This is a genomic window from Aminomonas paucivorans DSM 12260 (assembly GCF_000165795.1).
Lineage (GTDB): Bacteria > Synergistota > Synergistia > Synergistales > Synergistaceae > Aminomonas > Aminomonas paucivorans.
Genome location: NZ_CM001022.1, coordinates 2,078,718 through 2,136,160 on the forward strand (window position 1 = coordinate 2,078,718; position 57,443 = coordinate 2,136,160).

The 57,443-nt window shown below is 68.8% G+C and carries 44 protein-coding genes and 7 tRNA genes (1 of these 51 only partly in view); 7 read left to right on the forward strand and 44 right to left on the reverse strand.

The annotated features are described in order from the left end of the window. On the reverse strand, window positions 1-142 hold the start of the coding sequence (locus APAU_RS09900) for a hypothetical protein (protein WP_006301608.1). It extends 767 nt beyond the left edge of the window; 142 of the gene's 909 nt are visible here — the first part of the coding sequence; the start codon lies at window positions 140-142; its stop codon lies off the left edge, out of view. 132 nt (window positions 143-274) lie between these two features. Here APAU_RS09900 and ptsP point away from each other — a divergent pair, with 132 nt between their 5' ends. Further along, the gene (gene ptsP / locus APAU_RS09905; protein WP_006301609.1) at window positions 275-2,029 is read left to right on the forward strand and encodes a phosphoenolpyruvate--protein phosphotransferase; all 1,755 of its coding nucleotides are present in this window, start codon (window positions 275-277) and stop codon (window positions 2,027-2,029) included. A gap of 1 nt (window position 2,030) precedes the next feature. Here ptsP and APAU_RS09910 read toward each other — a convergent pair whose 3' ends face one another. Next, a complete protein-coding gene (locus tag APAU_RS09910) occupies window positions 2,031-2,825 on the reverse strand; it encodes a prepilin peptidase (RefSeq protein ID WP_006301610.1) in 795 nt (264 codons plus the stop codon). 69 nt (window positions 2,826-2,894) lie between these two features. Between APAU_RS09910 and APAU_RS13365 the strand changes: the two genes are divergently transcribed. After that, window positions 2,895-3,083: a 2-hydroxymuconate tautomerase gene (locus tag APAU_RS13365; protein ID WP_006301612.1), complete on the forward strand. Its 189-nt coding sequence runs from the start codon at window positions 2,895-2,897 to the stop codon at window positions 3,081-3,083. 9 nt (window positions 3,084-3,092) lie between these two features. Here the strand turns inward: APAU_RS13365 and APAU_RS09920 are convergent, their stop codons facing one another. From APAU_RS09920 to APAU_RS09955, 8 genes are all read right to left on the reverse strand, one after another. After that, the gene (locus tag APAU_RS09920) at window positions 3,093-3,971 is read right to left on the reverse strand and encodes a lysophospholipid acyltransferase family protein (protein WP_006301615.1); all 879 of its coding nucleotides are present in this window, start codon (window positions 3,969-3,971) and stop codon (window positions 3,093-3,095) included. Window positions 3,972-3,976: 5 nt separating this feature from the next. Next, window positions 3,977-5,260, reverse strand: coding sequence for a tyrosine--tRNA ligase (tyrS, locus tag APAU_RS09925; RefSeq protein WP_006301616.1), 1,284 nt, complete (start codon window positions 5,258-5,260; stop codon window positions 3,977-3,979). An 81-nt stretch (window positions 5,261-5,341) separates the two neighbouring features. Beyond that, on the reverse strand, window positions 5,342-6,928 hold the full coding sequence (locus APAU_RS09930; protein ID WP_006301617.1) for a hypothetical protein: 1,587 nt from the start codon (window positions 6,926-6,928) through the stop codon (window positions 5,342-5,344). Window positions 6,929-6,968: 40 nt separating this feature from the next. Continuing rightward, entirely contained in the window at window positions 6,969-8,579 is a 1,611-nt protein-coding gene (locus tag APAU_RS09935) for an MBL fold metallo-hydrolase RNA specificity domain-containing protein (RefSeq protein WP_006301618.1), read from the reverse strand. A gap of 45 nt (window positions 8,580-8,624) precedes the next feature. Further along, window positions 8,625-9,986, reverse strand: a complete 1,362-nt coding sequence (locus tag APAU_RS09940; protein ID WP_006301619.1) for a sensor histidine kinase — start codon at window positions 9,984-9,986, stop codon at window positions 8,625-8,627. Beyond that, a complete protein-coding gene (locus APAU_RS09945) occupies window positions 9,983-10,618 on the reverse strand; it encodes a response regulator (protein ID WP_006301620.1) in 636 nt (211 codons plus the stop codon). The genes APAU_RS09940 and APAU_RS09945 overlap by 4 nt, the downstream gene beginning before the upstream one ends. 10 nt (window positions 10,619-10,628) lie before the next feature. Further along, window positions 10,629-11,195: an HD domain-containing protein gene (locus tag APAU_RS09950; protein WP_006301621.1), complete on the reverse strand. Its 567-nt coding sequence runs from the start codon at window positions 11,193-11,195 to the stop codon at window positions 10,629-10,631. A 7-nt stretch (window positions 11,196-11,202) separates the two neighbouring features. Continuing rightward, on the reverse strand, window positions 11,203-11,715 hold the full coding sequence (locus APAU_RS09955) for a deoxycytidylate deaminase (protein ID WP_006301622.1): 513 nt from the start codon (window positions 11,713-11,715) through the stop codon (window positions 11,203-11,205). Window positions 11,716-11,821: 106 nt separating this feature from the next. Here APAU_RS09955 and hypF point away from each other — a divergent pair, with 106 nt between their 5' ends. Continuing rightward, on the forward strand, window positions 11,822-14,086 hold the full coding sequence (gene hypF / locus APAU_RS09960) for a carbamoyltransferase HypF (RefSeq protein WP_006301623.1): 2,265 nt from the start codon (window positions 11,822-11,824) through the stop codon (window positions 14,084-14,086). Here hypF and APAU_RS09965 read toward each other — a convergent pair. The 3 genes from APAU_RS09965 to APAU_RS09975 all read right to left on the reverse strand — a co-directional run bounded on the left by APAU_RS09965 (window position 14,053) and on the right by APAU_RS09975 (window position 18,650). Further along, window positions 14,053-14,457, reverse strand: coding sequence for a hypothetical protein (locus APAU_RS09965; protein ID WP_156789482.1), 405 nt, complete (start codon window positions 14,455-14,457; stop codon window positions 14,053-14,055). The genes hypF and APAU_RS09965 overlap by 34 nt on opposite strands. Before the next feature lie 198 nt (window positions 14,458-14,655). Next, entirely contained in the window at window positions 14,656-17,064 is a 2,409-nt protein-coding gene (gene mmsB, locus APAU_RS13565; protein ID WP_006301624.1) for a multiple monosaccharide ABC transporter permease, read from the reverse strand. Continuing rightward, window positions 17,061-18,650: an ATP-binding cassette domain-containing protein gene (locus APAU_RS09975; RefSeq protein ID WP_006301625.1), complete on the reverse strand. Its 1,590-nt coding sequence runs from the start codon at window positions 18,648-18,650 to the stop codon at window positions 17,061-17,063. Before APAU_RS09975 ends, mmsB begins: the two co-directional genes overlap by 4 nt. Before the next feature lie 1,137 nt (window positions 18,651-19,787). Here APAU_RS09975 and APAU_RS14915 point away from each other — a divergent pair. Beyond that, on the forward strand, window positions 19,788-20,030 hold the full coding sequence (locus tag APAU_RS14915; protein WP_198004009.1) for a hypothetical protein: 243 nt from the start codon (window positions 19,788-19,790) through the stop codon (window positions 20,028-20,030). 1,340 nt (window positions 20,031-21,370) lie between these two features. On the opposite strand, the gene APAU_RS09985 is transcribed toward APAU_RS14915, so the two are convergent. From APAU_RS09985 to APAU_RS09995, 3 genes are all read right to left on the reverse strand, one after another. Beyond that, window positions 21,371-21,446: transfer RNA gene (locus APAU_RS09985), tRNA-Asn, on the reverse strand. A gap of 292 nt (window positions 21,447-21,738) precedes the next feature. Then, window positions 21,739-22,494: a hypothetical protein gene (locus APAU_RS09990; RefSeq protein WP_006301628.1), complete on the reverse strand. Its 756-nt coding sequence runs from the start codon at window positions 22,492-22,494 to the stop codon at window positions 21,739-21,741. Beyond that, the gene (locus APAU_RS09995) at window positions 22,491-23,756 is read right to left on the reverse strand and encodes an AAA family ATPase (protein ID WP_006301629.1); all 1,266 of its coding nucleotides are present in this window, start codon (window positions 23,754-23,756) and stop codon (window positions 22,491-22,493) included. Before APAU_RS09995 ends, APAU_RS09990 begins: the two co-directional genes overlap by 4 nt. Window positions 23,757-23,915: 159 nt before the next feature. Here APAU_RS09995 and APAU_RS14920 point away from each other — a divergent pair, with 159 nt between their 5' ends. Continuing rightward, entirely contained in the window at window positions 23,916-24,200 is a 285-nt protein-coding gene (locus APAU_RS14920) for a helix-turn-helix domain-containing protein (protein ID WP_006301630.1), read from the forward strand. A 90-nt stretch (window positions 24,201-24,290) separates the two neighbouring features. Here APAU_RS14920 and APAU_RS10005 read toward each other — a convergent pair whose 3' ends face one another. The 12 genes from APAU_RS10005 to APAU_RS10060 all read right to left on the reverse strand — a co-directional run bounded on the left by APAU_RS10005 (window position 24,291) and on the right by APAU_RS10060 (window position 33,309). Continuing rightward, window positions 24,291-25,568: an ISL3 family transposase gene (locus APAU_RS10005; RefSeq protein ID WP_006301632.1), complete on the reverse strand. Its 1,278-nt coding sequence runs from the start codon at window positions 25,566-25,568 to the stop codon at window positions 24,291-24,293. A gap of 483 nt (window positions 25,569-26,051) precedes the next feature. After that, window positions 26,052-26,127: transfer RNA gene (locus tag APAU_RS10010), tRNA-Asn, on the reverse strand. 93 nt (window positions 26,128-26,220) lie between these two features. Continuing rightward, window positions 26,221-26,294, reverse strand: a tRNA-Cys gene (locus tag APAU_RS10015). Between the two features lie 16 nt (window positions 26,295-26,310). After that, window positions 26,311-26,385, reverse strand: a tRNA-Gly gene (locus APAU_RS10020). 15 nt (window positions 26,386-26,400) lie between these two features. Next, a tRNA-Phe gene (locus APAU_RS10025) sits at window positions 26,401-26,476 on the reverse strand. A gap of 22 nt (window positions 26,477-26,498) precedes the next feature. Then, window positions 26,499-26,576, reverse strand: a tRNA-Asp gene (locus tag APAU_RS10030). A gap of 35 nt (window positions 26,577-26,611) precedes the next feature. Further along, window positions 26,612-26,686: transfer RNA gene (locus APAU_RS10035), tRNA-Val, on the reverse strand. Window positions 26,687-26,802: 116 nt separating this feature from the next. Then, the gene (locus tag APAU_RS10040; protein ID WP_006301633.1) at window positions 26,803-28,548 is read right to left on the reverse strand and encodes an ABC transporter ATP-binding protein; all 1,746 of its coding nucleotides are present in this window, start codon (window positions 28,546-28,548) and stop codon (window positions 26,803-26,805) included. Next, complete coding sequence (locus APAU_RS10045) at window positions 28,545-30,368, reverse strand: ABC transporter ATP-binding protein (RefSeq protein ID WP_006301634.1); 1,824 nt, start codon at window positions 30,366-30,368, stop codon at window positions 28,545-28,547. Before APAU_RS10045 ends, APAU_RS10040 begins: the two co-directional genes overlap by 4 nt. Before the next feature lie 118 nt (window positions 30,369-30,486). Further along, on the reverse strand, window positions 30,487-31,137 hold the full coding sequence (locus APAU_RS10050; RefSeq protein ID WP_156789575.1) for a class I SAM-dependent methyltransferase: 651 nt from the start codon (window positions 31,135-31,137) through the stop codon (window positions 30,487-30,489). A gap of 26 nt (window positions 31,138-31,163) precedes the next feature. Next, window positions 31,164-32,423, reverse strand: coding sequence for a DUF2325 domain-containing protein (locus APAU_RS14715; protein ID WP_006301636.1), 1,260 nt, complete (start codon window positions 32,421-32,423; stop codon window positions 31,164-31,166). A 52-nt stretch (window positions 32,424-32,475) separates the two neighbouring features. After that, window positions 32,476-33,309: a class I SAM-dependent methyltransferase gene (locus tag APAU_RS10060; protein ID WP_006301637.1), complete on the reverse strand. Its 834-nt coding sequence runs from the start codon at window positions 33,307-33,309 to the stop codon at window positions 32,476-32,478. A 277-nt stretch (window positions 33,310-33,586) separates the two neighbouring features. Here APAU_RS10060 and APAU_RS10065 point away from each other — a divergent pair, with 277 nt between their 5' ends. Continuing rightward, entirely contained in the window at window positions 33,587-34,327 is a 741-nt protein-coding gene (locus APAU_RS10065) for an aspartate/glutamate racemase family protein (RefSeq protein ID WP_006301638.1), read from the forward strand. 1 nt (window position 34,328) lies between these two features. Here the strand turns inward: APAU_RS10065 and APAU_RS10070 are convergent, their stop codons facing one another. Both APAU_RS10070 and APAU_RS10075 read right to left on the reverse strand, forming a co-directional pair. Beyond that, entirely contained in the window at window positions 34,329-35,045 is a 717-nt protein-coding gene (locus APAU_RS10070; RefSeq protein ID WP_006301639.1) for a GntR family transcriptional regulator, read from the reverse strand. Next, window positions 35,042-35,641 (reverse strand): DUF502 domain-containing protein, encoded by a 600-nt coding sequence (locus tag APAU_RS10075; RefSeq protein WP_006301640.1) that lies wholly within the window; start codon window positions 35,639-35,641, stop codon window positions 35,042-35,044. The genes APAU_RS10070 and APAU_RS10075 overlap by 4 nt, the downstream gene beginning before the upstream one ends. Before the next feature lie 84 nt (window positions 35,642-35,725). On the opposite strand from APAU_RS10075, the gene APAU_RS10080 reads away from it, so the two are divergent. Then, window positions 35,726-36,352, forward strand: coding sequence for a lysophospholipid acyltransferase family protein (locus APAU_RS10080; protein WP_006301641.1), 627 nt, complete (start codon window positions 35,726-35,728; stop codon window positions 36,350-36,352). Window positions 36,353-36,412: 60 nt separating this feature from the next. Here APAU_RS10080 and APAU_RS10085 read toward each other — a convergent pair whose 3' ends face one another. The 14 genes from APAU_RS10085 to APAU_RS10150 form a co-directional block, all read right to left on the reverse strand. Beyond that, the gene (locus tag APAU_RS10085) at window positions 36,413-37,777 is read right to left on the reverse strand and encodes an FAD binding domain-containing protein (protein ID WP_006301642.1); all 1,365 of its coding nucleotides are present in this window, start codon (window positions 37,775-37,777) and stop codon (window positions 36,413-36,415) included. Between the two features lie 13 nt (window positions 37,778-37,790). Next, window positions 37,791-40,079, reverse strand: a complete 2,289-nt coding sequence (locus tag APAU_RS10090) for a xanthine dehydrogenase family protein molybdopterin-binding subunit (RefSeq protein WP_006301643.1) — start codon at window positions 40,077-40,079, stop codon at window positions 37,791-37,793. Between the two features lies 1 nt (window position 40,080). Further along, window positions 40,081-42,669 (reverse strand): selenium-dependent xanthine dehydrogenase, encoded by a 2,589-nt coding sequence (xdh, locus tag APAU_RS10095; RefSeq protein WP_006301644.1) that lies wholly within the window; start codon window positions 42,667-42,669, stop codon window positions 40,081-40,083. Window position 42,670: 1 nt separating this feature from the next. Then, entirely contained in the window at window positions 42,671-44,056 is a 1,386-nt protein-coding gene (gene hydA, locus APAU_RS10100) for a dihydropyrimidinase (protein WP_006301645.1), read from the reverse strand. A gap of 37 nt (window positions 44,057-44,093) precedes the next feature. After that, window positions 44,094-45,401, reverse strand: a complete 1,308-nt coding sequence (locus APAU_RS10105) for an NCS2 family permease (RefSeq protein ID WP_006301646.1) — start codon at window positions 45,399-45,401, stop codon at window positions 44,094-44,096. A gap of 57 nt (window positions 45,402-45,458) precedes the next feature. Continuing rightward, window positions 45,459-47,186: an adenine deaminase gene (locus APAU_RS10110; protein ID WP_006301647.1), complete on the reverse strand. Its 1,728-nt coding sequence runs from the start codon at window positions 47,184-47,186 to the stop codon at window positions 45,459-45,461. After that, window positions 47,183-47,746, reverse strand: a complete 564-nt coding sequence (locus APAU_RS10115) for a cytidine/deoxycytidylate deaminase family protein (RefSeq protein WP_006301648.1) — start codon at window positions 47,744-47,746, stop codon at window positions 47,183-47,185. Before APAU_RS10115 ends, APAU_RS10110 begins: the two co-directional genes overlap by 4 nt. Window positions 47,747-47,774: 28 nt before the next feature. Next, complete coding sequence (locus APAU_RS10120; protein WP_006301649.1) at window positions 47,775-48,779, reverse strand: ornithine carbamoyltransferase; 1,005 nt, start codon at window positions 48,777-48,779, stop codon at window positions 47,775-47,777. Between the two features lie 42 nt (window positions 48,780-48,821). Further along, window positions 48,822-50,033: a YgeY family selenium metabolism-linked hydrolase gene (locus APAU_RS10125; protein WP_006301650.1), complete on the reverse strand. Its 1,212-nt coding sequence runs from the start codon at window positions 50,031-50,033 to the stop codon at window positions 48,822-48,824. Between the two features lie 20 nt (window positions 50,034-50,053). Then, window positions 50,054-53,296: an FAD-dependent oxidoreductase gene (locus APAU_RS10130; RefSeq protein ID WP_006301651.1), complete on the reverse strand. Its 3,243-nt coding sequence runs from the start codon at window positions 53,294-53,296 to the stop codon at window positions 50,054-50,056. A gap of 13 nt (window positions 53,297-53,309) precedes the next feature. Further along, window positions 53,310-54,635: a putative aminohydrolase SsnA gene (ssnA, locus tag APAU_RS10135; RefSeq protein ID WP_006301652.1), complete on the reverse strand. Its 1,326-nt coding sequence runs from the start codon at window positions 54,633-54,635 to the stop codon at window positions 53,310-53,312. A gap of 50 nt (window positions 54,636-54,685) precedes the next feature. Beyond that, window positions 54,686-55,327 carry a helix-turn-helix transcriptional regulator gene (locus tag APAU_RS10140; RefSeq protein WP_006301653.1) on the reverse strand — a complete coding sequence of 214 codons (642 nt, stop codon included), beginning with the start codon at window positions 55,325-55,327 and terminating at the stop codon, window positions 54,686-54,688. A gap of 167 nt (window positions 55,328-55,494) precedes the next feature. Next, on the reverse strand, window positions 55,495-56,520 hold the full coding sequence (locus APAU_RS10145) for an electron transfer flavoprotein subunit alpha/FixB family protein (protein ID WP_006301654.1): 1,026 nt from the start codon (window positions 56,518-56,520) through the stop codon (window positions 55,495-55,497). Beyond that, complete coding sequence (locus tag APAU_RS10150) at window positions 56,520-57,326, reverse strand: electron transfer flavoprotein subunit beta/FixA family protein (protein WP_006301655.1); 807 nt, start codon at window positions 57,324-57,326, stop codon at window positions 56,520-56,522. The genes APAU_RS10145 and APAU_RS10150 overlap by 1 nt, the downstream gene beginning before the upstream one ends. Window positions 57,327-57,443: the final 117 nt, after the last annotated feature.

The window sequence follows — 57,443 nt, forward strand, 5'->3', positions numbered from 1 at the left end:
GGAGGCGGACCCCCAGAAGACGATGGTTCCAGGGAAGGTACACCAACACCAAGGGCTCCCCGTCGTTCGGGGGACTCAGGCGTTCCTCCTGGTCGGGCAAGGGAGCCAACAACCCCGTGGACAGCCATTCGAACTGTTTCATCGTCGACCCCCCCTCTCTTCTCACGAGTCTATCGCTTTACTTCGACAGACACAAGGTGTGAATTGAAACGCGAGGGACGAAGCGGGTAAACTGGGAAAAACCCCCACGAGAAGGGCCAGGTGATGGGACAGCATGAACACCCCGAAGCGCGCCGACGTGATCCTCAAGGGCATCCCCCTCTCCCCGGGGCTGGCGGAGGGACGCATCTGCCGGGTCCGGTCGGTTCCCTTCCAGAAGACCGGAGGCGGCGGGGCCGCGTCCGATCCCGCCGGGGAAGAGGAGCGCTTCTCCCGGGCTCGGGAGCGGGCACTGGAGGAGCTGAAGGCCCTGGAAGAGGCCACCCGCCAGACCCTGGGCTCCGACAAGGCGGCCATCTTCCAGGCCCACCAGTGGATGGCCCAGGACCCCTTGCTGGTGGACGGGGTGGCCTCGGGCATCCGGGAGGGACAGTCCGCGGAGGACGCCCTGGTGGAGACCACCCTGGCCCTCAAGGCCCAGTTCGAAGCCCTCTCGGACCCCTACTTTCGGGAACGGGCGGCGGACATCCTGGACGTGGGACAACGGCTCCACCGGATCCTCACGGGATCGGAGGACTTGAGCCGCCTGCCCGAGGAGGACTGCCTCCTGGCGGTGGAGGAGCTGGCCCCCTCCGACGCGGCCCTCCTTGGCACGAAGAAGGGCGTCCGGGGGGTGCTCACCGCCGAAGGCGGCCCCACCAGCCACTTCGCCATCCTTCTCAAGTCCCTGGAGCTGCCCGGAATCTCCGGCCTTCCCCTGCGGGACGACCTGTTCGTCCCGGGGGAGACGGCCCTCTGCGACGGGGAGACGGGGGAGGTGGTGGTCTCCCCGTCCGAGGAGACCCGATCCCGATTCCGGGATCGGATGGAACAGCAGGAGCGGACCCGAAGCAGGCTGAAGGCGGGGATCGACGCCCCCGCCCGCACCCGGGACGGACACTCCGTGGGCCTGTGGGGCAACATCGCCTCCCCCCACGACGCCTCGGGGGTGCTCGACGCGGGGGGCACCGGGGTGGGGCTCTTCCGCACGGAGTTCCTCTTCATGGGGCGCACGACGCCCCCGGATGAGGAAGAACAGTTCCAGGCCTACCGGGAGGCCCTGACGGCCCTGGCTCCCTTCCCCGTCACCATCCGGACCCTGGACGCGGGGGGGGACAAGGAAGTTCCCTACGTGAAGGGCCTGGTGGGGGAGGAGGCCAACCCCTTCCTGGGGCTTCGGGCCCTGCGGGTCTGCCTGCAGCATCCGGACCTCTTCCGGACGCAGCTCCGAGCCCTGGTGCGGGCCTCCGCCCACGGGAACCTGCGGATCATGCTTCCCCTGGTGTCCAGCCTGTGGGAGGTGCGTCAGGCCCGGACGCTCCTGGAGGAGGTCCGGGCGGAGTGCCGGGACCAGGGGAACCCCACGGCGGAGCGCATCCCCCTGGGGATCATGGTGGAGGTCCCCTCCGCGGCGATCCTGGCGGACCGGCTTGCCCGGGAGGTGGACTTCTTCTCCGTGGGCACCAACGACCTGATCCAGTACACCCTGGCGGTGGACCGGCAGAACCCCCGGCTGCTTTCCTGGTACGACCCCTTCCACCCGGCGGTGCTGCGCCTGCTTGCCCTCACCGCACAGGGGGCCCGGGCGGCGGGGGTGGAGGTGGGCATGTGCGGGGAGATGGCGGGAGACCGGCTGGCCCTTCCCCTGCTGGTGGCCCTGGGGTACGACGACCTGTCCATGTCCTCCGCCCGGATCCCTTGGGTGAAAGAGACCCTCCTGCGCCTGGACCGGCCTTCGTGCCAGGCCCTGTGGGAGGAGATCCAGGGGATGGAGTCGGGCTCCGCCATCCGGGACCGTCTGGCGGCCTTTCAGGAGACAACGGGAGAGTAGCCTACCCCCAGGGCCAGGAGGAGGCGAAGCCGAACCAGTCCAGGACCCGGTTCCCCAGGAGAAGCGCCCCCACCGCCCCCAGGGCGAGGAAGGGCCCCAGGGGGATCGGGTCCTTTCTCTTGGCCTTGCCTCGGAGGAGCAGGGTCACCGCCCAGACGCCCCCCACGGCGAAGCCTCCGTAGAGGGCCAGAAGGGCCGCCTTCCACCCCAGGAAGGCCCCGAAACCCAGCATGAGCAGGGCGTCTCCCCAGCCCATGCCCCCTCGGCTGGCCAGGATGACCGCCGCCAGGACGCCCCAACCCGCGGCGGCCCCGGCGACTCCGTCCAGCAGGGCGGGGACTCCCCCGGGGAGGCGCAGGGCCAGCCCCAAGGCCAGGGTGACGACCACCGGCAGGTCGTAGATGTAGCCGCACTCCAGGTCCGTCAGGGCGTGGAACAGGGCCAGGGCGGAGAGGGACAGGGCGGGGATCAGGGGGTAGAGGGGGCCGAAATGCCAGGCGAGGAGCCCCCAGACCAGAGCCAGGACCGCCTCGGAGATCCCGTGGCGCAGGGGGATGGGGGCGCCGCAGTGGCGGCAGCGGCCCCGGGAGGCCAGGGCGGAGAGGAGGGGGATCAGGTCCCGGGGGCCCAGGACGGCGCCGCAGGACTCGCAGACCGACCGGGAGGTTCCCCACCAGGATCGGCCCTGCACGGACCGGTGCGCCGCGGTCTCCAGGAAGGAGGCGGCGCAGGCTCCCCCGGCGGCGCAGAGGAGGAGGAAGGCTCCTTCGACGAACCCCAGGGCGGAACACTCCATGACCTTGTCAACTCCTCGGACAGCTTCGAGAATGAGGGGGCACCGACCCCACGGAAGGAGAGGAAGCCCATGCCCATCGTCCAGATTCATCTGCTGGAGGGACGCACCCTGGAGCAGAAGCGCAAGGTGGTGGCGGACGTGACGAACTGCATCTGCCAGGACCTGGAGGTACGCCCGGAACAGGTGCGCATCATCCTGGAGGAGATGCCCCGGGAGCACTACGCCATCGCGGGGACCCTGGTCTCGGACCGGGCCTGACCGGGGGGATCACCCCTCGAAGAAGTGCCCCTCCCTCATGGCCTCCACAAACCGGCGGTGCTGCCAGAGCCACTGTTCCGGGTGCCGCCGGATGGCCCCTTCCAGGGCCGCGTTGACCCGGGCGGTACCCTCCCGGACCCGGGCCTCCCGGTCCCCCGGGACCTCCCAGTCCACGGGGGAAAACCGGATCCGGTGACGGAAGGGGGCCTCCCGCCAGGACTCCACCATCACCACGGGACACCCCGTGAGATGGGCGAACACCGAGGGCCCCGGCACGGTGGAGGTGACCACCCCGAAGAAGGGCGCCTCCACCCCCTTGGGGCCCCCGTGCTGGTCCGACACGATCCCCAGGATCTCCCCCCGGCGCAGCACCCCCACCGCCCGGGTCATGGGGGCCTCCTTGTCCAGGGTCTTCAGGCCGCTGCGCTCCCGGAAGGCCTCCAGAAACCCCGCGTCCTCCGGGTCGTCGGGAGGGCGGACGATGGCGCAGAGGGGATACCCCGCCTGGGCCATCCAGGCGGCGCAGAGTTCCCAGTTCCCCAGGTGGGGGGTCACCAGGACGACCCCCTTTCCCTCTCCCCGGGGCCGGTCCAGCCACTCCCGCCCCCGGGCCTCCTCCACCCACTCCAGGGCCTGCCGAGGCTCCCGGTCCAGGACCAGGCACTCCACGGCGGACCAGGCCAGATGGCGCACGCAGCCTCGGTAGAGGGCCCGGCGTTCCTCCGCCGTCTTCTCCGGGAAGGCCAGGCGCAGGTTCCCCAGGGCCACGGCGCGACGGGGACGGGCCAGCAGCACCGCCCCCTCCAGGAGCCCCACCAGGGCCGAGGCGCTCCACCCGGGGCGGAGGCGCCGTCCCAGGGCGCAGACCAGGGCGGTCTTCCAGGACACGCAGATTAGCCCCGACGCAGCAGGTGGAACCGCTTCTTGCCCAACCGGAGGAAGAGGTACCGGTCAAAGAGCAGCTCCGAGGGCTCCACGGCCGCGTCCTCACGCTCCACCTTGCGGCCGTTGCAGGACACCCCGCCGCCCTTGAGGAGGCGCTTGGCCTCCCCCTTGGAGGGACAGGCGCCGCTCTCCGCCAACAGGTCCGCCAGGGACCGGGGCAGGTCCCCCGGCAGGGGGGCGGTGGGGATCTCGTCCACCAGGGTCTCCAGCACCTGGGCGTCCAGGCGGGAGAGGTCGAACTCCCCGAAGAGCAGCTCGCTGGCCCGGGCGACCCGTTTGGCCACCTCTTCCCCGTGGACCCGACAGGTGAAGTCCCAGGCGAGACGCTTCTGGCCGGTGCGGCGCTCCGGAGCGGCGGCCTGCTCCGCAAGCAGCGCCCCGATCTCCTCGTCCTCCCAGAAGGTGTACATGCGCAGGAGCTTGGGCAGGTCCGCGTCCTCCGTGTTGATCCAGAACTGGTAGAACCGGTAGGGGGAGGTCCGCTCCGGGGAGAGGTACACCGCCCCCTGTTCGGACTTGCCGAACTTCTGTCCCGAGGAGGTGAGCAGCAGGGGGAAGGTGGCGGCGTAGGCCTGCACCCCTTCCTTCTTGCGGATCAGGTCGATGCCCGCGATGAGGTTACCCTGCTGGTCGTTGCCCCCCATCTGGAGCAGGCAGCCCTGGGTCCTGTAGAGGTGGTGGAAGTCGAAGGCCTGGAGGAGCATGTAGGACAGCTCCGTGTAGGTGATGGACTTCTCCGGGTCCTCCAGGCGGCTGCGGATGTACTCCCGGTTGATCATATAGTTCACGGAGAAGTACTTCCCCGTGTCCCGGAGGAACTCGATGTAGCCCTGCTTCTTGAGCCAGTCGTAGTTGTTCACCAGCAGAGCCGCGTTGGGAGTGCGGTCGAAGTCCAGGAACCGCTCCAGCTGGCCACGGATGCAGCCCATGTTGTGGACCACCTGCTCCTCCGAGAGGAGCTGCCGCTCCTTGGTCTTGCCGGAGGGGTCCCCGATGAGTCCCGTGCCGCCCCCCACCAGGGCCATGGGACGATGCCCCAGACGCTGGAGCCACGCCAAACCCATGATGGGCACCATGTTCCCCACGTGGAGGCTGTCCGCGGAGGGGTCGAAACCCACGTAGCCCGTCACCATCTCCCGCTCGAACAGGGAGGAGAGTTCCTCCGGCTGGCTACACCATTCGATGAGCCCCCTGCGGCTCAGCACCTCCAGGGCATTCTTCCGTTCCGTCATGTCCTTGCCTCCTTCACTTCCCGGAAGCCCCGCCGGGGCCCCCGACCCTTTCCGATCCGTCCCGGACGACGGCGCCGGGGTTCAGCGCCCGTACCACTTCAGGGTGCCCCCGTCCGGGCGGTCCCACACCAAGAGGAAGGGGTGCAGGGTACGCAGGAATCCCCGAAGGGCGTCCCCCGCCTGCTCCTCGAAGGGGTTCTTCAGTTCCTGCCCCGTGAAGAGTTCGTCCAGGGCCGTCAGCTCCCCCAGGGTGTCCGCCAGCTTGGGCAGGTCCGCGTAGATCCAGCCCCAGCCTCGCACGGTCTCGCCCCCGAAGGGAGGGCCCTCGGGAGAGAGGGGCCGAATGCCCTCGGGCTTCGCCAGCCCCAGGAGGGCGTCGCTGCGGTTCGCCGCCGCCAGGAAGGTGAAGGGCAGCTCCGTGGCGCCCCCGTGGTCGTACCCCTCCAAGGCGGTGGGTTTGGTCCCCAGGAAGAGCTTCTGCCACACCGCATCCGCCAGGGCCTGCCCCGCCTCCCCTCGGCCGGGAAAATCCGCCAGAAAGCCGGGAAGGTCGAACCACAGGACCTGGGTCTTCCCCCCCAGACTCAACACCAGGGGGCCCCGAAGCAGGGTCCCGATGGTCTCTTTGGGAAGGGCCAGCTCCTCCAACCACCCCTTCAGCCGGTCCAGCCCGGGGAAACGGCGAAGGTCCTCTTCGCCCATCTTCGGCAGGTTGACCCCCAGGGCCAGCACGGGGGGATCCCCCAGGGAGAAGGGCTGGCGATTCCAGGTGAGGGACTCGGGCTTCTCCTCCCCCCAGGGGAAGGAAGCCCCTCGGACCCTCCACTTGGCCTCCCCCAAGGGACCTCCGGGACCCGGGACCGCCGCGGGAAGCAGGTATCGCCAGGCCATCTCCAGAAACAGGGGAGCCCCCCGGGAGGGGGAATCCTTTTCCCCCGAGGCACGGTCCAGCCAGCCCCCGTCGCAGGCCAGCAGGTGCCCCCTCCACCGGGGCTCCAGCTCCCAACGCAGGGACAGAGACTTCTTCGCCCCCGCGGCCACCTGCTTCATGGCCTCCAGGTCCTCCTGGCTCCGGGCGAAGAGCACTCGCTCCCCCTCCAGGGCCAGGAAGCCCGCCGGGTCCTCCCGGGCATCGAGGACCCGGAAGGCCCCCAGAGCCCCGTCGAACTCGTAGCGGAAGGGACGCTCTCCTCCCCCGGTCCAGGACGCGGGGACCTGTCCACGGCGCAGCGAGTCCAGCTCCCCCTTCTCCGGCAGGAAGACCCCCAGGGGGTTCCCCTCCTGCCCGAAGGGAAGAAAGAGGGCGGTTCGCCGCACCTGCCCCGCCAGGAGGGCCGGGAGATCCAGCTCCCGATCCTCCTGCCCCAGGCGTCCCAGTCCCCCCGCCAGGTCTGCCAGACTTTCTCGGGAAAGCCCCTTCTCCTCCAGCTGCACCAGAACCCAGGGGACGCCGTCCCCGGGCTCGGGAAAGACCGCAAGGGCCTGGTCCCCTCGGGAGGGCAGTCCCAGGAAGATCCACGCCCCCAACAGACCCAGCAACCCCAACACCACCAGGGCGAGGATCCCATGTCCCACCTTGGGGAGAACTCTCCCCAAGGCCCTCAGGATCCGTTCCCGAAGGAGGACCACCCCGCCCGCTTCGGGAAACCGCCACCGCAAGCCCTTCACGACCTTCCCTCCATCCCTTCCCGGCGGCTCTCCGTCGGGATCAGCGCCGCGCCGGTTCCGGCGCCTTCCGAAGCCGCCCCACCGTCTTCAGCAGGGTACGGCTGGATTCCAACAAAGGCAACAATTCCTGGAGGTTTTCCTCCTCCTCCAGCCCCTCTCTCAGGGAAACGGTCAGGCTGGCGATGTCCCCCAGCAGGGAGAGCACTTCCTCCCGCCGGTCCGCCCGGACGGGAGCCCACTCCTGGGCGGGCACGTAGAGCCGCTCCGCCCGCTTGAGGTCCATCTCCTCCCCCTTGTGGGGCACCACGGCCTGGTAGCCCAGTTCCCGCAGCCCCTGAGCCAGGGCCTCGGAGGAGGTGGGTTCCCCGTGGGTCACCAGGAACACCGGGGCGGAGTCGAAGTGTCCCGCCCAGGCGAGGAGGTCCTTGCGGTCCCCGTGGGCGGAGAAGCCGTTGACGGTGTGCACCTTGGCCTGCACCGTCACCTCCTCCCCGGCGATGCGCAGGACCTTCTCCCCCTCCACGAGGCGGCGCCCCAGGGTGCCCCGGGCCTGGTAGCCCACCAGCACCACGTGGCAGTTCTCCTGCCAGAGGTTGTGCTTCAGGTGGTGCACGATGCGCCCCCCCGTGCACATGCCGCTTCCCGCCAGCACCACCGCGTGCCCGATCTGGTTGATGGCCCGGCTGTCGTCCACCGTGGCCACGTGCCTCAGGTTCCGGGGGGAGAAGGGGTCCTCCCCCTTGCGGAAGCGGCCCTGAAGCTCCTGGGAGAGCAGCTCCGGGTGGCCCCGGTAGATGTCCGTGGCCTTGACCCCCATGGGGGAGTCGAAGAAGATGGGCACCCCGTTCTTCGAGGGGAGGGCCCGCTGGAGCAGGTCCAGCTCGTAGAGCACCCGCTGGGCCCGATCCACCACGAAGGTGGGGATGAGCACCTTGCCCTTCTCGTTCAGGGCCTGTTCCAGGATGGACTGGAACTCCGCCCGGGTCTCCTCGTTGGACCGGTGCAGCCGGTCCCCGTAGGTGGACTCGATGACCACGAAATCCGCGTCCTCAATGACGGAGGGTGTCTTCTCCATCACCGTCCTCATGGGCCCCAGGTCGCCGGAGAAGACCACCTTCACGTCCCGCAGGGGCCCCAGCCACACCTCGATCATGGCGCTGCCCAGGATGTGCCCCGCGTCCCGGAAGCGGACCTGCACCTCCGGGCTGAGGCGGATCATCTCATCGTAGGACAGGGGCTGCAACAGGGAGATGGCCCGCTCCACGTCCTCCAGGTCGTAGAGGGGCTCCACCGGGGGCAGGCCCTTGCGGGCGTTCTTGCGGGTCTTCCACTCCGCCTCCTCTTCCATGAGGTGCGCCGAATCCCGCCAGAGCACCTCGCAGAACTCCACCGTGGCGGTGGTGGCCCAGATGCGCCCCTTGAAGCCCCGCTTCGCCAGGAGGGGAAGCAGCCCGCTGTGGTCCATGTGGGCGTGGGTCAGGAGCACCGCGTCCACGGAACCGGGGTTGTAGGGGAACTCGTCCCGGTTCTGAGCCTCCTCGTCCCGCCCCTGGTGAAGACCGCAGTCCACCAGGATGCGGCTGTTCTCGGTCTCCAGAAGGTAGTTCGAACCGGTGACTTCCCCTGCGGCTCCCAAAAACTTCAAGTTCATCCGAGAAAACCCTCCCTCTCCCGTGGTCCCAAGGACGACGCCGGGTCAGACTCGCTTCCGCAGACGGCAGAGAATCTCCGTCCCCCTGCCCGGAGCGGTGCGCACCTCCAGGCTGCCCCCGATCAGGGCCATGCGCTCCTGCATGTTCGCCAGTCCCCGGTGCCCCTGAAGCCGCAGGGCCCGGAGGTCCTCAGGGAAGACGAAGCCCGTCCCGTCGTCCCGAAGGGAAAGGGTCCACTCCCCTTCCGCCTCCGACAGGGAGACCTCCACCCGGCGGGCCTTCCCGTGGCGCACCGCGTTGTGCACCCCCTCCTGCACCACCCGAAAGAGGGCCAGGGTCTCCTCCCGATCCAGTTCCGGGTGGACCAGGCACTCCAGACGCAGGTCCACGGGCCACTGCTGCTGGAGCCGGGCCACCAGCTCCGTCAGGGCCTGTTCGAATCCCAGCTCCAGCCAGGGGGGGTTCAGCTCGTCGCACAACCCCCGCAGCTCCTTCACGCACTCCTGGGCGATGCCCTCCGCCAGGCGAAGCTGCTCCTCCAGGGCGGCGGGGTCCTTCGCCTCCATCCGGGCCAGGCGGACCCGCTGGATCAGGGCCGTCACGTCCTGCAGGGGGCCGTCGTGGATCTCCCGGGAGAGGTGGGACTTCTCCTCCTCCTGCACCCGGATCAGGTCCCCCACGTACCGTTTGGTCAGGGAAGCCCGGTCAATGGCCGTAAGGGCCAGGTGGGAGATGGTCCGGCGCAGCCGCTGAAGCTCCAGCACCGCCGGGAAGGGCTCCGGCGCCGGGGCGTCCTCCCCCCACCGCAGGGCCGCCACCTCCGCCCCGAGGTGCCGGAGGGGCCACACCACCCAGCGGGCGAAGGCCCCCACCGCCAGAAGACTCCAGACGCCCACGAACCCCACAAAGAAGGGCCACAGGGTGGCCACCCGGAGCACCGGCCCCAGCAGCTCGTCCCAGGAAACCGCCGCCACCACGAAGAGCTGGTTTCCCGCGGCGGGGTAGGCCGCCACGGTGTAGCGCTCCCCCCGGTTCCCCCGGGCCTCCACCGCCTCTCCCAGGGGCATCCCCCGCCTCCAGAGGAGGGTCAGGGGCTCCGCCCCGGGGGTTCCCAGGAGAAAACGCCCCTGGGTGTCCATCACCGCCACCAGCCCGGGAACCAGCAGGTCCCGGGAGAGAAACCGCAGCCCCATGAGACCGTGGTGGGTCCCGTAGGCCTGAGCCTGGAGGTTCCAGGCCCCGTCCAGACGGTTCGCCATGCTCTCCGCCAGGTTGCGCACGTAGGAGCGGGTGACCGACTCCAGCGCCTTCTGGGCCTGTACCAACCCCAACCCCGAACCCGCCACCACCGCCACGGAGGGCAGGAGGACGGACAGGGTCAGGAAGAGGAGAAGGTGTCGCCTCAACCCAGCAGCTCCTCCAGGGTCACCAGGCCGTACCGGAGGGCCAGCAGCATGGCCTCGGTTTTGTTCTTCGCCCCCACCTTGTCGTAGATGGAGGCCAGATGGGTCTGCACGGTGCGTTCGCTGATGTAGAGCTTGGCGGCGATCTCCTTGCTGGAGAGCCCCTGGGCGGCCTGCACCAGGACCTCCCTCTCCCGGGGGGAGATGGGTTCGGGGACGAAGGCGTCTCCTCCCATGGCTTCGGCCACTTCGGAGTCCAGAAACAGCCCCCCCTGGGCCACCACCCGGATGGCCCGGCAGAGGGTCTCCGCAGGGGAGGTCTTGAGCACGTAACCCCGGGCCCCGGCCTTCAGGGATGCCAGCACGTAGGGTTGGGCGTCGTAGGAAGTGAGCATGAGGGCGGTGACGGGCAGCCCCTCCTGCTTGATGCGCCGCGCCAGGGACACCCCGTCCTGCCCGGGCATCCGCACGTCCAGCAGGGCCACCCGGGGTTTGAACTCCACCATGGCCTTCCAGGCCGCGTCCCCGTCGGCGTAGTCCCCCAGGAGGCGGAATTCCGGCTCCCGGGTCAGGTAGGCCCGAAGGCCCTCCCGGGTGAGGGGGTGGTCGTCCGCCAGGATCAGGGTGATGGACATGGCCGGTTCCTCAAGCTCCCAGGCCGATTTGAGCCTCCAAGGGACGCAGGGCCTGGATGGTCTCGGCGATGAGGCCCTCCAGGGGCTCCCCCAGAAGCTCCGCCCCCCGGGTGATGACCTCCCGGTTCACCCCTCGGGCGAAGGCCTTGTCCTTCCACTTCTTCTTCACCGAGGAAACCTCCAGGTCCTGGAGGGACTTGCTGGGTCGCACCAGGGCCACGGCGGTGATGAAGCCCGTGAGTTCGTCCACGGTGTACAGGGTCTTCTCCAGGAGGGACTGGGGTTCCACCCCCGTGATGTCCCATCCGTGGGCCTGCATGGCCCGCACGAACTCCGGCGGGTAGCCCGCCTCTTCCAGCCAGATCGCCGCCTGGGCGCAGTGCCGGTCCGGGGTCTCCTCCCAGTCCAGGTCGTGCAGCAGCCCCACGATCCCCCAGAGGTCCTCGTCCTCCCCCGCCCGCCGGGCGAAGTGGCGCATGGCCCCCTCCACCGCCAGGGCGTGGCGCAGGTGCATCTCCTCCCGGTTGTGGGCCGAAAGGAGTTCCCATGCCTTCTCCCGATCCTTCGTGAGCGTCAAGTCCTCTTCACCCTTCCCTTCCCGTGCCTTCCGGGGCCTTCGGCCCCTCTTTCTCCATGGACAGCGCCTCCAAGGACACCTGCCGCGACAACACCCCCGCCTCCCGGCGCAGGGCCCGGGCCAGCTCGTCCGGGTAGGGGTTCAGGAACACCATCTCCCGGATGCCCCCGTTGATCAGGGCCTTGGTGCAGAACGAACAGGGCTCGTGGGTGCAGTAGAGAATCCCCCCCGCCGTGGAGACCCCCATGGCGGCGGCCTGGCTCAGGGCGTTGATCTCCCCGTGGGAGCCCCGGCACATCTCGTGCCGCTCCCCCGAGGGGATGCCCAGCCTCTCCCGGAGACACCCCACCTCAGCACAGTGGGGCACCCCCCGGGGCGCTCCGTTGTACCCCGTGCTCACCATGTAGTGGTCCCGGACGATCACCGCCCCCACGTGACGACGCAGGCAGGTGCTCCGGGAAGCCACCACCAGGGCGATTCGGAGGAAGTACTCGTCCCAGCCGGGACGCAAGTCCGACACCGGCGTCACCCCCCGTTTTTTGCTGTGGTAAGCTTACCATAAGCCATTCGGAGGACCTGCGGGAAAGTACCGATCCTCCCCGAGACCGGCCCCAAGGAGACCTTCCATGCCCCGCATCCAGCTCCTCGTCACCGGCATCGTCCAGGGGGTGGGGTTCCGCCCTTTCTGCGCCCGCCTGGCCCGACGCCTGCACCTGGCGGGCTGGGTGCGCAACACCTCCCAGGGAGTGGCGATCCTCCTGGAGGGCCCCGAGGGAGCCCTTTCGACCTACCGGGGCGCCCTGCTCACCGAAGCCCCTCCCCTGGCCCGGGTCCGCACCCTCCGGGACCTTCCCCCGGAGGCGACTCCCCTGGAGCCGGAGGTCTTCTCCATCCTCCCCAGCCAGAGCCGGGAGCGGACGGAGGTCCTCATCCCCCCGGACCTGACCTGCTGCCCCGCCTGCCTTCGGGAACTCCGGGACCCGGCGGACCGGCGCTACCGCTACCCCTTCCTCAACTGCACCGACTGCGGCCCCCGGTACTCCCTCATCCGGGAGCTGCCCTACGACCGCCCCGGCACCACCATGGCCTGCTTCCCCCAGTGCGAGGACTGCGAGGGGGAGTATCGGGACCCGACGCACCGACGCTTCCACGCCCAGCCCAACGCCTGTCCCGCCTGCGGCCCCCGGGTCTGGCTTGCGGACCGGGAGGGACACGTCCTGGCCCGGGAAGACGAGGCGATCCGCCAGGCCCGGGAGGCCCTGACGGGAGGGCGCATCCTGGCCCTCAAGGGCCTCGGGGGGTTCCACCTGGCCTGCGACCCCACCCGGGATGCCCCGGTGGCGCTCCTGCGGGAACGCAAGCGCCGCCCCCACAAGCCCTTCGCCGTCCTGGTCCCGGACCTGGAGGCGGCGGGGCGCCTGGTCCGCCTCACCCCCACCTCCCGGGACCTGCTGGCCTCCCCCCGGGGGCCCATCGTCCTCTGCCCCGTCCGGGAGGACGGACCCCTGAGTCCCCTGGTCGCTCCGGGACAGGACACCCTGGGGGTCTTCCTCCCCACCACGCCCCTGCACCACCTGGTGGCGGAGGGCTTTCCGGCCTTGCTCATGACCAGCGGCAATCGGGGGGAGGAACCCCTGGCGGCGGGAAACCGGGAAGCCCTGGCGACCCTGAGGGACTTCGCGGACCGGTTCCTCCTCCATGACCGGGACATCCACAACCCCGTGGACGACTCGGTAGTGGCCCCGGCGGGACGGCGCACCATCCTGCTGCGCCGCTCCCGGGGCTACGTGCCGGAACCCCTCTTCCTGCCCCGATCCGGCCCCTCGGTCTTCGCCGCCGGGGCGGAACTGAAGGGGGCCTTCGCCCTGACCGCCGGGGAGGCCCTCTTCCCCGGCCCCTACCTGGGGGACCTGAAGCAGGCCTCCGTGGCCCGGCGGTACAAGGAGTCGGCGGAGAAGTTCCTCCACCTCTTCCGGGCCCGGCCGGAGCGCACGGCCTGCGACCTCCACCCCCTCTACGTCTCCACCCGGCTGGTGCGGGAACTCTTCCCGGACCGGGAGCCCCGGAAGATCCAGCACCACCACGCCCACCTGGCCGCTCTCCTGGCGGACCGGGAGCTGGACGAGCCGCTGCTGGGCTGGGTGTTGGACGGGACGGGGTACGGGGAGGACGGAACCGTCTGGGGGGGGGAACTGCTCTTCCGGGACGGGGGGACGTTCCGGCGCCTGGGACACCTTCGGGCCGCCCCCCTTCCCGGGGGGGACCGGTCGGTGCGGGAACCCTGGCGGTTCGCCGCAAGCCTCCTGCGGGAGACCTTCGGGGAACGGGAGGGGACGGCCCGGGGCGAGACCTTCTTCCCCTCCCGGGGAGCCCTCCTGCGGCTTCTTCCTCCGGTGCTTCGCGCCCCCGAGACCCCCCGCACCACCTCCTGCGGGCGCCTCTTCGACGGCGTCGCGGCCCTCCTGGGTCTGCGGGAGATCGTGTCCTACGACGGCCAGGCCGCCATGGAGCTGGAGGCCTGCGCCCGGGGGGCGGGGAAACTGCCCTTCCTCGGGGAGGTGCGGGAAGACCGGTGGGTCCTGGACTGGCGTCCCGCCGTGGAGGCCCTTGCGGGGCGTCGGGAAGGGGAGGGCGCCCCCGCCCTGGCGGCGGCGTTCCACGGCGGCCTGGCGGAGGCCCTGGGGGACGGGGCCCGGTGGGCCGCAAAACGGACGGGGGGTTCTCGGGTGGGCCTCACGGGGGGGTGCTTCCAGAACCGACGGCTCCTCTCCCTGACCTGCGCCGCCCTGGTCCGGCGGGGGCTGGAACCGGTGACCCACCTCCGCCTGAGCTGCAACGACGAGGCCGTGGCGGCGGGTCAGGCCTGGATCGTCGCCCGGGAAACGGACTGACCCGAGGCTCCCTCGGAAGCCCCGGAGTCCCGCCCCTCCTCCGAGCAGCCCCGGGCGAGCCGCCGGAGGCGCAGGACCTCCTCCGCCAGACCCTCCGCCGTGTCCCGGTTGAGAGGCATGACCCTGCCGTGGCAGCGGTAGTAGAACAGGTTGGACCAGAGCACCTCGTAGCCTCCCCGGTCGTACTCCTCCCCCGTGGGGAGGTAGCTGTCGCAGCCGTTGACGTACCCGTTCAGGAAGAGGAGGGGATCGCCGCTGCGCCGCTGGACGTCCAGGGCCACCCCGGACATCACCTCGTGGGGGGCGCCGCAGAGACACCCCTCCCCCAGCCCCATCCGCACCGTCCCCGCCGCCTTCTCCAATCCCCTCATCCTTCCTCGACGGGAAGCACCCTTCCCTGCTTGCACTGTCCAGTCCCCATCTCGGATGGCGACCCACGGATCGGCCCCTTTGAACCCAGGTCAACGAAAACGGATCACACCCCAGTTCCTCGGCGAATCCAAGCATTGCCGGCCCCCGTGTTTCTCCCCCACCGGGGAGAGTGCCCCCGGGCAGGGCGTCACCGGGGATCAGGGGTTCGCGATGCGCCGGAGGACCGGGTCGTCCTCGTAGGCGCTGCGGACGTTCTCCTGCGTCACGATCTTCGGCTCCAGGAGGTATGCGGGAACCACCTTGACCCCGTTGTGGCAGCTCCGGTCGTCGTTGATCTCCGGGGCCTTGCCCTGCTGGAGCGCCGAAACCGTGAGGAGGGTCCGCCGGACCAGGGCCCCCGTGTCCTTGTGGATGGTGGAATACTGTTCCCCCCGGAGGATGGACTTGATGGACTCCACCTCCGCATCCTGCCCCGTCACCACCGGGACCTCCTTCCCCGCAGCCCGGGCCGAGGTGAGCACCGCCCGGGCCAGGGTGTCGTTGGGGGCCAGGACCCCGTGGAGGGGTTCCCGGGCGTAGACCCCCGCGAGGAGCGTATCCATGCGCCTCTGGGCGTTCTCCGCCTTCCAGCCTGGGGTGGCGGCCTTGGGGAAGCTGACCTGCCCGGACCGGACCACCAGGGTTCCGTCGGCGATGCGGGGCTGGAGCACGCTCATGGCTCCCTGGTAGAAGACCTGGCTGTTGGCGTCGTCGGGGGAACCGGCGAAGATCTCCACCCCCCAGGGGGCGTGCCCCTTGCGCCGCCGCAGCCCCTCCAGCAGGGCCTCCCCCTGCAGGACCCCCACCTTGTAGTTGTCATAGGCCACATAGTAATCCACCGCAGGGGTGTTGGTCAGGAGGCGATCGTAGGCCACCACCCGCACCCCCGCCTCCCGGGCCTCCCGAAGCTGCCCCCCCAGCTGGGAGCCGTCGATGGCCCCCACCACCAGGACCTTCGCTCCTCGGGCCACCATGGCGGAAAGCTGGTTCTGCTGTTCCGCCACCCCCCCGTTGGCGAACTGCACGTCCCCCCGGAACCCCGCCTCCCGAAGCCCCTCCCGGAAGAGACGCTCCGCCAGGACCCAGTTCTCCGAGGTCTTCTGGGGCAGGCAGACCCCGACCAGGGAACCCGGGGCAAAACCGCTTCCCCCGTCGGCCGCCCCCGCCCAGACCTGCCCCTCCTCCGGGCCAGCGCCGAGGCGCCACCCGCTGCCGGGCAGATAGAGGGCCGCCGCCAGAACCGCCACCGCCGCCCCCACAGCCAGCAGCTCCCAGGTCTCCCGCAGGGCGGGGGAAGGCCCTCCGGCCCCGGAAGGCTCCTCCGATCCCCCTCCCCCCGGCTCGGCCCGGGAGGGAACGGCGTGCCGGGGACTTCGAAGCAGCAGGCCCACCAGGGAGGGGCGCCCCTGCCGCTTGTTGTAGATGTCGAAGGCCACCGCCGCCAGAAGCACCAGCCCCTTGATGATCTGCGTCGCGTCGGTGCCCACCCCCATGAGCTGGAGCCCGTTGTTCAGCACCCCCATCACCAGGCCGCCCACCACCGAACCGAGGACGGTTCCCACCCCGCCGGACACCGCCGCCCCCCCGATGAACACCGCCGAAATGGCGTCCAGCTCCCAGCCCACCCCGTCGAAGGGACCGGAAGCGGTGGCCCGACCGATGAACAGCAGCCCCGCCAGGGAGGCCAGGAGGGACATGTTCACCATCACCAGGAAGGTGACCCACCGGGTCTCGACCCCGGAAAGCTGCGCCGCCTGGATGTTCCCCCCCACGGCGTAGACGTGGCGCCCCAGGATGGTGCGCCCCGCCAGGAAGCTGTAAAGCAGCACCAGCGCCGCCAGGATCAGCCCCGGCACGGGAAACGACGTCCCCGGCCGCCCGCTGGCGAACTGGTAGGTCAGCCAGGCGAGGACCCCGCCCAGAAGCCCCAGGCGCACCGCCTCCACCCGAGGGGGAAGCACCTCCCCCCCGAGCCGGAGGGTCTGGCGACGGGCCCGAAGGGTCGCCGCCACGAGCCAGAGGATCCCCAGAGCCCCCAGGACCAGGGTGGGGTCGTTGAGCCCCAGGTCAGCGCCGTGGGTGGGGAGATACCCCCCGCCGAGGTACTGGATCTCCGGCGGCACGGGGACCGTGTTGGACTTCCCCAGGAACTGGTTGGCCCCGCGGAACAGCATCATCCCCGCCAGGGTGACCACGAAGGCGGGGATCCCCACGTAGGCCACCCAGAACCCCTGCCAGGCCCCGATGAGAACCCCCAGAACCAGACAGAGGACCACCCCGCCCCAGGGGGGAAGCCCCCAGTCCCGGAGGGCCAGGGCCACCACGATCCCCGAGAAGGCCGCCACGGACCCCACGGACAGATCGATGTGCCCGGCGATGATCACCAGCACCATGCCCACCGCCAGCACCAGGATGTAGGCGTTGCCGTTGAGCAGGTTCATCAGGTTCGCCGAGGTCAGCACCAGCCCCCCCGTTCGGATCTGGAAGAAGGTCACCAGGGCCACCAGGGCGAAGAGCATGCCGAACTGTCGGGGCTCCCCGCCGAAGAGCTTCTTGAGGGTGTTCAACTCCCCGCCTCCTCCCGGACGATCCGTTCCCGCAGGGGCGACGGCGCGCTCCCCCGGGCGGTCATGAGACGCATGAGGCGCTCCTGGTCCGCCTCGCTTCGATCCACCACCCCCGCCACGGCCCCCTCGCACAGGACGCAGATCCGGTCCGCCAGCCCCAGCAGCTCCGGAAGCTCCGAGGAGATGAGAATCACCCCCTTCCCCTCCGCCGCCAGCTGCCGGATCAGGACGTAGATCTCGTACTTCGCCCCCACGTCGATCCCCCGGGTGGGCTCGTCCAGGATCAGCACCTCCGGCTCGGTGAACAGCCATTTGCCCAGCACCGCCTTCTGCTGGTTCCCCCCGGAGAGCGTGGACACCCGGGCGTCCACGCTGGGGGCCTTGATGCGCAGGGACCGGCGGTACCCCTCCGCCACGGCGAACTCCCGGTTCCGGTCCACCACCCCGTGCCGACTGATCCGCCCCAGTCCGGCGGCCACCAGGGTGGTGCGCAGGGAGTCCAGCAGGTTCAGACCCAGGGCCTTGCGGTCCTCGCTGACGTAGGCGATCCCGTGGCGGACCGCGTCGCGCACCCGGGGAAGCCGAAGCTCCCGCCCCTCCAGAAGGACCTGTCCCCCCTCCCAGACCCCGTAGGAACGGCCGAAGAGGGACCGGGCCAGCTCCGTCCTCCCCGCTCCCACCAGCCCGGCGATGCCCAGGATCTCCCCCCGCCGCAGGGTGAAGGAAACCCCCTTGCAGACGAGACGGTCCGGGTCCTGGGGGTGGCGCACCGTCCAGTCCCGGACCTCGAAAAAGGGCTCCCCGAGGGAAGAGACGCGCTCGGGGAACCGGGACCCCAGGGAGCGCCCCACCATCCCCCGGATGAGCCGGTCCTCGTCCACCGCCTCCTTCCCCTCCCCCGTCAAGCGAAGGGTCTCCACGGAACGGCCGTCCCGAAGGATGGTGACCCCGTCGGCGATCCCCAGCACCTCCCCCAGCTTGTGGCTGATGAGGATGCAGGTGACCCCCTGGTCCCGCAGCCCCCGAAGCAGCCCCAGCAGGTGCTCCGAATCCCCCTCGTTGAGGGCCGCCGTGGGCTCGTCCAGGATCAGCAGCTCCACGTCCTTGCCCAGGGCCTTGGCGATCTCCACCAACTGCTGCTTCCCCACCCCCAGGTGCTTCACCGCCGTGCCGGGGCGCTCCCGCAGCCCCACCCGATCCAGCAGTTCCCGGGCCCGGGCGTCCGCCCGGACCCAGTCGATCACCCCGCCCCGGGCCACCTCGTGGCCCAAAAACAGGTTCTCCGTGATGGACAGCTCCGGCACCAAGGCCAGCTCCTGGTGGATGATGGCCACCCCCGCCGCCTCGCTGTCCCAGATGCCGCGAAACGCCGCAGGTCGCCCCCGAAGCAGGATCTCCCCCTGGAAGCTCCCCTGGGGGTAGACCCCGGAGAGCACCTTCATGAGGGTGGACTTCCCCGCCCCGTTCTCCCCGCAGATCCCGTGGATCTCCCCCTCCTCCACCGCCAGGGAGACCCCGTCCAGCGCCCGGACCCCGGGAAACTCCTTGGTGATCCCCCGCATCTCCAGCAGCCTGGCCACGCCCATCCCCCCTCCCGATGCGCCTCCTCAAGGGCCCCGAAAGCCTCCCGGAAGACCCCACAGGTCCGGCGCCCTTCGGGCGTGCCCCGATTATCCCATTTCGCCCCCTAACTCGTCACCAGGGCGCTTCGAGCCCGCAGGGCAGAGCGTAAGGACCCCCAGCCCCTTCCGGTTCCCTGACGACGTGGCCGCCCGGCCCGGCCGTGCCTGGGGCAACCGTCCCTCAAGGCTTTCCCAGAGGGAGAACGGCGATCCACAAGGTCACGTCCCAACGGAGGGGCACATTGCGGGAGATCAGGGTCACGTGGCCCGGAAGAGACGACACGCCCACAAGACAGGCCTTCTCCAGCCCGGGGAAGGCGTTCGAAGCGGAAGAGCCACCGTTCGGTCCGCAGTGCCGCATAGCCGATCCCCGAAGGAACCAGCCCAGAGGTGTCCGGGACATATGGCTCCATCGGCGACTCCCCGACCCCATCCCCTTCTGCAGGACAACCCGTCTCCCCGGACGGACAATCCATCTCGGATACAAACCACAGATAGGTTCCCTTGCACCCGTGGCGACGAAGACGGATCAGCCCCAGATCCCTCAGCGAACCCAGGAACTCCTGCACCGTCTGGAAGGAGATCCGTCGTTCCTCCGAGAGCCCCCGATAGGACAGCCACCCTCCTTCGTTGCCCAGACGCCCCCGAAGGAAGCAGTAGAAGCCCAGGAGCTTCAGGTCCCGGATCTCCTCCGTCGCCCGCTTGAACTCCTCCCCGTCCAGGGTGTTCCTCGTTCCCTCGTCCTGCCCCAACGGCCTTCCACTCCTCCGACGAACCTGGATGACACCGTTTATTTTATCCCATTTGTCGAAATGATGTATGTACTAATTCGGAAAACAGTAGCTGCACGAATGCATCGTGGATTCGTCGGATTCGGGGAGGCACCAGGAAGGGAGAACCCAGAGAGTACCAAGGGCTGATGGGTGTTTATGATGTGTCGTTCATGATGTTTGTCTGTGTTGCCTGGTCTGAAGGGGATCGATGCGGGTCTTGGGGTGCTTGCGGGTGGGGAGTCATTCGAGGAGAGAGGATCAAGGATGCGTTGTCGGGGAGGTTGGATTGGGGAAGAACATGGAGAGATGGGATGTAGGGAATGCCTTGGTGAGGACCGTGTTTGCGGAGGGAGGATGCGAGGAATTGAAATGGAGGACCCGAGTCCTGTCGAGTCCTCCTGCAAAGATCTTCTGGTTACCGGTCAGAGAGTGGACGTTTCTTGATGGACAAGCCGCCTTGATGCTGGTAGCGGCCCGTCTCCGTTACGTCCTCTCCCACCAGTGGGGGACCAAGAAGTACATGAACACGGAACCCCTCCACGAGGCAGAGCTTCAGCAAACGGCCTCTTGAAACAGCAACTGCGAAATAGGGCACCACTCAGAGAACCGGAGGACGGGCTCCATTGTCTGAATCCGATTTGCGCGAAGAGTATTCGACACCGACAAGGTCTATCTTAAAATAAATATGTATTTACACTTAAAATCTAATCATCCATTGCTTTTCTGATCGCTATTGCTAACCACTTTATTTCCTCATTAACATCTGCTACAATTTGTCCAAACCAGCCCACTACTCCACCCCCCCTCTTAGGTCTTTCTAGGGAGATTCTCAGTACTGGAAGAGCAATTATCCAATGTAGCCGCTCAACAACGACACGGTTGCGAGAATCCACGGATCATTAGGAATTTTCACTAAAGGAGGAATTTCTATATGCCTACCCATTAATTCATTTATAGGGGGGCAGGACCCTAAGGAGGAATTTCTATATGCCTACCCATTGATTCATTTATAGGGGGGCAGGACCCTAAGGAGGAATTTCTATATGCCTACCCATTGATTCATTTATAGGGGGGCAGGACCTTGAGGGCCGAATGCAAATCCGGGAAATCTAATCCAGCTAATCTAGAACGGCACAACAGACTGTAACCACAGCACCACTTTTGGCATCTTCAGCCGTCACAAACAAATGAACACAGCCCCACCAAACCCTAAAACCACTGCAAAACAACAAAAACCGCCTCTTCATTCATCTCACAAACAACACCCAAAAAGTCTACTCACCCAGCACTTCCTCAACCGCACGCTCAACCACCCTTACGGCCACATAAGCAACCATCTTTCCCAACAAGTCCAAATGCCCACCCCCTCTCTTTGAGAGATCTTACCGTACTTTTCACTTTAGCTATAGTAGACCCCATTGTCAAGACCACGGGAGCGGCAAAGTTTGTCATGATCAGACCACCATGGAACCCGGGTTGGTGAAGTACACTTCCTGCGGAGTCCGGTAGCTCAGCGATGAATGGAGCCGTTGATCGTTGTTGAATCGCATAGACTCTCGAAGTCACAACTCAAGCACCCGAACCTCGTGGTAGTCCTTCAGGTAGAGCCATTCGCACTTCAAGGTCCGTAATAAAATTTTCAAGAATATGTTGTCCAACGCTCGGTCGCGACCATCCATGCTGGCCGCTTCTCTCACATAACACCCCCCAACTCTAAGCCACTCTCCCCACCAAGTCAGGGCTCACACCCTCCACACCCACCCCGTCACCGGACGTCGATTGGAGCTCCTGGCCCCAGATCCATCCAACGTGACCCAACCCATCGTTCAAAAAATTAACTTTTTGGAATTATACCACAGCGCACACAACAAAAAAAGGACCCTCCCGAATGGGAAGGTCCTTTGAGAGATCTGGCTCCTCGACCAGGACTTGAACCTGGAACCTAGTGGTTAACAGCCACCCGCTCTGCCGATTGAGCTATCGAGGAGTGTCGAAGGTTTTTGCCGTGTTTCCCTTGCCTGTTTCATTCATCCGTTGCGGAACTTCGTAAAAACCCTCGAAACCTGTAGGGCGAAAAGCTTGGAGGCGGCACCCGGATTCGAACCGGGGGTGAAGGATTTGCAGGCCCGACCGTCGTTTTTGTCCCTATCCGACCTTCCAAATAGTCGATTCGATGGCCAAGAGACCGCCATAGCAAGTCATCGTTCGGCATATGACCGGGGTATTCATACCCTCTTCCTTCGAGTCCCGCTCCCCTCGGCTCACAGATGAGGTTTCGATCATTCGGCTCGTCTCACGGCTTCCAGCAGGTCCGTCTTGAACTGATCGAAGCTGGGCATTTGGATTCGAGAGGGATCCACCCTCCCGGTTCGCACCCACTCCGCCTGTTCCTCCGAAGGCACCGGGACGACAGCGCTCTCCACGGCTTCGGCAAGGAGCTTCTTGGGGGAACGGGGACTGTCGTCGTTTCCGGACAAATCCTCCAGATCGGCACATCCCTGATAGGGGGCCTTTTGAAGGGCGCAAAGAAGCCACGCTTCGCTCTTCGGCTTGGGGATCATGGGGACCCCAAGTTCGCAGCCAACACTCCGAAATCCCGAGCGCATCGAATCGACCTTTTCCCTCCACAGTCCCCGAGAAGAACTGCGGGTTCCGTCGCAGTCCCGAAACAACACGGCCACGACGCTGCCGGGGTTATCCCTTTCGTCTGCCTGCCAAGCCTGAGCACGACGCCCCAGGGCTTGAGCGTTCTTGAAGAAAAAGCCCGTTCCCTGCGGGCGGCTTCGACCCGGCAATACCGTACTCCGGTTTGTGCCCCTTTCCCGGCTCTCCCTCTCCTGCCTCGTCAAAGCGGCTTCGGAGACGTACCGGACGGCCTGAGTCTCCAGGGGGGAATAGTTGCATTGGCTTTCAACGATCCTATCGAGGATCCAGGCCATGGGGCCGGGCTCGAAGGTCTCCCCCTCTCCCCAGTCTCCCGGTCCGTTCACCCTTCCCAGATCCGAGGAACCCTCTCCGCTCAGCAGGAACTTCACCGAGAACCCGCCTCCTCGGGGGCGTCGGCCAATTCCTTCGCCAGTTCCTCCAAGGGGGTGTCCGCGAAGACTTCCCCGGGACCGAGGAGTCCCAGCTTGCTCGACGGGTCGGAGAGGTCGAAGAATCGCTTCGCCCGGGTATGGCCCAACCGGTCTCGATAGAGGAACACCACGCCTCTGCGGGCTACGTCGTCGGGAAGGTAGTTGAGGATCATGGGGCTGTGGGTCGTGAAAAGCACCTGCGAGGGAGCCTCCAGAAGCAGGTCGATCAGGTCCCGGATCCTCTCGGGGTGGATCCCGTTTTCGATCTCGTCGAGCAGGAGCAGGGAAGGTTCCTCCTCGAGCTGCCCCAGTATGGCGAGCAGTCGCAAGGTTCCGTCGTTGACGTATCGCTCGTTGATGTCCACGATCTTTTGTCCCTGGGTCTCCGAGAAGATCAGTTCCTTGGTGCCGCCGGGACGTTTGCGGATTCTGATGTCCCGCAGCGCGGGAGCGAAACGAGCGATGCGCTCCTGCAGATTGCCCCGACGGTCCTCTGGGAGGGCATGGATGAATCCCGCAAGACGCTCGCCCCCCAGACCGATGCTGTCCTCTTTTCTCTCCTTCTTGCGGATGAGGTTCGGGGCCAACAGCTCCAGGGACCGTTCCTCCACGAGGAAACGCTTCAGCCTCTCCAGCCCCGAAATCTGGCGGGTCTGCGTCTCGAGCAACTGGGACAGGATGGAACCCTGGTACTTGAAGGCAATCTCACTCCGCCCGTCATAGCCCTCGGGAGGCGGATCGGAATAATATCTACCTTCATGAACCGTGAAGGACATCCCCTCCGAGTCCAGGTATTTTTCGCCCAGACAGGATAGGCCTCCCTTGGTGGCGTCGATCTCCCCATACCAGGACATCCAGGGCCGTCTGCCGATCTCGCCCGATTCGTCGTCCTCAAAGAGCACCCGAAACCGGATCAGCCCGGACCGAGAACGCAAAAAGGCTCCCTCCATGGGAAAATCGGGGAAATCCGTATTCGGATACAGCCATTTCGGCAAAGGCTCGGCGGTTCGGCTGCGGAGGTCCGAAAGTTTCCACCCGCGTCGGCTCAGGTAGCCCTCCAGATCCCCTCGGAAGAGCTGGCACAGAAAGTCCAGGGCCTGCAGAAGGGTGGATTTGCCCGCCCCGTTGAGGCCGATGAGGCCCGTGAGGTGCTCCATGGGCAGGTCGAAGTGCACCAGGCTCTTGAAGTTATGGATCTGCAGCCGTCGGATCCTCAGCATCGGTGCGCACCCCCAGAAGGTTCCCTTTTGCCCCTTGGATTTACACTGCAAACGCAACAGGTAGCGGGGCATAGGGTGCCTTAGACAACAAGATAGGCCCACGACAGGACCTTCGCTAGAAGGGTGTCACCACAACAACCACAGCGAGGGGGTCCTGTCATGAGCCACCACCATCTTACCAGAGAAGACCGGGAGTCCATCGTCGTCGGCCTGCGGGTTGGGCTGTCCTTGAGCGAGATGGCCAAGCACCTGGGGCGACACCGAAGCATCTTGTCCCGTGAGGTCCATCGTAACGGGGGTCCTTCGGGTTACAGCGGAGTGAAGGCTCAGAACCGGTACCAGGCGGTACGACAGGGCTGCAGGAGGTCCCTCAAGGTGGCAGACCCAGCCATCAAGGAAGCCCTACGCCTGGGGATGGAGAGGCACTGGCCCCGGAACAGGTAGTTCATCGGGAGGGGCTTGCCGTGTCGGTTCTCACGGTGTACCGGGCGATCCACCGAGGGCTTCTGGAGAAGGTTCAGCCCCGGTTCCTCATCATCCCGTATGGGCTGCTTCCCGGGGCCCAGGAAACCGCAGTTGCATCTTAGCGTTGACCAGTAAATAGCTCAGAGCCGCATAGGTGGAGGTGCGGTAGCCTCGGGCTTTCGCCGAGGCGGCCTTGAAGAGGCTGTTGCGTCCCTCCAGGATGCCGTTGTCGATCCCGGTTCGGATGTGATTCAGGACCCCCTCCCAGTGATTCTTGATGGTTCGGGCCAGCTTCTTGACCGGTTCCAGGCGGCTGTGGCTGGCGCGCCAGTACCAGCGCTTCAGCCACACGGTCCCCCAGCGCGGGGTCTTCTCGTAGAACTCCTGAAGGAGCAGTTTCAGGACGTAGGCCTGTTGGGTCTTGCGGGTGTTCTTTGAGGCAAGCAGGGTGGAAAGAACCGTCTTCTGCTTGGGCGAGAGGCTTTCGGGGTTGTAAAGCCAGAGATAGCGGCTTCCCGTCCGTTCCTCGGCGCTTCGGCGTTCCTCCCGGCGGACCTGGTCCACCGCTTCGTTCATCATTTTGATGACGTGGAATTTATCGTAGGTCAGCCGAGCCTGGGGAAAGTTCTCCCCGATCCCCTGGATGAATGCCTCGGACATGTCCAGGGTGAAGTCGGTGATGACGGAGGGGGCGACGCCCCGTGAGGCCAGGTAGGCCGCAAACCGCGCCAGGACGACCTTGCCTTTCCCCTCCGTGACCCCGATGGCGTGTCCCTGGTCCAGGTCCACGAAGGCGGTGACATCCCTGTGTCCCCTGCGGTAGGAGGTTTCGTCCACCCCGACCCTTCGCAGTCCCGTAAGGTCCTGGGTGGCCAGGAAGCGCTCCACATGCCGGCGGATGATCCGCCAGAGTCGGGTGTCCGTCTCCCCCAGGATGCGGGAAATCTCCTTCACGGGAAGAAGGGGGGCCAGTTCCATCACGAAGGCTTCGAAGAGCAGGGTGAAGCCGCTTCGTTCCTCCCCCCAGGGAACGGCGATCTGGTGAACTCCGTGTTCCGGACACTCCGTTCGGGGGACCCGGGCATGAAGGTAGGTCTTGTGCTGGAGGAGGAGGTTCAGGTGGCGCCAGGTGCGCTCCAGGCAGTCATGAACCGGATGGGAGCCCCCGCATTTGGGGCAGGGGAATCGGGTGCCCTCCCGGAAGGAGACGTGCAGGTCCACCCGTCCCTCCAGGGGATCCCATTCGATGGACCGGATGAACCAGGGCTCTTCCAGGCCCTGAAAACCCAGGAAGAGCTGGTTCAAGTCCGTCACTTCTTTGCCGCCGCTCTTTCGCGCCTTGCGCATGAATCCGTCCTCCAGTGAGAGAACCATGAAGGAGTCTCATGAAATTTGAACTCTATGCTAACACTGAACCCGGAACACGCCAGGCCTCAAAGGGCCTGTTCCGGGGTAGCCCATACGGGATGATGAGGAACCAGATTTTGGGCCAGGTAGCAAAGACCATTGCGGGACTTTGCTTGGACAACCCGATGCTGCTACTGCATAATATGAGACCGTCTATTTGCTGTTTATGAGCTGCAGAGCTATACTCTGTTCTACTACAATCCTATCTCCTCTATACCAAGTCAGGGCTCACACCCTCCACACCCATCCCGCCACCGTTCATGAGACCTCGTCTTGTCGCGCACGTCCGGGCGACTCCTGCCACCGCGGATCCCTTCGACAAGCCTCAACCCAGCGCGCAAAAGATTAACTCAATGGAATTATACCACTATCCACACGACAAAAAAAAGGACCCTCCCGTTTGGGAAGGTCCTTTGAGAGAGCTGGCTCCTCGACCAGGACTTGAACCTGGAACCTAGTGGTTAACAGCCACCCGCTCTGCCGATTGAGCTATCGAGGAGTGTCAAAGGTTTTTGCCGTGTTTCCCTTGCCTGTTTCATTCATCAGATGCGGAACTTCGTAAAAACCCTCGAATTCTGTAGGGCGAAAAGCTTGGAGGCGGCACCCGGATTCGAACCGGGGATGAAGGATTTGCAGTCCTCTGCCTTACCACTTGGCTATGCCGCCCAGTGTGTGCGAAAAATGGAGCGGAAGACGGGATTTGAACCCGCGACCCCAACCTTGGCAAGGTTGTGCTCTACCCCTGAGCTACTTCCGCCCGACGTCTCAAAGATGGTGGCGGGACCCAGAGTTGAACTGGGGACACGCGGATTTTCAGTCCGCTGCTCTACCTACTGAGCTATCCCGCCATCGCTGGCGTTTCGAAAAGACTGGCGGGGCTGACGGGACTTGAACCCGCGACCTCCGGCGTGACAGGCCGGCGCTCTAACCGAATTGAGCTACAACCCCACCATCAAATGGAATGCGTTTGTCATTGTTCTCCTTGGTGGGCGGAATAGGTTTCGAACCTACGACCCCCTGCTTGTAAGGCAGGTGCTCTCCCGCTGAGCTATCCGCCCGGGTCAACGCAAGGGACAGTATAGCGAGGCTTCCTAGGGCTGTCAACAAGGGCTTCCCCTCGGTCCCGGGGGCTCTCCGGGGGGGAGGGGAAGGGGCTCCCCTCGGAGGTCGGGGCTCACGCCGTGGCGCCCAGTTCCCAACGCTCCGCCTGCTGCTGGAGCCCCCAGAGCTTCTGGTAGAGGGGCTCGCGTTCCAGAAGCTCTTCGTGGGTGCCCCACCCCGCCACCTTCCCCTGGTCCAGGACGACGATGCGGTCCGCATGGCGCACCGTCTTGAGGCGATGGGCGATGACCACCACGGTCCGGTCCTCCACCAGGGCCTGGAGGGCTTCCTGGACGGCCTGTTCGTTCTCCGGGTCCAGGGAGGAGGTGGCCTCGTCCAGGAGGACGATGGGGGCGTCCTTGAGGAGGGCTCGGGCGATGGAGACCCGCTGTCTTTCCCCGCCGCTCAGGGTGCAGCCCCCTTCCCCCACCCGGGTGTCGTACCCCTGGGGCAGGGCCTGGATGAACTCGTGGCACCGGGCCCGACGGGCCGCTTCCTCCACCTGTTCCTGGGTGGCCTCGGGGTTGCCCACCCGGATGTTGTTGCCGATGGTGTCCCGGAAGAGGTAGACGTCCTGGAACACCATGGAGATGCGGGAGAGGAGGCGGTCCGGGTCCAGGTCCTTCACGTTCCGCCCCTCCAGGAGCACCGCCCCGTCCCGGACGTCCCAGAACCGGGCGATGAGCCGGGCCACGGTGCTCTTCCCGCTTCCCGAGGGCCCCACCAGGGCTGTGACGCTCCGGGAGGGGATGGAGAGGTTCACCCGGCTCAGGACGGGGGTGTCCCCGTAGGCGAAGGTGACGTTGCGGAATTCGATGCTCCCTTCCCGGGGCGGTTCCCCTTTGCCCTGGGGGATGGGCTGGCGGCGCAGTTCCAGGATCCTCTGGCCGCTCAGCAGGGAGTACCGGATCTCCGCGTAGTTGGTCAGCACCAGGGTGATGGGGTCGAATACCCGCCCCCCCAGGAGCAAAAAGCCCGTGAAGACCAGGGGGTCCAGGCGTCCTCCCACCAGGCGGTACACCCCCAGGAGCACCACGAGGGAAAGGCCCGTCCTCGTGGCGGCGATGCCCACCATCACCAGGGGACCCACGATCCCCTCCAGGCGGATGGCCTCCCGCTTCAAGCTGCGGAACGCTCGCTCCAGGCGCTGGAACTTGGCTCCTCCCAGGTTGTGGGCCTTGATCTCCCGCATGTTGTTCAGGTACTCCTGCATGCGGCTGGAGGCGTCGATCTTCGCCGCCACGTGGGCCCGCCCCAGCCAGTCCTGGAGGCGCCGGGAGGCGAAGATGAAGGCGCACCCCACGGGAAGCCCGGCGAAGAGGGCCAGGGCAAGGCGCCAGTCCCAGAAGGAGAGCCCCAGGCAGAAGAGCACGGGAAAGGCCAGGGCGCTCACCAGCTGGGGAAGGTAGTGGCTCATGGCGGTCTCCAGCTGGGCGTAGTCCTCCAGGAGCATGGTGGTGAGGTCCCCCGGGTCCCGGCTGTTGAGGTATCCCAGGGAGAGGCGTCGCAGGTGGTCTCCCAGGGCGATGCGTCCCCGGGCGGAGGCCTCGTAGGCGGCGGTGAAGGTGGCGTCGTACGCCCGGAGGGAAATGCCGTACTGCACCACGGTCCAGACCCCCAGGGCAGCGGCGAGCTTCCACAGGAGGGGCAGGTCCAGGGGGTGGTCGGGGAGGGCATAGGATCGGTAGATCTCCTGCACCACCAGGAAGACCAGGCCGGCCTGGAAGATCCGGCACAGCCCTTCCAGGAACGCCGCCCCGATGGGGCGGGGGAGCAGCTCCGGGCTTCCCCCGGAGAAGAGGGACAACAGGCGGTTCATCGGACGACCTCCTTTGCCGCGGCAGAGGCGACGCTCCATGCCTCGGCGCTCACGTGGGCCTCCCACATCCGCCGGTAGAGCCCCTCCCGGGCCACCAGCTCGTCGTGGGTCCCCTGCTGCACGATGGTTCCCTGGTCCAGCACCAGGATCTGGTCCGCCCGGCGGATCGTGGAGAGACGGTGGGCGATGACGATCACCGTCCGGCCCCGGGTCAGGGCGGAGAGCCCCTGCTGGATTAGGGCTTCGTTCTCCGGGTCCGCGAAGGAGGTGGGCTCGTCCAGCACCAGCACGGGGGCGTCCTTGAGGATCGCCCGGGCCAGGGCGACCCGTTGGGCCTCCCCTCCGGAGAGGTTCGCCCCCTCTTCCCCGATCCGGGTCGCGTACCCCTGGGGCAGGGCCTGGATGAAGTCGTGGCACCGGGCCAGCCGGGCGGCGGCCCAGACCTCCTCCTGGCTTGCGGAGGCGTTGCCCATGCGGATGTTCTCCTCCAGGGTGTCCTGGAAGAGCCGGACGTCCTGGAAGACGGTGGAGACCCGGTCCATCAGGGTCTCGGTGCTCACCCGGCGCACGTCCACGCCCCCCACGGAGACGCTTCCTTCGTCCACATCCCAGAAACGGGGGATGAGGTTGGCCACGGTGCTCTTCCCGCTCCCCGAAGGCCCCACCAGGGCGGTGACGGTTCCTTCCCGGGCGGTGAAGGAGATCCCCCGCAGGGCCGGGATCACCTCCCCTCCCGCCAGAGAGGGGTAGGAGAAATGGACGTCCCGAAAGGCCACCCCGTCGTGGGCGGGCTCCTCCGGGTGTTCGGGAACCGGAAGGGGCTTCAGGTCCAGGATCCGATCCACCCTCTCCACCCCCTCGCTGATGAGCCGAAAGGTGGACCCCAGGTAGAGAACCTTCATCATGGGGATGGCCAGGCCGGGGCTCAGGACGAGGAAGGGAAGCAGGGTCAGGGCGAAGGCCTTCTGGTCCGGGGATCGGGCGGTCAGCAGCAGCCCCGCGGGCAGGAGGAAGACCACCGTGGAGGTGACGAGGAGGAGGAAGAGGGAATAGGGCCTCCGGCACTGGAGGGTCCAGCCCAGGACGAAGCTCTTGTAACCCTGGATGGCATCGTGGAAGGATCCGAAGCTCCTGACGGTGAGGCCGAAGACCTTCACCGCGGGCATCCCCCGGACGAACTCCACCCCGGCGCTGCTCATCTCCTCCAGCGCCTCCTGGTAGCGCCGCACCAGAGCCCTCCCCCTGCCCCCCGCAAAGGCGGAGGACTGGACGGCCCAGGCCACCCCCAGGCAGGCCAGGCACACCGAGGCCAGGACGGGGTCGATGGAGAAGAGCCCCCCCAGCAGCACCAGGGGGAACACCGCCGCCCCCACCGCATCGGGGATGTGGTGGGCCACGAACAGCTCGATGCGCTCCACCGCCAGGCCCACCACGCTCTTCACCCCGCCGCTGGCCTCCCGGGTGTGGAACCCCATGGGCAGGGTGGCCAGGTGTTCCGCCAGGCGCACCCGAAGGCCGTAGAGGATCTGGAAGGCCGCCACGTGGCTGGACATGGTGGAGGCGTAGAACAGGACCAGGGCCAGGATCAGCCCGCCGAAGGCCCAGCCGCCCCAGAAGAGCAGCAGCCCCTGGTCCACCAGGTCCGGCCGGGGGGCATGGAGAAAGAGTTCTTTCAAAATGCGATAGATCCCCCAGAGGGGGATCACCAGGCAAACGTTGGCCGCCACCGACAGCAGAGCCGAGAGGATCAGCAGGCCCGGCTTGGCCCCGGCAATCTCCAACAACCGGACGAGGCCGGTGTGTCGCACGGTACCGTTCATGCGCTCTTGCCTCCCTTGGAAACCCTCTTGTTTTATTCACCAAACAAACATCCCGGCGCAGACCTCGCCCAAAGGACGCCTCACCCCGACGAGGGGACCGCCGCAGGACAAAAAGCCCTCAGGCGGCGGGGCGCGGGGCCTTTCGGAACAGCTGCCTTCGGGTGATGGAGTTCAGGTAGCAGTCCTCCTCCAGAATCAGGTCCCGGGATCGGCACAGCTCCGGGTAGACGTTGTTCCAGTTGTCCCGGTTCCGTTCCCCCCAGCAGACCAGGGGGAACCACACGGCCCCCCAGAGTCCCAGGTGGGGGCGGCTCCAGTCCACCAGGAGAAACCGCCCCCCGTCCCGGAGGACCCGGGCGACCTCTCCCACGGTCCTTCTGCGGACCTCCGGGGGGGTCTCGTGCAGGGCCATGGAGGTCATCACCAGGTCGAACTCCCCGTCGGGGAAGGGCAGCTCGTCCATGGAGCAGCGGTGGAACCGGAGAGAGCAGGAAACCCTTCCGGCCCGTCGGGAGGCCAGGTCCAGCTGGTCCACCGACAGGTCCACCCCGTGAATCTGGGTGTCCACGGGAGATCTGGCTCCCAGGGCGAAGCTGAGCCCCCCGGGGCCGCACCCCAGGTCCAGCGCCTTCATGCCCGGGGCGAGGACAAGCCCCCCCAGGGCTCGTTCGTAGAACCGAGGTCCCATGCCGAAGGCGGAAGCCAGGGCCTCGTAGTTCCGTCCGCCCCAGATCCCCTCGAAGGACCTCCCCTTTTCCCCCGTCCGCATCCCCACGAAGAACCCCTCCCCTCTCCCTACGATCCCATGGCCCGAGCCAGGCTGGATACGCTGTGGTTTTCCAGCATGCGCACGGGCTTGTTGTATTTCTTGCCCAGATTCTTCACCAACAGGCAGGCGGCATGGCTGTTGCAGGTCACGGGACAGAGCACCATGTCCGCCCTCTTGAGGCGCTCCTCCAGCTGACGGGAACCCCCTCGGACCTTGCCGTCGTGGTACTCGAAGACGCCCCCGTTTTCTTCCACCAGGCGCCGGTACAGGGTCTCCATGCGGGCGATGCCCCCCACGATGAGCACCCTCTTGCTGCACAGGTCGTAGGCGGGGCAGTTGGGGTCGCAGCCTCCCTGCCCCTTCATGCCCTCCAGGATGCAATGGGTCTCCCGGATGAACAGGTCTTTCTGCTCCCTTTCCCGCTCCAGCTCCTCCACCCGGGCCTTCAGGACCTCCATCTGCCCTTCCCGGGCGGCGAGGCGTTCCTCCGCCACCTCCGCACGGGCGAGAAGCCGCTGCCTTTCCTCCTCCGGCCGGGCCATCCGCTCCACCTCCCGGGCCGGTCGATCCCGCCCCGAGGCGGCCCGAGCCCCTTCCGCCTCCTCCACCCGGCGCAACAGGGCGGCGGACTCCTTCTCCAGGGCCCTCATGTCCGCCTCCAACCTCCGGCACGCCGTTTCGGAATCCCGGAGCTTGGCCGAAAGCCCCTCCCGGGCCTCCCGAAGCTCCTGGATCTCCCGAAGCCGCAGCCCCCGGTCCTCCAGGGAGTCGTGCATGGCCATGTGGACGTCCCCGAAGACCTTCCTCCTCCCCGCGTCGGAGAGGGCAGGGTGGGTGACCAGGGGCCAGAAGGACTCGCCCATCCTCCCGGCGGCGAAGTCCCGCCCCCACTCCCGAAGCAGGGAGGGCTCGTCCATCCCGGAAAGCTCCCGACAGCGCCGGGCGTATTTCCTCTCCAGGAAACCCTGGACCCGCAGGGAAAGCCGGTTTTCGTTCTCCCCGCAGGCCACGAAGACCTCGTGCACGTCGAAGGGGCTCATGCGCTTGGTCTGGACGCCGAACCGTTTGAGAAGCTGGTGCTGTTCCTGCTTCGTCAGACAAAGCCCCACCACGGGGCACTTCAGGTAGACCTCCAGCTCCCACAGGCGAAGGGGGCGCACCTCCCCCTCCGAGGAGGCCGGGGCCTCCGACTCCACCGGGCAGACCGAGGTGCTTTCCGGCGCTTTGGAGAAGGCTCCCTTCCATCCCTCGGGCAAACCCGCCGCGCAAACCAAGGACTTTCCCACAGCCAACCTCCTCTCCGGCGAACCCCCGTCCGCCGCTTCGAGGCAGCCCCGGCTAGGACAGGATGTCATAGCGAAGCGCCCCGCTCCCCCTGCCGAGGCAAGGGACCAGGCGGAAGAGGTTCCCCCAGCCCCAGCGTCGGGGTTCCTGACTCATGAAGTACGCCGTCTCGCGATGGACCAGCCGGGGATGCCACGCCCCCAGCCCCTCCGGATCGTCGGTGCCCCAACGGAACTCCACCCCGCTGCTCCGCACCGTGTCGTGGAGGGAAGTGTGCCCGGCGATCCACCGGGAGACGTAGTCGAAATGCAGCTCCCCCCCCGGGAAACGATCCGCCAGACGGCACAGGAGCGTGCGGACGGACTCCTCCGGAAAGTACATGAGCAGCCCCTCCATGAAGAAGGCGAAGCGGCTTCCCGGATAGGTCTGGAGAAGCCGGTCCATCCAGTCCGTCTCCAGGGCCGACCCGCTCCACTGGGGGTTGCGGTCCGAGGGAGGGTAAAACCGCCCACGCAACGCCATCACGTCCGGAAGGTCCAGGTCCAGCTGGACCCCCAGCCCCCCATCGGTTCGGAGGAAGCGGCCATCGAGGCCGCAGCCCAGGTGCACCACCACGGGACGGGTCCAGGTGGCCAGGATGCGCCGGACCTGCCGGTCGAAGTGGCGCACCCGGATCGCCGTCCCCACCTGGCTCATGCGCTTGCCTTCGTATCCCCGAAGGTCCAGCCCGAGGTCGCGCAGCACCCTCTGCGCGAAGGGGTCGTCAAACAGGCGGTCCGCCCGCCTTGTCTCCTCCGCCCTCATGCAGAGGGGGATGAGAAGGGTCTCGGAGATGGGATCGTTCCAGGAAAGAGAGGAGATTCCGCCAGCGGCGGGGGGAGCCTTCATGGACAACACCCCTTCTACGCCCGGCAGGGGCTATGTTTGAGATCTAAAACATCATACCCCCAGTTCGCCCTCCGTCAAGGGACCGGAAAGAAAAAGGAAACGCGAGGAAGGCACCCCCTCGGGGCAAGACGCGAAAGAGGGGGGGCGGAGGGACCGTGCCGGGCACCCCGAATTGTCGCGCCCCGGGATCCGGCAAAAAACTGTCGTTTTCGCTGGAGATTTAAAATGAAATCCGGTATGCTTTGCGGAGCACCCCATCTCCGAGGAGGCGAAATCCATGACGGTGTACCGCATCAAGAGCAAGTCCCGCTCCTGGGACGGCGAACCCATCGGCATCCTGATCCTCGACGCCGCCTATCCCTGCGTGCCCGGCAACGTGGGCAACGCCACCACCTTCCCCTTCCCGGTGCGGTACAAGGAAATCCGGGGCTCCAGCATCGAACGCCTCCTGAACGAGCGGGACCCGGAGCTGCTGAAGCCCTTCGTGGAGGGAGCCAAGGAGCTGGAGGCGGAGGGGGTGCGGGCCATCACGGGGGCCTGCGGCTTCATGGCCCTGTTCCAGCCCCAGGTGGCTGCGGCGGTGGACGTGCCCGTGTTCCTCTCCAGCCTGATGCAGGTGCCCTTCATCCTGCGGACCCTGCGCCCGGGCCGGAGCGTGGGGATCATCAGCGCCAACGCCTCCTGCCTCACCCCGGACCACTTCCGCAACACCGGGATCCCCGACGGGGCCCCCCTGGTGCTCTACGGCATGGAGGACCAGGAGGAGTTCCGCACCTCCGTGCTGGAGGAGAAGGGGACCCTGGACTCGGATCAGGTGGAACGGGAGGTGGTGGGGGTGGCTTCCCGGATGGTGGAGGAGCATCCGGAGGTGGGGGCGATCCTGCTGGAGTGCAGCGACCTGCCTCCCTACGCGGCGGCGGTGCACGAGGCCACGGGACGGCCGGTGTTCGACTTCACCACCCTGATCCGCCACGTCCACTCCGCCCTGGTGCCCACCCGGTACGCCGGGCACATGTAGGCTAGAGGGTCCGCAGCCCGTCGGCCATGCGGTCCATGTCCAGGGTGGCGAAGGACGAGCGGATGTGGGCGCGCATGGCCGCTTCCGCCCAGAGGGGGTCCCGGTTCGTCAGGGCGTCGATGAGGATGCGGTGCTCCCACTGGGAGCGCAGATCCTCCGCCTGGGCCTCGTAGAAGGGGTCGTACAGGGAGAGGTACACGTTGGTGAGGGCGAGGCATCGGCGGATCGCCCCTTCCAGGGGACGGTTGTCCGCCCCCCGGGCCACCAGGAGGTGGAAGTCGTTGTTGGCCTCGATGTAATCCCCCAGGGAGCGGTCCTTCAGGGTGGAGAGTTCCCGGTCCGCCGCGTCCCGCAGGCCCGCGAGGAAGGACTCCGTGACGGCGTCGCAGGCCAGACGGGCGGCCAGGGACTCCAGGGCCTCCCGGGTGAGGTAGGCGTCCCGGATGTCCTTGGGGCTGGGCACCGCCACCGCGGCCCCCTGACGGGGGGTCACCACCGCCAGCCCCTCCGCCGCCAGGCGGCGCAGGGCCCCCCGCACGGGGGTGCGGCTCATGTCGATCATCCGGGCGATGGCGGGCTCGGAGAGCTTGGCCCCGGGGCGCAGGCGCCGGGCCAGGATGGCGTCCCGGATGCGCCGGTACGCCGTCTCCTCCAGGTTGCCCCGGGCCCCCGGCTGCCCTTCCTCCGGGAAGGGCGGACGCCCCTCCGCTCCGTTCATGCCTTGAGCCCCAGGGAGATGATGCGGGCGAAGGCGCTCTCCGGGGACAGGTCCGTGGGGAGCACCGCCTCCTCCGGGAAGAAGAGGACGATCCCCGAGGTGGGGTTCGGGCTGGTGGGGACGAAAACCGTCAGGGTGGTGCGCCCCTCCAGTACCTCCCGGCGGGTGACGAAGCCCAGCACGTGCCCCGACCCGAAGGGGACCTTCACCACCCCCAGGTAGCGGTCCTTCTGCCCCGGACCCGCCAGGACCTCCACCAGGTCCTTGAGGGTCTGGTACCAGGATCCCAGCAGGGGCAGGGCGGCGAGAAACCGTTCCACCCGGTCGAGGAGCCACTTTTCCCGACGGCGGAGCTTGTGCCCCGCGTAGAAGATGAGGGCCAGGGTGACCAGGAACACCCCCACCGCCCCGGGGACGGAGCGGGTGAGACCGAAGACCAGGGCCGCCAGGGACTGCACCGCCTCGAAGAGGAACCGCAGCACCACCACCAGGACGATGAGGGGGAGGAACACCAGCAGACCCGCCGCGAAGGTGCGGGTTCCCTCGGAGATCCAGCGGCGTCCCCTGTGGAGGGTCTGTTCCGTTTGCGGGCTCATGGGGCCTTCCTCCTTGGACGGCGCTGCCGCCGTGGGCTATGCTTGGGGAAAACGGGGCGGTGCCCCCGGGACGGAGGTCTGCCCTTGTCCACGTTCTTCTACCGACTGGCCTGGCTGGTGCTGGCCCTGTACTTTCGAGTGTACCATCGACTCTCCCTGGTCGGGAGGGAGGGCCTGCCCGCGACCCGCCCCCTGATCCTGGCGGCGAACCACGGGAGCTACCTGGACCCCCCGGCCGTGGGGGTCGCCTTCCCCGGGGTGGTGCGGGGCCTGGCCTGGGACGGTCTCTTCCGGGTCCCCCTGCTGGGGGGGATCATCCGGCTGCTGGGGGCGGTGCCCGTCTCCCAGGAGGACCGGCGCAGCGCCGCGGGGGTGCTGCGTCTGACCCTGCACCTGCTGGAGCGGGGGGAGTCGGTGATGATCTTCCCGGAGGGGCGACGCAGCCCCGACGGCACCCTCCAGCCCCTGGAGGGGGGCGCTGCCCTGCTGGCCCTCAAGTCCGGGGTGCCCGTGGTGCCCGTGCGGGTGGACGGGGCCTTCGAGGCCCTGCCCACATCGGGGTGCTTCCCCCGGCCCCGGAAGATCCGGGTGACCTTCCGGGAGGCCCTCCTCCCGGAAGACTTCGCGGGCCTGCCGGACCGGGAGGCGCGACGAGCCTTCCTGGAGCGGCTGCGCCAGGCCCTTCTGCCCGACCCTCCCCAGGGGTCCTGATCCCAAGGCGAGGGGCCGCCGGACTCCCGGCGGCCCCTCGCTTCGTTCTCCTTCCGCCCCCTACAGAAGCTCGTCGAAAAACCGGCGCACCAGGTTGGCGGTGATGGCCTTGCGGTAGGAGGGGCTCTTGCGGGGCTGCACCTCCTCCCCCGCCGTGCGGGAGGCCAGGTCGGCGGTCTGCCGGTCCAGGGGACGCCCCAGCACCGCCTCCTCCGTGCGGGTCAGGCGCTGTGGCAGGGGAGCCATGCTCCCCGCCGCCAGCCGGAAGGTCCGGATCGTCCCCCCCTCCTCCTCCAGGAACAGGGCGAGGCTGACCCGGGAGAGGGTCAGGGCCTTGCGGGAACCCCGCTTGTAGAACCGCTGCCGGGAGGACGGGGCAGGCACGGGGATCTCCAGGGATTCCAGGATCTCCCCGGGGGCGCAGGCGTTCTCCCGGTACCGGGGCATGAACTCTCCGAGGGACAGGGTCCGGGTCCCCCGGGCGGAGGCCAGGCGCACCCGGGCCCCCAGGGCCAGGAGCACCACCGGCAGATCCGCCGCCCCGGAGGCGTTGGCCAGGTTGCCCCCCAGGGTGGCCCGGTTCTGGATGGCCGGGGCCCCGCTGCGGAAGGAGGCCTCCCGCAGAGCGGGCAGCAGCTCCCCCACCAGGGGGGTGCGCAGGATCTCCCCGTTGGTGGTGCAGGCCCTCAGGCGCAGGATCTCCCCCTCCCGCACGGCCCCGTGCAGCTCCTCCAGGCGGAACAGGTCCACCACCTTCTCCGGGTCCGCCTTGCGGTTCTTCCGGTCCGGCAGGATGTCCGTGCCCCCCGCCAGGAGGGTGGCGTCGGGGTGCTCCGCCAGGACCGCCAGGGCCTCCTCCAGGCTTCGGGGGGCGAAGAAGCGCCCCCGTTCCTCCGGGTCGAACTCCGGGAGATCCCCGGCGCAGGGGTTGGGACGGGGACGGAAGGAGGCGGGGTATTCCTCCCGAACCGCCCGGTCCACCGCCCGGTAGATGGGCTCGTAGCCCGTACAGCGGCACAGGTTTCCCGAAAGGGCTACCCGCACCTCCTCCCGGGTGGGGCGGGGGTTCTCCTCCAGGAGGGCCCGGGAGGCCATCTCCATGCCGGGGGTGCAGAAACCGCAGTGCACCGCCCCCTCCTCCACGAAGGCGATCTGCAGGGCGTCGGGGGTCTGCCCCTCCTCCCCGGGGACGCCCAACCCCTCCACGGTGAGCACCTCCCGCCCCGCCACCTGGAGGGCGGGAACGCAGCAGGAGTTCACCAGCACCCCGTCCAGGAGCACCGCGCAGGCGCCGCACTCCCCCTCGCCGCACCCTTCCTTGGTTCCCGGGAGGTCAAGATCCTCCCGCAGGACCCGCAGCAGGGACTTGAGCGGGTGGACCTGGGCGCTTCGTACCTTTCCGTTGACGGTGACCCGCATCCTCATGGTCCGAACCTCCTCACTGCCGGTCCGGGGCGGAGGCCCCGTCCCGCTCCTCCAGAAGCCGGAAGAGCTTTTCCCCCGTGAGGGGGACCTCCGTGCCGAAGACCCCCGTGGCGTCCTGCAGGGCGGACACGAAGGCCGGGGCCCCCCCGTTCAGGGGAAGCTCCCCCAGCCCCTTGGCCCCGCAGGGCCCCACGGGACAGGTCCCGGGCTCCAGGACCTCCACCTTCCACCGGGGGGTGTCCAGGGTGGTGGGGATCAGGTAGGCGTTCAGGTGTTCCGCCGAGAGCTTCCCCTCCCCCGTCAGGGTCAGGTCCTCGATGTGGCTCCATCCCAGGGACTGAAGGAAGCCCCCGAGGATCTGCCCCTCCACCAGGATCGGATGGATGGCCTTCCCGATCTCCGCCGCCACGGCCACCTCCAGGGGGGTCACCTCGTAGGTGTCCAGGTCCGCCTCCACCTCCACCGTCTGGGCGATCCAGGAATAGGCCTTGTAGGCCTCCCCCCGGAAGGCGTCCTGGTCCCATCGGCCCGTGCAGCCCGGGGGCAGGGTGCCACAGGCCTCCAGGCTCCCCCGGGCCTCCCGGGCCAGGTCCGCCGCCTCCCGGGTGGTCCAGGATCGGTCCTTCAGGAAAAACCGCCCCTCCTCGAACCGGGCGGGCCCCGTCCCCTCCCGATCCCCCAAGAAGGCCGCCAGGTCGCGGATCAGGGCGCCGCAGGCCTCCTGCACCACCCGCCCCACGTACATGGTGCTCCGGGAGGCCACGGTGGGGCCGCTGTTGGGGGTGACGGCGGTGTCCGGCCTGGGGCAGGCCACCTGGTCGTAGGGCACCCCCAGGGCCTGGGCGGCGATCATGGGGTGCACCGTGCCGATGCCCTGGCCCATGTCGGCGCTGCTGGCGTGGACGGTGAAGACGCCGGAGGCGTACTCCACCCGCACCGTCGTGCCCATGTTCGCCTCCCCGTCCCCCGTGAATCCTCCCCCGTGGAGGGCCAGGCTGATGCCCACCCCCCGGCGCACCCGTCCCGTCTGGGCGGCGTGGGCCACCCGCTTGTTCCGGTAGTCCCCCAGCTCCGCCGCCCGAAGCAGCACTTCCTTGGGGTGGACCGCATCCCGAAGGACCTGCCCGCAAGGCAGGACGTCCCCCTCCTCCAGGACGTTGCGGAGCCTCACGTCCAGGGGGTCCAGGTTCAGGACCAGGGCGATCTTGTCCATGTGGCGCTCCATGGCGAAGAGGGCCTGAGGGGCGCCGAAGCCCCTGTAGGCCCCGCAGGGGACCATGTGGGTGGCCACGGAGAGGGAGTGGATGGAGACGTTCGGCACCCGGTAGCACCCCTGGGCGTGGAGGGTCGCCCTCTGCTGCACCACCCGGCTCAGGGTGGTGAAGGCCCCCCCGTCCAGGACCAGTTCCACCTCCAGGGCCGTCAGGGTCCCGTCCTCCTTGACCCCCGCCACGATGCGGGTCCGGGAAGGGTGGCGCTTGGGCGTCCCCAGAAGGTCGTCGGACCGGTCGTAGACCAGGCGGACGGGCCGCCCTGCGGCCAGGGCCAGGTTGGCCACCCAGAGGGCCAGGAGGGAGGGGAAGTCCTCCTTGCCCCCGAACCCCCCGCCCGTGACGGCCTGGCGGACCCGGATGCGCTCCGGGTCCCATCCCAGGGACTGGACCAGGGCGCCGTGGACGTAATAGGGACACTGCATGGACCCCACCACCTCCAGGGTTCCGTCGTCCTGGGGAAGGGCCAGCATGCCCTGGGTCTCCAGGTAGAGCTGCTCGTGGAGCCCCGTGCGGTAGATCCCCTCCACGATCCGATCCGCCTCGGCGAAGCCCTTCTTCAGGTCTCCCCGCTGGATGCGGTACTCGTCCAGGATGTTGTCCTCCCCCCAGACGATCCCCTTCCGGCCCAGGGAGTCCTCCAGGGAGAGCACCGCCGGCAGGGGTTCCAGGACCGGTCGAAGGGCCTTCAACGCCCCCCGGAGGAGCGCCTCGTCCGGGGCCGCCAGCAGGGCGATCCCCTGGGTCGCGTAGGCCACCCGCTCCTCCGCCAGGATGGGCAGGTCGTCCCGCACCAGGTGGACGAAGTTCTTTCCCCTCAGATCCCGAGCGGTGAGGAAGACCACCCGGGACCAGTCGAAGGCCGGGTCCCTCTCGAACCCCTTAAGGATCCCGTGGGGGACCGGGGAGCCCACCACCGCCCCCTCCCAGCACCCCGGCACGGGGATGTCCGCCACGAAGGGAGCCCGCCCGGTGACCTTGTCGATGCCGTCCTTGCGGGGGACCGAGGTCCCCACCACCTTGCCGTTCATCCTATTCCTCCCCTTCCGTTCCGCCGCCGCTTCCCCGCTTGTGGTAGGGCGTTCCCGCCAAGGGCAGCTCCGTCCTTTCCCGGCCGTCGAGCCTCCGGTAGGCCAGGGCGACGGCGGGGGCGGGGGGCACCAGGGCGATCTCCCCCACCCCCTTGGCTCCGAAGGCCACCTCCCCGCCCCGGGCGTAGGAGAGCTTCACCTCGATGGGGGGGACATCCGGGGCCCTCCAGAGCCCCAGGGTCCCGTACCTCTTCACCGGATAGCCCCCGGGGGTGGGGAACTCCTCCGTCAGGGCGTAGCCGAGCCCCATGACCACCCCGCCCTCGATCTGCCCCTCCAGGGAGGTGAGGTTGATGGGCTGTCCCGAGTCGTGGCAGGCCACGTACCGCTCCACCCGCCCCTCCTCGTCCAGCAGGACCACGTGGGTGGCGTAGCCGTAGGCGATGTGGCTCACCGGATGGGGCACCTCCGACCCCATGGGGTCGCTTTGGAAGTCGAACTCCCGGTAGAGGTCCTTCCCCTCCAGGGCCTCCAGGGAACCCGCCTGAAGCAGGTCCTGCCGCAGGGCCTCGGCGCAGCGCCGCACCGCCTCCCCGGTGAACACGGTCTGCCGGGAGGCGGTGCTGGTCCCCGCATCGGGGGTGAGACGGGTGTCCGCAGGCATGTGCCGGATCCGGGAGAGGGGCAGGCCCGTGACGTGGCTCAGAATCTGGGTGGTCATGGTGGCGATGCCCTGGCCCATGCAGGCGGCGCTGGTGAAGACCCGCACCTCCCCCTCCCGGACCTCCAGGCGCACCCGGGAGACGTCGGGCACCCCCACCCCCAGGCCGCTGTTCTTCATGCCGCAGGCGATGCCCGCCCGGGGGGAGGACTCGAAGGCCTCCTTGGCGTCCAGAAGGGTCTCCTTGAGGCGCACGTCGGGCCCGGCGATCTGGCCGTTGCTCATCACGTCCCCCGGGGCGATGGCGTTGCGCCACCGGATCTCCCAGTAGGAGAGCCCCGTCGCCTCCGCCAGGAGGTTCAGGTTGCCCTCCACCGCGAAGGCGGACTGGGTGACCCCGAAGCCCCGGAAGGCCCCGCAGGGGGGGTTGTTGGTGTAGACCCCCAGCCCCTCCACGTCCATGCAGGGAACCTTGTAGGGCCCCCCGGCGTGGGTGCAGGCCCGCTGGAGCACCGGCCCCCCCAGGGAGGTGTAGGCCCCCGTGTCGGAGGTGATGCGGATCCGGTGGGCGGTGAGGTGCCCCTCCCCGTCGCACCCCGAGGTGATCTGGATGGTCATGGGATGCCGCTTGGGGTGCACCCGAAGGCTCTCCTCCCGGGTCCAGGTGAGCTTCACGGGCTTGCGGGTGATCCAGGCCATCAGGGCCGCGTGGTGCTGCACCGACAGGTCCTCCTTGCCCCCGAAGCCTCCCCCCACCAGGGCGGTGACGCAGCGCACCTTCTCCGGGGGGATCCCCAACAGCTCGGCGATCTGACGGTTCTCGTCGTACACCCCCTGCCCCCCCGTGGTCACCACGAGGCCGTCCCCCACCGGCTCCGCCAGGGCGGACTCGGGTTCCAGGAAGGCGTGGTCCACCCTCTGGGTCCGGTAGGTCCGGGACACCACGTGGGCGGACCGGGCCAGGGCCTCCTCCGCGTCCCCCCTCTTGACCCGGGTCTTCACCTCCACCCGGTTTCCCCAGGGGTGGAGCTGCGGGGCCCCCGGGGCCAGGGCCTCCTCCGGGGAGAGCACCGGGGGAAGCTCCTGGACCTCCAGCCGGATGCGTCCCAGGGCCTCCCGGGCGGTCTCGGGATCCCGGGCGGCCACCAGGGCCAGGGCGTCCCCCACGTACCGGGTCTCCTCCCCCTCCGCCACCAGCACCGGCCAGTCCGGCACCAGGTGCCCCAGGGTCCGCCTGCCCGGCACGTCCCTCCAGGTGAGGACCGCCTCCACCCCCTCCAGGGCCCGGGCCTCGGAGACGTCGATCCGCCGCACCAGCCCCCGGGGCACGGGGGAGCGCAGCACCGCCCCGTGGAGCATCCCGGGGAGGGAACAGTCGTCGGCGAACCGGGCCCGACCCAGGACCTTGTCCCGGGCGTCCACCCGGGGCATCCGCTCCCCGATCCTCCAGGCCCGGTCCTCCTCCCGGGGGACGGTCCCTTCCCGGAAGGCCCGGGCAGCTCCCTCCACGGCGTCCAGGACCTTGGCGTACCCGGTGCAGCGGCAGAGGTTGCCCCGCAGGGCCTCCCGGATCTCCCCCCGGGTGGGATGGGGGTTCCGGTCCAGGAGAGCCTTGGCGCTCAGCACCATGCCGGGGGTGCAGAAGCCGCACTGCACCGCCCCGGCGGAGGCGAAGGCCCAGGCGTAGACCTCCGCCTCCCTCTCCGAGAGGCCCTCCACCGTGAGGACCTCCTTGCCCGCCACCCCCGAGAGCTTCAGCAGGCAGGCCCGCTGTTTTCTGCCGTCCACCAGCACCGTGCAGGCTCCGCAGACCCCCTCGCCGCACCCGTTCTTGACGGAGGTGAGGTCCCGTTCCCTCCTCAGGTAGTCCAGCAGGTTCCGGTCCCGCTCCTCCCGACAGGGTTCGCCGTTGACCCGAAACGCGAACATCCTAGTTCCTCCCCTCGAAGGGTCTGCGGCGCAGGTAGACGCCCCCGGGGGGGCCCTCCAGCAGCCGCCCCCGGTGGACCACCCGACGCCCCCGCAGGTACACCTGCTCGATGCGCCCCCGGACCTCCATCCCCTCGTAGGGGCAGTAGTCCACCCGCTGCACCTGCTCCGACGCCCGGAGGATCCGGCTCCCCAGGGGATCCAACACCACCAGGTCCGCGTCGCTCCCCGGGGCCAGGACGCCCTTGCGGGGGTACAGGCCGAAGAGGCGCGCCGGGCGGGCGCAGAGGGCCTCCACGTACCGCCCCAGGGACAGGCGTCCCTCCGCCACCCCGGCGGAGTAGAGCAGCTCCATGCGGTGCTCCACCCCCGGCAGGCCGCTGGGGATGCGGCGGAAGTCCTCCGCCCCCCGGTCCTTCTGCCCCCGGGCGTGGAAGGAGCAGTGGTCCGTGGCCACCGTGTCCACCTCTCCCCGGTCCAGGGCCTCCCAGAGGGCCGATTGGTCCTCCCGGGTCCGCAGGGGCGGGGAGAGGACGAACTTCCGGGCCTCCTCCGGAGGCAGCAGATAGCGCCCCTCGTCCAGGAGGAGGTACTGGGGGCAGGTCTCCGCGAAGACCCTCCCCCCCCGGGATCGGGCGGCCCGGAGGACCTCCAGGGATCGGGCGGCGCTGACGTGCACCACCAGGAGAGGGGCTCCCGCCAGCTCCGCCAGGACGGTCATGCGGTGCACCGCCTCCGCCTCCGCCTCCGCGGGCCGGGACAGGGGGTGCGCCCGGGGCCCCCGTTCCCCCCGGGCGAAGAGGTCCTCCTGAAGGGCCGCCACCAGGTCCCCGTTCTCGCAGTGCACGCAGAGCAGCCCCCCCAGGGGGGCGAGGACCCGGGCCATGCGCAGGAGAACCCCGTCGTCCACCTGGAGGGCCCCCTTGTAGGCCATGTACATCTTGAAGGAGGGGATGCCCCCCTCCACCACCGCAGGGACCTCCCGTTCCACCCCTTCGTTCCAGTCCGTCACCGCCAGGTGGAAGCCGTAGTCGCAGAAGGCCCGGCCCTCCGCCAGGGCGTGCCAGGCCTCCACCCCCTGGGCCAGGGTCTGCCCCCGGAACTGGGTGGCGTAGTCCACCACCGTCGTGGTGCCCCCCGCCAGGGCCGCCCGGGTGCCCGAGGCGAAGTCGTCGGCGGTGCGGAACTCCCCCGCGGGGAGGTCGAAGTGGGTGTGCCCGTCCACTCCCCCGGGCAGCAGAAGCCGACCCGACACGTCCACCGTTTCGTCCCCCCGACGCAGGAGGCCGAAGCCCACCGCGTCTATCCGCTCCCCCTCCACCCGCAGGTCCGCCCGGCAGACCCCCTGGGGGGAGACCACCTGTCCCCCGACAAAGACCGTTCCCATCCCCGCCCCCCCTTGCAGGTCCCTTCGTCCGAACGGCCTAGTGGAGGCCGAAGACCCGGGCGGCCACGAAAAGCACCGCCAGGCCCACCAACACCCCGTTCAGCTCCTTGCCCTTTCCGGCGAGGAGCTTCAGGGCCACGAAGGAGACGATGCCCGCCTCGATGCCCACGGCGATGCTGTAGGCGAAGGGCATCATGAAGAAGGCCAGCATGGCGGGGACCGTCTCGGTCCAGTCCTCCATCTCCATGCCCCTGATGCCCGTCATCATGTAGACCCCCACCAGGATCAGGGCCGGGGCGGTGGCGCAGGGAGGCACCGCCGAGACCAGGGGGTTGAGGAACATGGCCAGGAGGAAGAGACCCGCCACCACCAGGGCGGTGAGGCCCGTCCGCCCTCCCTGCTCCACCCCGCTGGCGCTTTCCACGTAGGAGGTGACGGTGGAGGTGCCCAGCGCCGCCCCCGCCACGGTGCCCACCGCATCCGCCATCAGGGCCTCCCGGGCCTGGGGCAGCCGCCCCCGCTCGTCCAGAAGTCCCCCTCGGCTGGCCACCCCCACCAGGGTGCCCACAGTGTCGAAGAAGTCCACGAAAAAGAAGGTGAACAGGATCACCCAAAAGCCGGAGGTGGCTATCTGGGAGAAGTCCATCTTCAGGAACACGGGCCCCAGGGAGGGGGGAAGGGAGAAGACCCCCTGGGGCATCTTGGCCACCCCCAGGGGGATGGCCGCGAGGGTCACCGCCAGGATGCCCAAGAGGATCCCCCCCCGCACCCGGTAGTGCTCCAGGGTCACCATGAGGAGGAGGCCGCAGAGGGCCAACACCGCCGGGAGGTTCCCCCGGAAGCTCGTGAGGCCCACCAGCACCGCGTCGTTCTTCACGATGATCCCCGCCCCTTGGAGGCCGATGAAGGCGATGAACAGGCCGATGCCCCCGGAGATGCCCAGCTTCAGGCTCAAGGGGATGGTGTTGACCACCGCCTCCCGGAGCCGGGTGAGGGTCAGGAGGATGAACAGGATCCCCTCCAGAAACACCGCCGCCAGGGCCACCTGCCAGCTCACCCCCATGCCCAGCACCACCGTGAAGGCGAAGAAGGCGTTGAGCCCCATCCCCGGGGCCAGGGCGATGGGGTAGTTGGCCAGGAAGGCCATGAGCAGGGAGGCCAGGGCAGAGGCGAGGCAGGTGGCCACCATCACCGGGCCGAAGGGCATCCCCGCCTTGGACAGGATGCCCGGGTTGACGAAGATGATGTAGGCCATGGTCATGAAGGTGGTGGCCCCCGCCAGGGCCTCCGTCCGCACGTCCGTACCCCGTTCCCTCAGATGAAACCGTTTCTCCAGCCACTCCATGTCCCCGCACCTCCTCCGTGATTCCGGGAGACGGCGCACCCCGTCCCCCGGAGGTTTCTAGTCCTCGAAAAGCCCCAGGAGCCCGCCGCCCTCCAGGTCCACGTAGCCCCGGTCGGTGAGCTTCAGCCGGGGGATCACCGACAGGGAAAGGAAGGAGAGGGCCATGCAGGGATGGAGACCCTCCACTCCCAGCCCCCGGACCACCCGGTCCACCTCCTCCAGCAGACGGGCAGTCTCCTCCCCGGGGCCAGGGTTCATGAGCCCCCCCACGGGAAGAGGCAGGGCCGCCAGGATGCGATCCCCCTCCGCCGCCACGAAGCCTCCCCCCAGCTCCTCCAGAGCCCGAAGGACCCGGTGCAGGGACCGGTCGTCCGCTCCGGCGGCGATGTGGTTGTGGGCGTCGTGGGCCACCGAGGCCCCCAGAGCCCCCCGCCGCAGCCCCAGACCCCGGACGAACCCCACCCCCAACCGGCCGGACCCGGTGTGCCGCTCCCGCACCGCCAGCTTGACCAGGTCCCTTTCCGGGTCCGGGACGACCTGTCCTTCCTCCACCCGAGGGGGGAGGAGGAGGTTCTCCGTCAGGAGGGACCCCGGGCGAGCCCCCAGGACCCGCAGGAGCCTCCCTGCGGCGGGCACCCGCAGCCGCTCCCGGTCCAGAGGAGGCAGGGGCTCGCCCCGGTCCAGCAGGGCCGGGGGCACCGCATGATCGGGAGACACGCAGAGCCGCCCGTCCCGGGCCACCAGGACCCCGTCCTTCCACACCCGGTGGACCCGGCAGGTCTCCAGGGAGTCCACCAGGGCCAGGTCCGCCCTCCATCCCGGGGCGATGGCCCCCCGCCGGGGGAGGCGGAAGTACTCCGCCGGGGAGAGGGTGAGGCAGCGCAGCGCCGCCAGGGGATCCACCCCCCGGGCGCAGAGCCGCCGCAGCTTGGCGTCCTGGTGCCCCTCCTCCAGGAGGGTCCGGACGTCCACGTCGTCGCTCACTCCCATGCAGCGCCCCGCCCGGGCGGGGTCCTCCCGAAGCAGCGGGGCCAGGGCCTCCAGGTCCGGGGCCACGGAACCGCCCCGCATCATCACCCAGAACCCCCGGCGCAGCTTCTCCCGCCCCTCCTCCAGGGAGGTGCTCTCGTGGTCCCCGTCGCAACCGCTCAGGGCGTAGGCCCCCAGTGCCCGTCCGGAAAGCCCCGGGGCGTGGGCGGTCAGGGGACGGTCCCCCGCCGCGGCGATCTTGGCCCACACCTCCCGGTCCCCCGCCACCACCCCGGGGTAGTTCATCATCTCTCCCAGGTGCTGGCAGGTGCCGTCGGCGAAGAGGTCCGCCAGGTCCGCCGCCCCCAGGGGGACCCGGCAGGTCTCGAAGGGCGACGCGGGCACGCAGGAGGGGGCTCCCAGGAACACGTCCAGGGGCAGCCCCCGGCTCGCCTCGGCCATGCCCCGCACCCCCGCCGCCCCCAGCACGTTGGCGATCTCGTGGGGGTCCGCGAAGACCCCCGTGGTCCCCCGGGGCACCACGATCTCGGCGAACCGGGAGGGGGTGAGGCAGGAGCTTTCGATGTGCAGGTGTCCGTCCAGCAGCCCCGGGATGAGGACGCTCCCCCGGGCGTCCAGGACCTCCCGGCCCTCGAACCCCTCCCCCATCCCCACGATGGTCCCCCGGGCCACCGCCACGTCCACCTCCTCGAACTCCAGGGAGAGGACGTTGGCCACCCGGGCCCCCCGGATCACCAGGTCCGAAGGGACCTCCCCCCGGGCGAAGGGAAGCAGGTCCCGCAGGGAGAAGGTCATCCCAGGTCCACCGGCAGGGCCCGGTAGCGTTCCTTGAGGCCCCGGATGCGCTCCTCCAGCCTCGGGGCCTCCGGGGAGACCGCCACGGCCTCCCGGAGGCCGTGCAGGTCCAGGTAGGCGTTGTGGTGGTTCGTCCCCTTCGCCCCGAAGAGGGCAGAAAGCATGGTCAGGTCGTCGGGCATGTGGAAGTCCTCCGCCGTCTCGGCGTACTCGAAGAGGTACCAGACCTCCCGAAACCCCGACCAGGCCAGGGCGGACAGGCACATGGAGCAGGGCTCGTGGGTGGCCAGGAACACCGTCTCCCCCGGGGCGGGATGGTCCGGCAGCTCGAAGAACCGCAGGATCGTGTCGATCTCCCCGTGGAAGACCGGGTTGTCCCCCCGGCGGTTGCTCCCCACCGCCAGGGGCTGGAGGGTCTCCGGGTCCAGCACCGCCCCGCCGAAGAGGTTGTGCCCCCGGCGGACGCACTCCTCCGTCAGGGGGAGGATGCGGTGTTCCACCACGTCCAGCAGCGCGTCGATCTCCTCGGCCGAAATGGTGCCGGGACTGCGGAACCTCATGACGCCACCTCCTCCCGGGGGGGCACGCCTAGCGCCCTCCCATCAGCAGGGTCATCACCGCCTTGGCGGTATGGAGACGGTTTTCCGCCTCGTCGTACACCACCGACCGGGGACCGTCGATGACCTCGTCCTCCACCTCGTGGTTCCGATCCGCAGGAAGGGCGTGCATGTAGACCCCGTCCCGGTCCGTCCAGGCCATCTTCTCCTGGGTGCACTTCCAGGACCGGTGGGCCAGGAGCTTCTCGTCCACCACCTTCACCGCCCCGGCGGCCGCAAGCCCCGTCTGGTCCGTGACCCAGTTGCCCCAGTTCTTGGGGATGACCACGTGGGCGCCCCGGTAGGCGGCCTCCTCGTCGTCCGTGACGGTGACGGTGCCGCCGTACTTCTCCGCATTGCCCCGGGCCTGGGCGATGACCCAGTCGGGAAGCTCCCAGCCCTTGGGGTGGGCCAGGACCACGTCCATGCCGTACCGGGGGAACAGGAGGACCTGGGAGACGGGGACGGAGATGGGCTTCTTGTGGCTCTCCGCGTAGGCCCAGATGATGGAGACCTTGAGCCGGTCGAGGCGGCCGAACTTCTCCTTCATGGTCATGAGGTCCGCCAGGGCCTGGAAGGGATGGTACAGGTCGCACTGAAGGTTCATGACGGGAACCTTGGCCCACCGGGCCATCTCCGTCAGGTACCGGTTGCCGTACCCCCAGTTGCAGTAGCGGCACGCGATGGCGTGTCCGAAGCCCGAGAGGATGACCGCGGTGTCCTTGGCGGTCTCCCCGTGAGAGACCTGCATGGTGCTGGAGTCCAGGTAGTTCGCGTGCCCCCCCAGCTGGGCGAGCCCCGCCTCCATGGAGTTCCGGGTACGGGTGGACTGCTCGAAGAAGATCAGGAACAGGGTCTTGTAGAGCAGGTACGGGGTGGCTTCCCCCATGGCGAACTTCTTCTTGAGGTCGAAGGAGACCTCCAGCAGGGTGTCCACCTCTTCCCGGTCGAAGTCCTCCAGGTTGATGAAGTGCCTTCCCCGAAAGTAGCTCTTCATGTGCACTCCTCCTCTGTCTCGGTTCGGTGGGTGTTCCCGGGCCTATCGGGCCGGACGGTCCGCGACGATCCGGGGAAGGGCCGCGTACACCCCGGCGCAGTCCACCAGCTCGGATTTCCAGGTGACCTCGTCGGGGGCGTGGGCCTGATCCTCGTGCCCCGGGCCGAAGCCGATGCAGGGGATCCCCAGAAGGCCCATGATGGCCACCCCGTTGGTGGAGAAGGTCCACTTGTCCACCACGGGCTCCCTCTCCAGGACGCCCCGGAAGGCCTCCACCATGCTCCGGGTCACCGGGTGGTCCTCCTCCAGGACCCAGGAGGGGAAGAAGCACTCCGTGGGGTACACCAGGCCGGTGTAGGAGGGACGCTCGTAGGTGTAGAGGGAAACCTCCGCCCGGGCCTCCGCCACCGAGGGAAGGTTGCGGATCTGCCGCAGCGCCCCCTCCTTGGTCTCCCCGGCGGTGAGCCTCCGGTCGATGGAGATCCAGCAGCCGTCCGCCACGGCGCAGCGGGAGGGGCTGGAGGAGAAGATCTCCGAAACCGTCAGGGATCCCTTGCCCAGGAAGGGGTCGTCCTGGAGGTTTTCATGCAGGGCCCGCAGCTCCCGGAGGATGGGGGCCATCTTGTAGATCGCGTTGTCCCCTCGCTCCGGGGCGGAGCCGTGGCAGCTCACCCCGGAGGTCCGGACCCGGATTTCCATGCGCCCCCGCTGCCCCCGGTGGATGCGCCCGTCCGTGGGCTCCGTGCTCACCACGAACTCCGGCCGCAGCCCCCCCTCCCGGACGAGGTACTGCCAGCAGAGACCGTCGCAGTCCTCCTCCTGGACGGAGCCCACCATCACCACCCGAAGGCCCTCCAGAAGCCCCAGGTCCTTCATGATCTTCCCGCCGTAGACCATGGAGGCCATGCCTCCCTCCTGGTCGCTGGCCCCCCGGCCCCCGATGCGCTCCCCGTCCTCGAAGCCCCCGTAGGGGTCGAAGGTCCAGTTTTCCCGGTTGCCGATCCCCACGGTGTCCACGTGGGCGTCGAAGGCCACCAGCCGGCCTCCCGTGCCCAGGGTCCCCAGGACGTTCCCCATGGGGTCCACCGTCACCTCGTCGAACCCGACCTTCTCCATCTCCCGCCGGATCCGCTCCACCACTTCCCGCTCCCCGCAGCTCTCGCTGGGGAGAGCGATCATGTCCCGAAGAAACCGGGTCATGTCCGGCTCGTATCGTTTCGCCAGTTCCCGAATCCGCTGGAACGTCCCGTCCACGGCGCACCGCTCCCTCCGACTTACCGGTTTTCCCCTCTGTCCAGCAGGTAGGGGACGCTCCCTTCCATCCCTTCCAGAAGGACCCCCATGAGAAAAGCCCGCTCCAGGGACCGCTCCCCCGGGAAGGGGCAGCGCAGCCGCACCCGGCGAGGCCCGAAGGAGGGCAGCAGCTCCACCTCCAGGAAGGGGTCCCGGTAGAGCCACCCCCGGGGGGGGCGCTCCAGGGACGCCTCGATCCCTCCCTCCTTCCAGGCGATGCGTCCCCTTCGGGCCAGGAAGGCGTTCTCCTCCTCCATCCCGTAGGCCTCCGGGGAGAGGAAGAGCCGGGGCTTGTCCGCGTGGGGACGCCCCCCCTGGTGGACACAGAAGGTCTCGCAGTTGCCGCAGTGGTTGCACAGGTCCTCCAGGTGGACGATCTGCCGGTCCTGGCGGACCCGCACCTCCCGGGAAGAGGTGACCCGGACCCCCTCCCCCCGGCAGGAGAAGACCGGCGCCGTCCCCCAGGCGGGGCGCACCCGGACCGCCAGGTTCGCCCGGTTGGGGCACACGTCGACGCACTTGTCGCACACCAGGTCGCAGGAAAGACACCGGGCCGCTTCCTCCACCGCCTCCTCCCGGGTCAGGGGAAGCTCGGCGAGGCCGAAGCCCCGGGCGTCCCCCCGCCCCTCCCGACGGGCGGGGACCTTCACGGCGCGGCGGAGCTTGAGGAGCTCCACCTCCTCCTCCGTGGGGACCTCCGGCGGCTCCTCCTCCGGGAAAGGCACGGCGAAGGCGTGACACAGGGATCGGGCGGCTTTTCTTCCGTCCCCGCAGGCGGCCACCACCGTCTCGGGTCCCCGCACCAGGTCCCCCCCCACGTACACCCCCGGCACCGTGGAGACGAGGCTGTCGAAGGCCCGGGCCCTGCCCCCCTCCAGCTTCACCCGGCTTTGGGAGAAGAGCAGGGTTCCCTGGGACTGGCCGATGGCGACGATCAGGGCGCTTCCCTCCAGGGAGAAACGCTCCTCCGTGGGGACGGGGCAGGGTCTTCCGTCGGGCCCCGCCTCCCCCAGACGGTTTCGGCGGCACTCCAGGCCCCGGAAGCGCCCCCCCTCCGAGAGGACCTCTTCGGGGGAGGCCAGCTCCCGGATCTCCCCCCCCTCCGCCAGGAAGGCTTCGACTTCTTCCTTAGCCGCGGGCATCTGGTCCAGGCAGCGCCGGTAGACCAGCCGGACCGAGGCTCCCAGGCGCAGGGCGGTGCGGGCGGCGTCCAGGGCGGTGTTGCCCCCTCCCGCCACCAGGACCCGGGGGCCCAGGTCCGGGGCTTGGCCCCGGGCAACCCCCTCCAGAAACGCCAGGGCTCCGTAGACCCCCTGCGTCCCCTCCCCGGGGATCCCCAGGGGGGCGTCGCAGGGGAATCCCGAGGCCAGGTACACCCCGTCGAAGGATTCCAGCAGCCTCTCCGGGGGCCCCTCCGCGGGGGAGGAGAAGCGAAAGTCCACCCCCAGGGCCTCGATGCGCACCACGTCCCCCTCCAGGGCGTCCTCGGGGAGACGGAACCGGGGGGCCAGGGCCATCATCCCCCCGGGGCGATCCCGGGCCTCCAGGACGGTGACCCGAAATCCCGCCCGGGCCAGCTCCCGGGCCGCCGCCAGGCCCGAGGGCCCGGCGCCCACCACCGCCACCTTCGGACCGTTTCCGGGAACGGGAGAAACGGAGACTCTCCCGTAACGCTCCGCGGCCCGCTTCAGGGCCCGGATGGCCACGGGCTCGTCGATCTGGGAGCGGGTACACCGGTCCTGGCAGGGGTGGGGACACACGTGTCCCGTGACCCCGGGCAGGGGATTTCTCCGCAGGATCCCCTCCAGGGCCCCGTCGAAGTCCCCCCGGGCGAGGCGCCGCACGTACAGGGGCACCTCCTGGTCCACGGGGCAGGCGGCGGTACAGGGGGCCTCCACGCAGTCGAAGGGCCCCAGGGGGGTGGGCACCCGGGGGACCCGGACCGGGGCGAAGCGGTAGCGCGGGTCCTCCAGGGAGGACGCCGCCAGCTCTTCCAGGCGGGCCACCCCGTCCCGGGCGAAGTCCCCCAGACCGGTGCAGCCCGCCGCCCGAAGGGTCTCCTCCAGCCCCCGGGCCCAGGAGGCCAGGCGTCCGTACCCCCCGGGCTTGAGAAACTCCGTGGCGGCGGTGACCGTCCGGACGCCGCAGGCGAAGAGGGACGCCAGGTTCTCCTGGTCCGCCCCGGCGGAGAAGGACACGGGCAGGTCGGGGAAGTCCTCCCGGATCCGGCGGAAGAGGTTCACCGCCAGGGGGAAGAGGGGACGACCGGAGAGGTACATCTCCCCCCCGGGGAGCCGCCCCTTGCGGTTCTCCAGGGCCAGGGTGTTGGTGAGCTTCACCCCGAAGGAGACCCCCCGGAGCCGGGCGGTCTCCGCCAGGTTGCGCAGGATCTCCACCGCCTGGGGGTACCGGAGGTCGTGCTCGAAGGCGGAGTCGGGGACGTGCAGGTCCCGGAAGCCCAGGCTCCCGTTCAGGATGGACCGGACGCCCTCCGCCCCCAGCAGGGTGGGGTTGAGCTTGACGAACACGTGGAGCCCCCGGCTCAGGAGGTAGGAGGCGATCCTCTCGATCTCCTCCGGGGGACACCCGTGCATGGTGGACAGGGTGCAGCTGGAGGCGATCCGGGAGGGGACGGGGATCTCCGCCAGGTCCGGCCGACGGACCCGCAGGACCCGGCGGCACGATTCGATCTCCTCGGAGGCGTCGGCCATGCGGGCCAGGAACTGCTGCATCCGGGGCCGAAGGATCCCCTCCAGGTTGTACCCCACGCTCAGGTTGAACAGGGTCCCCTCCCCCGGGTCCTCCCACCCCAGGATCCGGGGGAGCAGGTGCACCAGCACCCAGGCCCGGGCGTACTCCGAGGCGGACTGCTCCAGCTTCAGCTCCTGGGACCACTCCACGTTGGTCCCCTCGTCCTCCATGTCCATGCAGGGGCGTTCCACCGTCAGCTCGTCCAGGATCTGCACCGTCTTGAGTTCCAGGTACCGGGCACCGCAGAGCCAGGCGGAGGCCAGGTTCGGAACCAGTTGGGTGTGGGGTCCCGCCGCGGGGCCCAGGGGGACGTGCAGGGCCTCCCCGAAGAGCCGCCCCGCCAGGGGGGAGGCCGGATCGGGACGGAAGAACAGGGCACGGGGGATGCCGAAGAGGGACCCGTGAAGGCGATGCTCCTCCAGCATCCAAAGCAGCTCCTCCTCGAAGGACAGGGGGCGCAGGCGGTCTCTCATCTCCCCGCCCCCCCTAGAAGCGGCTCCAGACCCGGGAGGCGCACTCCCGAGCCCGGGCCAGGATCCGCCCCTCGTCCAGGACGGTGAAGGCCCGATCCCGGTAGAGGACCTGCCCCCCCGCCACGGTGTGGACCACCCGCCCCGAGAGGGGGCCGAAGAGCAGGTGCCCGTCCACGTTCCGCTCCGAAAGGGGGGTGGGGGGGTCGTAGTCCAGCACCGCCAGGTCCGCCGCCCACCCGGGGGCCAGGACCCCCCTCCGCAGGGGGAAGTACCGGTCCGCAATCTCCCCGTTGTTCTGGAAGAGCATCTTGGGCACCTCCGTCCACCCCCGGTTGGGGTGCCCCGAGGCGTGCTTGACCAGGGCGTTGCCCAGGGCGTAGGAGCGCAGCATGTCGCTGACGTACCCGTCCGTGCCCAGACCCACCAGGACCCCCGCCTCCATCAGGTCCAGCACCTTGGCGGCCCCCACGGCGTTGCCCATGTTGGACTCGGGGTTGTGGACCACCGCGGTGCGGGTGTCCTTGAGGATCCCCACCTCCTCCCGGTCCACGTGGATGCAGTGGACCGCCAGGGACTTGGGCCCCAGCAGGCCGAAGCGCCGGAAGCGCTCCAGGATGGACAGGCCGTGGAGGCGGCGACACTCCGTCTCGTCCGTGGGCCCCTCCGCCACGTGCACGTGGAACCCCTGGTAGTCGCAGGCGGAAGAGCAGGCGTCCAGGGTCTCGTCGGACAGGGTGAGGGAGGCGTGGAGGCCGAAGGTCCCGGCGATCCGGGGGTTGCCACCCTTCCCCACGTGCTCCAGGAAGGCCACATTCTCCCGGATGCCCTCCCGGGCCGCCTGGGGGCCGTCCCGATCCGAGACCTCGTAGCACAGACAGGCGGAAAGCCCCGACTCCTCCACCGCCTCGGCGAGGGCGAAGAGACTCCCCGGGATGGCCCGGGGGCTCGCGTGGTGGTCCAGCAGGGTGGTGCAGCCGCACCGGAGGGCCTCCAGCAGGCAGACCTGGGCGGAGACCTTCACGTCCTCCAGGGTGAGGGCCTTGTCCAGGCGCCACCAGAGGCGCTCCAGCACCTGGACGAAATCCGAGGCGGGCTCCCCCCCCTTGCCCCCGAACCCCCGCACCAGGGCGCTGTAGCAGTGCATGTGGGCATTGACGAAACCCGGGTGGATCAAGCCCCCCCGGGCGTCCAGGAAGGAGGCCTCGGGGTGGCGGCCCCGAAGCTCCGCCGTGGGCCCCACCTCCCGAACGGTTCCCCCGTCGCACAGCACCCCCCCGTCCTCCAGGTAGGGACGCTCCGGATCCCGGGTCACCAGCCTTCCGTTTCCCACCAGCAGCATGCGTACCCCTCCTCCCCTCGGACTCTGCGGAGCCGGACGGACGCGACGTCCTACCCCCGCAGGTACCGGTAGACGGTCTGCTCCGAGACCTCCAGACGCCGCGCCACGGCCCCCACCGCCCCCCTGAGCAGAAAGATGCCCTTGCGGTCCAGTTCCTCCACCACCCCGCGCTTCTCCTCCACGGTCATCCTCCCGGGCTCCACGCCCCGGTCCCGGATGGCCCGTTCCAGCTGCAGGTTCATGAGGTTTTCGATGGAAAGATGGATGGGCGGGTCCTCCCGGTCCGGAGGGGAAACCTCTCCCAGGGAAAGCAGACGTCCCAGGGTTTCGTGGGCCTCCCGGAGCCGGGACAGGTCCTGGTTGAGGGAGAGCATGCCCACGATCCGCCCTTCGTCGTCCCGGAGGAAGAGGCTGGAGAGACGCAGGGCCTTGCCCCCCTCCGCCAACCGACCGGGGTAGTGGGCCCGGTAGTCCTGCCCCTGGCTCTCCCGGAGCACCTCCAGAGCGTAGTCCGTCACCGAGTCTCCCACGGAGCGCCCCGTGACCTGGCCGTTGCGGATCGCCAGGATGGAACGCTCCGGGTCCCTCAGGTCGTGGAGGACCACCTCGCAGTCCTCTCCCATCACGTCCCCCAGAAAATCCACCAGGGGACGGGCAAAACGGAGGATCTCGTCGGCCTTCGTGGAGAGCACCTCCTCCCACGCTTTCCTGACACTTTTTCTATCATGACGAGGAATTCATTTCATCCACCCTACTCCCTGCGCCGACTCCCTGTCAACGCCTCCGCCGCAAAGAGAAGGGGCCGGTCGAGGGAGTCCCCGAGCGGCCCCGAACGTCTGCGCGGGTAGGCGAAACGCCCTTACTCTTCAAGCCTCCGGAGGATCCGGGGGATCAGGTCGTAGAGGTCTCCGCAGAGCCCCAGGTCCGCCACCCGGAAGATGGGGGCCTCCGGGTCCTTGTTCACCGCCACGATGGTCCCGGCGGTCTGCATCCCCGCCAGATGCTGCACCGCCCCGGAGATGCCCGCGGCCACGTAGAGCTTGGGGGACACCACCCGGCCGGAGAGGCCCACCTGGTGGGGGTACTCGATCCACCGGGCCTCCACCGCCGCCCGGGAGGCCCCCACGCCGCCCCCCAGAGCCCGGGCCAGCTCCCGAAGCAGTGCGAAGCCCTCGGGACGGCGCAGCCCCTTGCCCCCGGAGACCAGCACGTCCTCCTCCTCGATGCCCCGCCCCGCCGCGGCCCGACGAAAGGCCCGGGGGCACACCGACCCGGCGCGGGCCTCCTCGGGGAGGTCCAGGATCCGGACGGTCCCCCTGCGGTTCGGGTCCGGGGCAGGAAGGGGGAAGTTCCGGGGACGCACCGTGGCCATCTGGGGCCGATGGGCGCTCGTGCGGATGGTGGCCATCACGTTGCCCCCGATGGCGGGTCGGGTCTGGAGAAGCCCCCCCGTCTCCGGGTCCAGATCCAGGCCGGTGCAGTCCGCCGTGAGGCCCGTGCGCAGCCGCGCCGCCGCGGCGGGAAGCACGCTGCGGCCGTTGGTGGTGGCTCCCGCCAGGACCACCTCCGGCTTCTCCCGCTCCACCGTCCAGGCCAGGGCTCGGGCCTGGGCGGCGGCGTCGTAGGCCTCGAAGGCCGGGGCCTGGGCCAGAAGCACCCGGTCCGCCCCTGCGGCGATGAGGGCATTCGGGTCCGGCAGCCGGTCCCCCGCCAGGACCAAAGCGGTGACGGTACCGCACCCCCCTCCTGCGGCGCGACGATCCGCCAGCTCCCGGGCCTTGCCCGTCAGCTCCAGGCTCACGGGGTGCAGGGCCTCCGAAACGGGACGCATCTCCCCCAGCACCAGGAAGCCCGCCGCGGCGGCGGGGTCCACCAGAGACCGCATCAGGCCGCCCCCCTTCCGGAGGCCCTCAGGCCCCGTTCCGCCAACAGGTCCATCAGGGCGTCCAGCCCCGCCTCCAGGTCCGCCCCGGCGTACACCTCGCCCCGCCGGGCCACCTGGGGGGTGGCGATGCGCACCACCCGGGTGGGGGAACCGGAAAGCCCCAGCTCCTGCGGGTCCAGCCCCAGGTCCGGGGCGGTCAGACGTTCCAGGGGGGCCCGACGGGCCCTCTTCTTGCCCTCCAGGGTGGGCATGGGGGAATCGTTGAGGTGGCTCAGCACCGTGAGCAGGCAGGGGAAAGGAAGGTCCTGCTCCAGGGTTCCCTCCTCCACCACCCGCTCCACCGTCACCCCGTCCTCCCGGGGCTCCCAGCCTCCCACGTAGGTGGCGAAGGGCAGCTCCAGGAGGGTGGCCACCTCGGGGCCCACCTGCCCCGTCTCCCCGTCCGTGGCCTTTTCCCCCGCCAGGACCAGGTCGAAGGGCCCCAGGCGGCGCAACCCCTCCGCCAGCGCCAGGGAGGTGGCCCAGGTATCCGCCCCCGCGAAGGCCCGGTCCGTGAGCAGCACCCCCCGGTCCGCCCCCAGGGCCAGGGCCTCCCGGAGGGCCCCCTCCGTCTGGGGAGGCCCCATGGAGACCACCATCACGGAGCCCCCGAAGCGGCGTTTCGCCTCCAAGGCCGCCTCCAGGGCGTTGAGGTCCAGGGGATTGAGGATGGCCCCCACTCCCTCTCGCACCAGGGTTCCCTTCTCCGGGTCCAGGACCACGTCGTCCGTGTCCGGCACCTGTTTCACCAGAACCGCCAACTCCATAGCCGCACCTCCCACGTACAAGTCCCGCCATTATGCCACAGGGCATCCTGCGGGGCCCCAAAACCCGTACAATGCGACGAGAAAGCCCCGCCCGAGGGGCGGGAAGCCCGAACCGGA

Bases quoted from the DNA above. Each gene is read 5' to 3' on its own strand.
- APAU_RS10060 (WP_006301637.1), bottom strand. From the start codon at position 33,309: ATGAAGGCTCCCCCCGCCGCTGGCGGAATCTCCTCTCTTTCCTGGAAC.
- APAU_RS14920 (WP_006301630.1), top strand. From the start codon at position 23,916: ATGAGCCACCACCATCTTACCAGAGAAGACCGGGAGTCCATCGTCGTC.
- APAU_RS10065 (WP_006301638.1), top strand. From the start codon at position 33,587: ATGACGGTGTACCGCATCAAGAGCAAGTCCCGCTCCTGGGACGGCGAA.
- APAU_RS10050 (WP_156789575.1), bottom strand. From the start codon at position 31,137: ATGCGGACGGGGGAAAAGGGGAGGTCCTTCGAGGGGATCTGGGGCGGA.
- hypF (WP_006301623.1), top strand. From the start codon at position 11,822: ATGCCCCGCATCCAGCTCCTCGTCACCGGCATCGTCCAGGGGGTGGGG.
- APAU_RS10115 (WP_006301648.1), bottom strand. From the start codon at position 47,746: ATGAGGTTCCGCAGTCCCGGCACCATTTCGGCCGAGGAGATCGACGCG.
- xdh (WP_006301644.1), bottom strand. From the start codon at position 42,669: ATGTTCGCGTTTCGGGTCAACGGCGAACCCTGTCGGGAGGAGCGGGAC.
- APAU_RS10090 (WP_006301643.1), bottom strand. From the start codon at position 40,079: ATGAACGGCAAGGTGGTGGGGACCTCGGTCCCCCGCAAGGACGGCATC.
- APAU_RS13365 (WP_006301612.1), top strand. From the start codon at position 2,895: ATGCCCATCGTCCAGATTCATCTGCTGGAGGGACGCACCCTGGAGCAG.
- APAU_RS10085 (WP_006301642.1), bottom strand. From the start codon at position 37,777: ATGAGGATGCGGGTCACCGTCAACGGAAAGGTACGAAGCGCCCAGGTC.
- APAU_RS10110 (WP_006301647.1), bottom strand. From the start codon at position 47,186: ATGACCTTCTCCCTGCGGGACCTGCTTCCCTTCGCCCGGGGGGAGGTC.
- APAU_RS10005 (WP_006301632.1), bottom strand. From the start codon at position 25,568: ATGCGCAAGGCGCGAAAGAGCGGCGGCAAAGAAGTGACGGACTTGAAC.
- APAU_RS10070 (WP_006301639.1), bottom strand. From the start codon at position 35,045: ATGAACGGAGCGGAGGGGCGTCCGCCCTTCCCGGAGGAAGGGCAGCCG.
- APAU_RS10045 (WP_006301634.1), bottom strand. From the start codon at position 30,368: ATGAACGGTACCGTGCGACACACCGGCCTCGTCCGGTTGTTGGAGATT.
- APAU_RS10105 (WP_006301646.1), bottom strand. From the start codon at position 45,401: ATGGAGTGGCTGGAGAAACGGTTTCATCTGAGGGAACGGGGTACGGAC.
- tyrS (WP_006301616.1), bottom strand. From the start codon at position 5,260: ATGACGGAACGGAAGAATGCCCTGGAGGTGCTGAGCCGCAGGGGGCTC.
- APAU_RS09945 (WP_006301620.1), bottom strand. From the start codon at position 10,618: ATGTCCATCACCCTGATCCTGGCGGACGACCACCCCCTCACCCGGGAG.
- APAU_RS09995 (WP_006301629.1), bottom strand. From the start codon at position 23,756: ATGCTGAGGATCCGACGGCTGCAGATCCATAACTTCAAGAGCCTGGTG.
- APAU_RS10130 (WP_006301651.1), bottom strand. From the start codon at position 53,296: ATGAGAGACCGCCTGCGCCCCCTGTCCTTCGAGGAGGAGCTGCTTTGG.
- APAU_RS09975 (WP_006301625.1), bottom strand. From the start codon at position 18,650: ATGGGCGTGGCCAGGCTGCTGGAGATGCGGGGGATCACCAAGGAGTTT.
- APAU_RS09935 (WP_006301618.1), bottom strand. From the start codon at position 8,579: ATGAACTTGAAGTTTTTGGGAGCCGCAGGGGAAGTCACCGGTTCGAAC.
- APAU_RS10040 (WP_006301633.1), bottom strand. From the start codon at position 28,548: ATGAACCGCCTGTTGTCCCTCTTCTCCGGGGGAAGCCCGGAGCTGCTC.
- ssnA (WP_006301652.1), bottom strand. From the start codon at position 54,635: ATGCTGCTGGTGGGAAACGGAAGGCTGGTGACCCGGGATCCGGAGCGT.
- APAU_RS10150 (WP_006301655.1), bottom strand. From the start codon at position 57,326: ATGGAGTTGGCGGTTCTGGTGAAACAGGTGCCGGACACGGACGACGTG.
- APAU_RS09910 (WP_006301610.1), bottom strand. From the start codon at position 2,825: ATGGAGTGTTCCGCCCTGGGGTTCGTCGAAGGAGCCTTCCTCCTCCTC.
- APAU_RS10075 (WP_006301640.1), bottom strand. From the start codon at position 35,641: ATGAGCCCGCAAACGGAACAGACCCTCCACAGGGGACGCCGCTGGATC.
- APAU_RS10120 (WP_006301649.1), bottom strand. From the start codon at position 48,779: ATGAAGAGCTACTTTCGGGGAAGGCACTTCATCAACCTGGAGGACTTC.
- APAU_RS09965 (WP_156789482.1), bottom strand. From the start codon at position 14,457: ATGAGGGGATTGGAGAAGGCGGCGGGGACGGTGCGGATGGGGCTGGGG.
- ptsP (WP_006301609.1), top strand. From the start codon at position 275: ATGAACACCCCGAAGCGCGCCGACGTGATCCTCAAGGGCATCCCCCTC.
- APAU_RS10145 (WP_006301654.1), bottom strand. From the start codon at position 56,520: ATGCGGTCTCTGGTGGACCCCGCCGCCGCGGCGGGCTTCCTGGTGCTG.
- hydA (WP_006301645.1), bottom strand. From the start codon at position 44,056: ATGGGAACGGTCTTTGTCGGGGGACAGGTGGTCTCCCCCCAGGGGGTC.